Source organism: Saccharicrinis aurantiacus, assembly GCF_947489045.1.
GTDB lineage: Bacteria > Bacteroidota > Bacteroidia > Bacteroidales > Marinilabiliaceae > Saccharicrinis > Saccharicrinis aurantiacus.
The window spans coordinates 1-57,671 of the sequence record NZ_CANLCN010000017.1; the positions used below are offsets into that span (position 1 = coordinate 1).

The 57,671-nt window shown below is 34.6% G+C and carries 52 protein-coding genes and 2 tRNA genes (1 of these 54 running past the window's edge); 24 read left to right on the top strand and 30 right to left on the bottom strand.

Features of this window, described 5'->3' with window-relative positions; all coding sequences use genetic code 11:
- Positions 1-340 precede the first annotated feature (340 nt).
- On the top strand, positions 341-1,225 hold the full coding sequence (sucD, locus tag QMO11_RS16900; protein WP_282038598.1) for a succinate--CoA ligase subunit alpha: 885 nt from the start codon (positions 341-343) through the stop codon (positions 1,223-1,225).
- An 88-nt stretch (positions 1,226-1,313) separates the two neighbouring features.
- On the opposite strand, the gene QMO11_RS16905 is transcribed toward sucD, so the two are convergent.
- The 4 genes from QMO11_RS16905 to QMO11_RS16920 all read right to left on the bottom strand — a co-directional run bounded on the left by QMO11_RS16905 (position 1,314) and on the right by QMO11_RS16920 (position 4,662).
- Positions 1,314-2,255 carry a TRM11 family SAM-dependent methyltransferase gene (locus tag QMO11_RS16905; protein WP_282038599.1) on the bottom strand — a complete coding sequence of 314 codons (942 nt, stop codon included), beginning with the start codon at positions 2,253-2,255 and terminating at the stop codon, positions 1,314-1,316.
- A 64-nt stretch (positions 2,256-2,319) separates the two neighbouring features.
- Positions 2,320-2,775 (bottom strand): FKBP-type peptidyl-prolyl cis-trans isomerase, encoded by a 456-nt coding sequence (locus tag QMO11_RS16910; protein ID WP_282038601.1) that lies wholly within the window; start codon positions 2,773-2,775, stop codon positions 2,320-2,322.
- A gap of 115 nt (positions 2,776-2,890) precedes the next feature.
- Complete coding sequence (locus QMO11_RS16915; protein ID WP_282038603.1) at positions 2,891-3,415, bottom strand: GNAT family N-acetyltransferase; 525 nt, start codon at positions 3,413-3,415, stop codon at positions 2,891-2,893.
- A 53-nt stretch (positions 3,416-3,468) separates the two neighbouring features.
- Positions 3,469-4,662 carry an MFS transporter gene (locus QMO11_RS16920; protein ID WP_282038605.1) on the bottom strand — a complete coding sequence of 398 codons (1,194 nt, stop codon included), beginning with the start codon at positions 4,660-4,662 and terminating at the stop codon, positions 3,469-3,471.
- Positions 4,663-4,854: 192 nt separating this feature from the next.
- Here QMO11_RS16920 and QMO11_RS16925 point away from each other — a divergent pair, with 192 nt between their 5' ends.
- Positions 4,855-5,706, top strand: coding sequence for an AraC family transcriptional regulator (locus QMO11_RS16925; RefSeq protein ID WP_282038607.1), 852 nt, complete (start codon positions 4,855-4,857; stop codon positions 5,704-5,706).
- A gap of 152 nt (positions 5,707-5,858) precedes the next feature.
- On the opposite strand, the gene QMO11_RS16930 is transcribed toward QMO11_RS16925, so the two are convergent.
- The 3 genes from QMO11_RS16930 to QMO11_RS16940 all read right to left on the bottom strand — a co-directional run bounded on the left by QMO11_RS16930 (position 5,859) and on the right by QMO11_RS16940 (position 7,447).
- The gene (locus QMO11_RS16930) at positions 5,859-6,092 is read right to left on the bottom strand and encodes a hypothetical protein (RefSeq protein ID WP_282038609.1); all 234 of its coding nucleotides are present in this window, start codon (positions 6,090-6,092) and stop codon (positions 5,859-5,861) included.
- A 137-nt stretch (positions 6,093-6,229) separates the two neighbouring features.
- Positions 6,230-6,526 carry a hypothetical protein gene (locus QMO11_RS16935; RefSeq protein WP_282038611.1) on the bottom strand — a complete coding sequence of 99 codons (297 nt, stop codon included), beginning with the start codon at positions 6,524-6,526 and terminating at the stop codon, positions 6,230-6,232.
- A gap of 234 nt (positions 6,527-6,760) precedes the next feature.
- On the bottom strand, positions 6,761-7,447 hold the full coding sequence (locus QMO11_RS16940; protein WP_282038613.1) for a hypothetical protein: 687 nt from the start codon (positions 7,445-7,447) through the stop codon (positions 6,761-6,763).
- A gap of 827 nt (positions 7,448-8,274) precedes the next feature.
- On the opposite strand from QMO11_RS16940, the gene QMO11_RS16945 reads away from it, so the two are divergent.
- The 8 genes from QMO11_RS16945 to QMO11_RS16980 all read left to right on the top strand — a co-directional run bounded on the left by QMO11_RS16945 (position 8,275) and on the right by QMO11_RS16980 (position 17,381).
- Positions 8,275-9,117 carry a GNAT family N-acetyltransferase gene (locus QMO11_RS16945; protein WP_282038615.1) on the top strand — a complete coding sequence of 281 codons (843 nt, stop codon included), beginning with the start codon at positions 8,275-8,277 and terminating at the stop codon, positions 9,115-9,117.
- 20 nt (positions 9,118-9,137) lie between these two features.
- A complete protein-coding gene (locus QMO11_RS16950) occupies positions 9,138-9,704 on the top strand; it encodes a YdeI/OmpD-associated family protein (RefSeq protein WP_282038617.1) in 567 nt (188 codons plus the stop codon).
- 82 nt (positions 9,705-9,786) lie between these two features.
- Positions 9,787-10,248 (top strand): cupin domain-containing protein, encoded by a 462-nt coding sequence (locus tag QMO11_RS16955; RefSeq protein WP_075602918.1) that lies wholly within the window; start codon positions 9,787-9,789, stop codon positions 10,246-10,248.
- Between the two features lie 62 nt (positions 10,249-10,310).
- On the top strand, positions 10,311-10,820 hold the full coding sequence (locus tag QMO11_RS16960) for a hypothetical protein (protein WP_282038620.1): 510 nt from the start codon (positions 10,311-10,313) through the stop codon (positions 10,818-10,820).
- 64 nt (positions 10,821-10,884) lie between these two features.
- Complete coding sequence (locus QMO11_RS16965) at positions 10,885-11,328, top strand: hypothetical protein (RefSeq protein WP_282038622.1); 444 nt, start codon at positions 10,885-10,887, stop codon at positions 11,326-11,328.
- 283 nt (positions 11,329-11,611) lie between these two features.
- Entirely contained in the window at positions 11,612-13,117 is a 1,506-nt protein-coding gene (locus QMO11_RS16970; protein ID WP_282038624.1) for an efflux RND transporter periplasmic adaptor subunit, read from the top strand.
- A gap of 11 nt (positions 13,118-13,128) precedes the next feature.
- Positions 13,129-16,218, top strand: a complete 3,090-nt coding sequence (locus tag QMO11_RS16975; protein WP_282038626.1) for an efflux RND transporter permease subunit — start codon at positions 13,129-13,131, stop codon at positions 16,216-16,218.
- Entirely contained in the window at positions 16,215-17,381 is a 1,167-nt protein-coding gene (locus QMO11_RS16980) for a TolC family protein (protein ID WP_282038628.1), read from the top strand. Before QMO11_RS16975 ends, QMO11_RS16980 begins: the two co-directional genes overlap by 4 nt.
- Positions 17,382-17,519: 138 nt before the next feature.
- Here QMO11_RS16980 and hcp read toward each other — a convergent pair whose 3' ends face one another.
- On the bottom strand, positions 17,520-19,166 hold the full coding sequence (hcp, locus tag QMO11_RS16985) for a hydroxylamine reductase (RefSeq protein WP_282038630.1): 1,647 nt from the start codon (positions 19,164-19,166) through the stop codon (positions 17,520-17,522).
- Between the two features lie 323 nt (positions 19,167-19,489).
- Positions 19,490-20,368, bottom strand: coding sequence for an ATP-binding protein (locus QMO11_RS16990; protein WP_282038631.1), 879 nt, complete (start codon positions 20,366-20,368; stop codon positions 19,490-19,492).
- Between the two features lie 119 nt (positions 20,369-20,487).
- Between QMO11_RS16990 and QMO11_RS16995 the strand changes: the two genes are divergently transcribed.
- The 4 genes from QMO11_RS16995 to QMO11_RS17010 all read left to right on the top strand — a co-directional run bounded on the left by QMO11_RS16995 (position 20,488) and on the right by QMO11_RS17010 (position 22,394).
- Positions 20,488-21,165, top strand: coding sequence for a Crp/Fnr family transcriptional regulator (locus QMO11_RS16995; RefSeq protein ID WP_282038632.1), 678 nt, complete (start codon positions 20,488-20,490; stop codon positions 21,163-21,165).
- A gap of 75 nt (positions 21,166-21,240) precedes the next feature.
- Positions 21,241-22,005, top strand: coding sequence for a NigD1/NigD2 family lipoprotein (locus QMO11_RS17000; RefSeq protein WP_282038634.1), 765 nt, complete (start codon positions 21,241-21,243; stop codon positions 22,003-22,005).
- A gap of 200 nt (positions 22,006-22,205) precedes the next feature.
- Positions 22,206-22,279 (top strand) — tRNA-Arg (locus QMO11_RS17005).
- Positions 22,280-22,320: 41 nt separating this feature from the next.
- Positions 22,321-22,394 (top strand) — tRNA-Arg (locus QMO11_RS17010).
- Between the two features lie 352 nt (positions 22,395-22,746).
- Here QMO11_RS17010 and QMO11_RS17015 read toward each other — a convergent pair.
- Positions 22,747-23,760 (bottom strand): LacI family DNA-binding transcriptional regulator, encoded by a 1,014-nt coding sequence (locus QMO11_RS17015; protein ID WP_075602929.1) that lies wholly within the window; start codon positions 23,758-23,760, stop codon positions 22,747-22,749.
- 51 nt (positions 23,761-23,811) lie between these two features.
- Complete coding sequence (locus tag QMO11_RS17020) at positions 23,812-24,501, bottom strand: 2-keto-4-pentenoate hydratase (protein WP_282038637.1); 690 nt, start codon at positions 24,499-24,501, stop codon at positions 23,812-23,814.
- A gap of 145 nt (positions 24,502-24,646) precedes the next feature.
- Between QMO11_RS17020 and QMO11_RS17025 the strand changes: the two genes are divergently transcribed.
- The 7 genes from QMO11_RS17025 (at position 24,647) to QMO11_RS17055 (ending at position 32,599) form a co-directional block, all read left to right on the top strand.
- Positions 24,647-24,814, top strand: a complete 168-nt coding sequence (locus QMO11_RS17025; protein WP_282038639.1) for a hypothetical protein — start codon at positions 24,647-24,649, stop codon at positions 24,812-24,814.
- Positions 24,780-24,989 carry a hypothetical protein gene (locus tag QMO11_RS17030; RefSeq protein WP_282038641.1) on the top strand — a complete coding sequence of 70 codons (210 nt, stop codon included), beginning with the start codon at positions 24,780-24,782 and terminating at the stop codon, positions 24,987-24,989. The genes QMO11_RS17025 and QMO11_RS17030 overlap by 35 nt, the downstream gene beginning before the upstream one ends.
- 80 nt (positions 24,990-25,069) lie before the next feature.
- The gene (locus QMO11_RS17035) at positions 25,070-25,831 is read left to right on the top strand and encodes an MBL fold metallo-hydrolase (RefSeq protein ID WP_282038642.1); all 762 of its coding nucleotides are present in this window, start codon (positions 25,070-25,072) and stop codon (positions 25,829-25,831) included.
- A gap of 104 nt (positions 25,832-25,935) precedes the next feature.
- Complete coding sequence (locus QMO11_RS17040) at positions 25,936-27,714, top strand: SLC13 family permease (protein ID WP_282038643.1); 1,779 nt, start codon at positions 25,936-25,938, stop codon at positions 27,712-27,714.
- A gap of 129 nt (positions 27,715-27,843) precedes the next feature.
- The gene (uvrA, locus tag QMO11_RS17045) at positions 27,844-30,636 is read left to right on the top strand and encodes an excinuclease ABC subunit UvrA (RefSeq protein WP_282038645.1); all 2,793 of its coding nucleotides are present in this window, start codon (positions 27,844-27,846) and stop codon (positions 30,634-30,636) included.
- A 226-nt stretch (positions 30,637-30,862) separates the two neighbouring features.
- Complete coding sequence (locus QMO11_RS17050; RefSeq protein ID WP_282038647.1) at positions 30,863-31,168, top strand: hypothetical protein; 306 nt, start codon at positions 30,863-30,865, stop codon at positions 31,166-31,168.
- Between the two features lie 138 nt (positions 31,169-31,306).
- Positions 31,307-32,599 (top strand): hypothetical protein, encoded by a 1,293-nt coding sequence (locus QMO11_RS17055; protein ID WP_075602936.1) that lies wholly within the window; start codon positions 31,307-31,309, stop codon positions 32,597-32,599.
- A 459-nt stretch (positions 32,600-33,058) separates the two neighbouring features.
- On the opposite strand, the gene QMO11_RS17060 is transcribed toward QMO11_RS17055, so the two are convergent.
- The 17 genes from QMO11_RS17060 to gcvT all read right to left on the bottom strand — a co-directional run bounded on the left by QMO11_RS17060 (position 33,059) and on the right by gcvT (position 52,753).
- Entirely contained in the window at positions 33,059-33,745 is a 687-nt protein-coding gene (locus QMO11_RS17060; RefSeq protein ID WP_282038649.1) for a DUF4377 domain-containing protein, read from the bottom strand.
- A 52-nt stretch (positions 33,746-33,797) separates the two neighbouring features.
- The gene (locus QMO11_RS17065) at positions 33,798-35,066 is read right to left on the bottom strand and encodes a BatD family protein (RefSeq protein WP_282038651.1); all 1,269 of its coding nucleotides are present in this window, start codon (positions 35,064-35,066) and stop codon (positions 33,798-33,800) included.
- A 41-nt stretch (positions 35,067-35,107) separates the two neighbouring features.
- Positions 35,108-36,859, bottom strand: a complete 1,752-nt coding sequence (locus QMO11_RS17070; protein ID WP_282038653.1) for a VWA domain-containing protein — start codon at positions 36,857-36,859, stop codon at positions 35,108-35,110.
- Positions 36,856-37,833, bottom strand: coding sequence for a VWA domain-containing protein (locus QMO11_RS17075; protein ID WP_282038655.1), 978 nt, complete (start codon positions 37,831-37,833; stop codon positions 36,856-36,858). Before QMO11_RS17075 ends, QMO11_RS17070 begins: the two co-directional genes overlap by 4 nt.
- Position 37,834: 1 nt before the next feature.
- Entirely contained in the window at positions 37,835-38,311 is a 477-nt protein-coding gene (locus tag QMO11_RS17080) for a DUF4381 domain-containing protein (RefSeq protein WP_282038656.1), read from the bottom strand.
- Positions 38,308-39,252: a DUF58 domain-containing protein gene (locus QMO11_RS17085; protein ID WP_282038658.1), complete on the bottom strand. Its 945-nt coding sequence runs from the start codon at positions 39,250-39,252 to the stop codon at positions 38,308-38,310. Before QMO11_RS17085 ends, QMO11_RS17080 begins: the two co-directional genes overlap by 4 nt.
- Positions 39,253-39,345: 93 nt before the next feature.
- The gene (locus tag QMO11_RS17090) at positions 39,346-40,311 is read right to left on the bottom strand and encodes an AAA family ATPase (protein WP_282038660.1); all 966 of its coding nucleotides are present in this window, start codon (positions 40,309-40,311) and stop codon (positions 39,346-39,348) included.
- Positions 40,312-40,323: 12 nt separating this feature from the next.
- The gene (locus tag QMO11_RS17095) at positions 40,324-41,301 is read right to left on the bottom strand and encodes an HAD family hydrolase (protein WP_282038662.1); all 978 of its coding nucleotides are present in this window, start codon (positions 41,299-41,301) and stop codon (positions 40,324-40,326) included.
- Positions 41,302-41,379: 78 nt separating this feature from the next.
- On the bottom strand, positions 41,380-42,921 hold the full coding sequence (locus QMO11_RS17100) for an arylsulfatase (RefSeq protein WP_282038663.1): 1,542 nt from the start codon (positions 42,919-42,921) through the stop codon (positions 41,380-41,382).
- A 19-nt stretch (positions 42,922-42,940) separates the two neighbouring features.
- Positions 42,941-44,518 carry an arylsulfatase gene (locus tag QMO11_RS17105; RefSeq protein ID WP_282038665.1) on the bottom strand — a complete coding sequence of 526 codons (1,578 nt, stop codon included), beginning with the start codon at positions 44,516-44,518 and terminating at the stop codon, positions 42,941-42,943.
- A gap of 289 nt (positions 44,519-44,807) precedes the next feature.
- Complete coding sequence (locus QMO11_RS17110; RefSeq protein WP_282038666.1) at positions 44,808-45,737, bottom strand: hypothetical protein; 930 nt, start codon at positions 45,735-45,737, stop codon at positions 44,808-44,810.
- 116 nt (positions 45,738-45,853) lie between these two features.
- A complete protein-coding gene (locus QMO11_RS17115; RefSeq protein WP_282038668.1) occupies positions 45,854-46,840 on the bottom strand; it encodes a dihydroorotate dehydrogenase-like protein in 987 nt (328 codons plus the stop codon).
- 180 nt (positions 46,841-47,020) lie between these two features.
- The gene (locus tag QMO11_RS17120) at positions 47,021-47,722 is read right to left on the bottom strand and encodes a YggS family pyridoxal phosphate-dependent enzyme (protein WP_282038670.1); all 702 of its coding nucleotides are present in this window, start codon (positions 47,720-47,722) and stop codon (positions 47,021-47,023) included.
- Between the two features lie 56 nt (positions 47,723-47,778).
- The gene (locus QMO11_RS17125) at positions 47,779-49,029 is read right to left on the bottom strand and encodes a DUF1015 domain-containing protein (protein ID WP_282038671.1); all 1,251 of its coding nucleotides are present in this window, start codon (positions 49,027-49,029) and stop codon (positions 47,779-47,781) included.
- Between the two features lie 163 nt (positions 49,030-49,192).
- On the bottom strand, positions 49,193-50,113 hold the full coding sequence (locus QMO11_RS17130) for an NAD(P)-dependent oxidoreductase (RefSeq protein WP_282038673.1): 921 nt from the start codon (positions 50,111-50,113) through the stop codon (positions 49,193-49,195).
- A gap of 67 nt (positions 50,114-50,180) precedes the next feature.
- On the bottom strand, positions 50,181-51,251 hold the full coding sequence (gene serC / locus QMO11_RS17135) for a 3-phosphoserine/phosphohydroxythreonine transaminase (protein ID WP_075602951.1): 1,071 nt from the start codon (positions 51,249-51,251) through the stop codon (positions 50,181-50,183).
- A 419-nt stretch (positions 51,252-51,670) separates the two neighbouring features.
- Complete coding sequence (gcvT, locus tag QMO11_RS17140; protein WP_282038675.1) at positions 51,671-52,753, bottom strand: glycine cleavage system aminomethyltransferase GcvT; 1,083 nt, start codon at positions 52,751-52,753, stop codon at positions 51,671-51,673.
- 241 nt (positions 52,754-52,994) lie between these two features.
- Between gcvT and QMO11_RS17145 the strand changes: the two genes are divergently transcribed.
- Together QMO11_RS17145 and QMO11_RS17150 are read left to right on the top strand one after the other, a co-directional pair.
- Positions 52,995-53,468: an Hpt domain-containing protein gene (locus QMO11_RS17145; RefSeq protein WP_282038677.1), complete on the top strand. Its 474-nt coding sequence runs from the start codon at positions 52,995-52,997 to the stop codon at positions 53,466-53,468.
- A gap of 10 nt (positions 53,469-53,478) precedes the next feature.
- Positions 53,479-53,784: an STAS domain-containing protein gene (locus QMO11_RS17150; RefSeq protein WP_282038679.1), complete on the top strand. Its 306-nt coding sequence runs from the start codon at positions 53,479-53,481 to the stop codon at positions 53,782-53,784.
- A 64-nt stretch (positions 53,785-53,848) separates the two neighbouring features.
- Here the strand turns inward: QMO11_RS17150 and larE are convergent, their stop codons facing one another.
- On the bottom strand, positions 53,849-54,664 hold the full coding sequence (gene larE, locus QMO11_RS17155; RefSeq protein ID WP_282038681.1) for an ATP-dependent sacrificial sulfur transferase LarE: 816 nt from the start codon (positions 54,662-54,664) through the stop codon (positions 53,849-53,851).
- A gap of 494 nt (positions 54,665-55,158) precedes the next feature.
- Here larE and QMO11_RS17160 point away from each other — a divergent pair, with 494 nt between their 5' ends.
- Positions 55,159-55,857 carry a hypothetical protein gene (locus QMO11_RS17160; protein WP_282038683.1) on the top strand — a complete coding sequence of 233 codons (699 nt, stop codon included), beginning with the start codon at positions 55,159-55,161 and terminating at the stop codon, positions 55,855-55,857.
- Between the two features lie 783 nt (positions 55,858-56,640).
- Here QMO11_RS17160 and QMO11_RS17165 read toward each other — a convergent pair.
- Positions 56,641-57,671, bottom strand: partial view of an aconitate hydratase gene (locus QMO11_RS17165; protein WP_282038684.1) — the final stretch only. 1,231 nt of this gene lie beyond the right edge of the window; the window shows 1,031 of its 2,262 coding nt (coding positions 1,232-2,262); the start codon falls outside the window, past its right edge; its stop codon occupies positions 56,641-56,643.

Genomic DNA, 57,671 nt, shown 5'->3' on the forward strand with positions numbered 1-57,671 from the left:
GATGTAAGATTTTTCCTTTACAGATTGACCAAAATATATGCTTAGACTTTTATAGACCCAACTTTCTACATTGACCCAATAGTTCTTGTGTGAGGGATTGAAGTGACATCCTTTGTGAGCCCATTATGGCGAAGCAAAGATATAACGCAAAGCCCGACCCACAGGGGCACACCCAAAATAGAATTTTATTAGTCAAGAATCGTTACTTATAAGTGATTACATTATTCAAATATTGAAAATTGTAATTAGTGATTAAACAATTTGGGAGTTTCTGCCTTTATATATTTGATTGTTTCTTTATATCTTAAAACAGCAAAATAATCTTATAAAATCTATATGTATGAGTGTATTGGTATCAAATAAATCAAAAGTAATAGTACAGGGATTTACAGGCAGTGAAGGTTCTTTTCATGCTTCTCAGATGATAGAATATGGAACTAATGTTGTTGGCGGAGTAACACCTGGAAAAGGCGGATCGACTCACCTAGAAAGACCTGTTTATAATACAGTAAAGGAAGCTGTAGGCGCACAGGCGGCTGATGTTTCAGTCATTTTTGTTCCCCCTGCATTTGCAGCGGATGCTATTATGGAGGCTGCTGATGCTGGTATAAAAGTAGCTATTGCAATTACCGAAGGTATACCTACCAACGACATGGTAAAAGCTAAAGATTACATTAAGGATAAGGATATTACTTTGATTGGACCTAACTGTCCTGGAGTGATAACTGCAGATGAATGTAAGGTGGGTATTATGCCTGGTTTTATATTTAAGAAAGGAAGAATAGGAATTGTATCAAAATCTGGTACGTTAACATACGAGGCAGCCGATCAGGTTGTAAAAGTTGGATTGGGAATTTCTACCGCTATTGGTATAGGGGGCGATCCGGTAATTGGAACTAATACAAGGGAGGCCGTTGAATTGTTCATGAATGATGATGAGACAGATGCTATTGTTATGATTGGTGAGATTGGTGGAACGATGGAAGCTGATGCAGCACGCTGGATTAAAGAAAATGGTACCAAACCTGTAGTTGGCTTTATCGCTGGTCAAACGGCTCCAAAAGGGCGTAGAATGGGACATGCTGGTGCTATTGTTGGTGGAGCAGAAGATACTGCTGCCGCTAAAATGGCAGTTATGCGTGAGTGTGGTATTCATGTGGTTGACTCACCTGCTGATTTAGGTGAGACAATGAAAAGAGCATTAGAAACCGTATCAAGTCTATAATATTTATTTAGTAATTGGGTTAAAAAGGTGTTTCATACTAGATGGAACACCTTTTTTATGTTTTAAAAGCTTACCACGCAAATGGTGATTACTTTTCACATACCCATACTTTTCTAGCAAAACTTCCTTTTCCAGGTTTGCCAACGTTACATTGATCGATTATCTTAAATTTGGTTTCGGCTATAAAGTCAGTGATGTCAGAAGTGGATACAATAACGAGTCGATCTGATATTTCAGCTGATGATTTAATTATATGTAAAACCTCTTCGTCAGTAGCCTTGCTGTATAAATTGTAAGGTAAATCGAGAATAGCAGCATCATATCTTTTGTCAATATCTTTTATGTCTGATCGGAATACTTCTGTTGTATAATTGAAGTGCGCCAGGTTTATGCGAGCATCTCTAGTGGCTTTCCAATTAATATCGCAGCCTTCAATATGGTATCCCGAGAAGCAGGCCTCAAGCATAATTGTGCCAACACCACAGCATGCGTCAATTAAGCTTGTATTTTTATTGTTTTCGGCAGCAATACTTACCAATGCTTTGGCTATGCTTACATTTATTGAGTTACTGAACGAGCGTGGTTTTTTGTTGTGTTTATGCCATGCAAAATCATCTTTGTTAATAATGCCAAAATACCAAATCCCTTTGTACGTGCATAAACCATAGGTTATCTTTGGCTTATAGTAATCAGGATCACCTTCGATACTGAATCCAATATCCTTTAGCTTTTTTAATCTATCAGTATATTCTGTTGTATCTCCATCCAGAACAATATATTCTACTTTAAAGTCATCAACATGTATGTTCTGTTTTTTGACAAGAGTAACGAGCGTAGAATAATCATCTGATGAAGTTATTACATCAAAACGCTTTTTTATATAAGCACTTTCAGATGGTTCTGCTCTAATATCAGAGAAAAGCTGTCGGTTTTCCTCTTCTTTTTTAAAGGTGTATTTTGATTCGAGCTTGCATAATTCAGCTTCAGTGTTATCGTAACTAAAAGTGTATATATATTGGTTTATTGACATATTGTATTTTTGTTTATTTATAAGGATTTGATGCTTATCTAGTTAACTGTAATTGCGTTATTAGTTACAATATATCTTTCAAAGTCATATCAAATATTAGTGTAGTATAGGGTTTGATATCTTTACCAGAGCCACTTTTACCATAGGCCGCAGAAGAGGGAATAAAAATAGTAGCTTCTTCGCCCTGCTGTAGGGCTTGTGCTCCGATACTAAAACCTGCTATCATATCTTTTTGCCCAATACTAAATACTATATTTCCTGAGTCGATTTTTCGGCCGTTTGGTAAATAGCCTTGGTAGCTTACCTTCACAGTTTGTCCGTTTGGAAGTTTTGTTCCATAATTATTAGATTCTTTATAAATACGAACGCCCATTTCTAACTCTTCACTTTCTTCAAATGCTTCGAGTTTATCTTGAGCAAAATTTTTGAGGGCTTTCATCTTTGCTTTTAAAGCAGTTTGCATGGCAACCATGGTTTGTTCAGCTTCCTCGTTGGGAGATATTTTTCGTGTTTTTGACATGCGTAATAAGTTGTAAGCATTAAGTTAATTGCATCTCGTTTATCGTATCTTATAAACGTGTCACTTTAATGTTTTTGATGACTTTTTTATCATTTAAAGCCTAAAATTCAGGATGCTATTTAGTAATGGTTTTCTTTTCTTCAATTATGGTTTTGTAATGCTTAAAACCCATTTTTTTATAGGTTGGTAATGCATTTGGATGATCGAGGTCGCAAGTGTTTAATTCTACATAATTGGGCGTTAAATCCCAAGCCAAATCAATGGCCTTTTGCAGAAAGTAATTGCCATAGCCTTTGCCTACAAAAGCAGGGCTCAATCCAAAATATAATATTTCAACGGCTTTGTTGCTTCTAACTAATTCGCAATAACCAGCTAGAGTCTCCTTTATGTAAAAGCCATGAATAAAGGTATCTTCACTATTAATTTTAGCAGCAAGTTCTGCATCATCCATTAAAACTCTATCTAACCAATTTAAACTACCGCCCACACTATTGTATAGTTTTAAATAATTACTGGTAGAAATGGGCTTTTTTAATAGTTGAATGTTGGTATCCTCTTTTGATAAAGCATTTTCCCATACAGGGCGCTGCTCCATTTTAAGGTAATAGATATTTGACTTTACTGTGCTATATTGCTGCATTCTGTATTGTTTTATTCAATGGCAAAAGTAGCAATTATCTTATGAAATAGAGGTTAAATAGGTTTTGTATTAATGTCAGATATTGAGCTTTTAGTTTGTTTATTATTGGCTCTTTCATTTATTAGTGTGCTTATCAAGCCAAAGCTTGAAAGGCCAAGAACTACAAAGAAACTATAATATAAGCCAACCATTTCTGCAATTACTCCTAACAAAACAGGACCTACTAAGTATCCGACATAACCAGCTCCGGCAATAAAAGCGATGTTTTCGCTTCTGCGATTCTCATCGTAATTTGAAACAATACGATATACCTCTGGTACCACAACTGAAAATCCTATACCGGTAAAAGCAAAGCCTAGAATACTAAGAACGGTATTGGCACTTAGCACTAATAAAAAACCTACTATGCTAATTGAGAAAGCCATTATTAGAACTTTGAATGAACCGTACTTTACCGATAGATTATCACCTATTAAGCGAACTAATGTCATTGATAATGAAAATGCTGCATAGCCAAGTCCAACTATGTTTTCGTTTGAATGAGTTACATCCCTCAAAAAAAGTCCACTCCAATCTGCAATAGCACCTTCACTCACCATGGATGCTACTCCTATTAAAGAAAGTAATAAAATAGGTTTTTCGATGGCTATGTGTTTCTTCCTTTTAGTGGGATTATTTGCTTCTCTCTTTTTATCACGCAAGTGCGAAAAATCTTTTCTAAACCAAATTTGTATTCCTATTACCAAAGCGGCCATCATACTAATATGAACAAGGGGTTGACCTATATTTGCCATAAGTATAGTGCCGCCACCAGCAGAAATTAAGCCTCCTACGCTCCAAAAGCCATGGCATGTTGACATTATTGAAACGTTATTCTGGCGTTCAACAACTCCAATTAACGAATTGGATGCTACTTGTAATGATCCAGATACTGCACCATATATTATAAAAGCAGCTCCTAAAAGATATAGGTTGGGAGCAATAAAAAATAAGATACTGGATAGCGCTACAAATATGATGCTGTAAAATGATATTTCACCCTCGCCATATTTACGTATTAAGGGTTTACCTATGTTTACACCTATTAGAGACCCAATGGCTCCTAAGGCCAATACCGCACCTAATTGCCCTTCTGACATATTTAATTTGCTGGTTATATAGGGAATGTATATAATCCATGTGCCAAAAATTAGAGATATAGACAGTAATAACTGTGCTGAGGGCAGTAGTAATTTAAAATTCTTCACGGTATGCAATATTCTTATAAATGTAATTTTCAGTATTCTATGTGATCCTAAAACCTTGCAAATTTAGAATTGTGTAAATAGTTATTATTGTCTTATAATATCAAATACTTGGTCTATATTTGCATTAATCTAATGATTTAGTCTCCATTGAATGTATTTTTCATAGAGTACTAAACACATCATTCTACAAAAATGAAGCCTATTTACGAGCAGATTAGTCCTAATATTGATAGTAGTTTTAAGTTGCAAGCTGGTGATCCTTGTTGTGAGCCGTTATGGCATATTCATCCGGAATACGAATTAGTTTATGTGCGTAATGGAGAAGCTGAAATACAAGTAGGCGCATCTATATATAAATATACCAATGGTTTACTTTTGTTGGTGGGTTGTAATGTGCCGCATTCTAATATGGGGAATAACTTACATACCAATAATCATGAGGTTGTGGTACAAATAAAGCCTGAAACTATTGATTATACATTAAGCCAATTGCCTGAGTTTGCTTCTATTATTAAAATGATGAAGCGTTCGTTGCATGGTATGGTATTTACTCAGTTGTTGGATAAGGATATTCCTGATTTAATTGAAGGATTAGAAAAGGAGGATACGTTAAATAGGTTGTTACAACTATTCTCAATATTAGGCCGATTAGCCTCGGAGAAAAACTATAAGCTATTAAACGCTAGTACTACTGTTGGCGAAACCAAGAGTAATGATTACTTGCGTATGTCGGCAGTATATAACTTTATTAATGAGCAATACCACCGCAATATTTCAATTACAGAATTGGCCAAATTAACGCAACTTACTGAAACTAGCTTTTGCCGTTTCTTTAAAAAGGTAAGCGGCCAATCATTTACTAAGTTTTTGAATGAGTATAGAGTAAATAGGGCTTGTAATTACTTAGCAAATCATAAATCAACCATAAGCGAGGCTATGGAAATATCGGGCTTTAATGATCCGGCACATTTTACACGTACCTTTAAATCAGTATCGGGTTACACACCTAGGGCATATCAAAAGAAAATGCAGAAATGGGAGTGAGTAATGATTTTAATGAGGTTGTTTATTGTTATAGCAGAATGTGAATTGTTGCAATCCTATTTTAAACCACTGTAGTACGTATGCTTTAATTACTAAAACAAAAATGCCTCGCTAAAATTAGTAAGGCATTTTTGTTTGTCCATTCTTTATGACTAATAATTGTCTCTAATGTGAATGCGCTCGTATTCAATGATCTGTTCAGGATTGATTTTATTACCTTCGGTAAATAAAAAAGGTGCTAAAACAAGTTTATCTTTCGTGATAGATCTTACTTGTATTTTATCAATCATATTAAAATTCTCCTTTTCGTTATCGAGGGTCTCCTTATCATAGGCCAGTAACAAAATTTTATTACCATTAACCATAGAATAATTTTTCCAAAACATTTCAGCATCATAAGATTGATGGTCCCACCATCCTTTTTGACTTAAAAGTTTACCATCTGGTTTTATATGTACAATACGGCTTTCATCTGATTTTCCATTAACCTTTACTTGTTTCCACGATCCATATAAAAGGGCATTTATTTCGGCATATTATTGATGTTTTCAGCTGTGGCTAAGTGGTTTACCCATTTAGTGTTGTGTTTATAGGTTTTATTTGGGCTTACTTTTAAGTAATAATCATAATTGCTTTCGTGACTTTTACCATATAAACGTATATCCATGTGGCTGTTTGAATTCCATGAGGCAGTACTATCTATCATATGAACATAAGGAAATTGCTCATAAGTAGTTTTGAATCGTACTTTTTTAAACGATTGTGCGCTTAGGTTGATGCCAATACAAAGTATCAGACAAAAGTAGAATGGTTTTTTCATAAAGTTTAATTATAGTTTATATGCCTTAGGGAGGATGTTATATGCATATCCCGTTATTTAATCATAGTTTGTATACTAATCACTTTGCAATAAGGTTAAGTCTTGTCTTTTTTATGATAAGTTTATGTCGGATATAAATTGAATTTGCTTATAAACAAAAAGTCCCACTCTCTTGCGAGAGCAGGACCCAACCTTAACTAAACCAATATTATATTTTGATGAATAAGTGATTCCTTATTCTGATTTCTCTGTTATTTCTGCCTTTTCTTCTATTGATTTTGGAGATCCATATATAACGTAGTTGGTGTAATAGGCTTCATTAACTCCTTTCCATATTATTTTGCCTACTTCGCTAAGCTTCCTAATTTGATCGTACACCGTGTTAGCTAAATTGTTGCGCTCCACTGTTTTTTCTCTTCTTAAAGAATCACTTACGGCCTGATCATCAATTTTTTCATCTAATATTTCGCGGTCGGCTAATATAGCATCTAGTAACTCTTGCGTTACCATACGTTCAGATAATGCTTCTAATCGAGGTATGGCAGTATTAACTGCATGTAATGCATACTGCACCAATTCTATGTAGGTGATATTTTGTAGTTTTCGGAATTTAAATAGCTTATATTCCTGCGAGTTGAACCCATACACTAGCTTAACGCGAAGACGTAGATCGTTAATATTGTCAATTAGTCTTTCTTTAACCTGTTTCTTTTGCTCAGTTGTTATTATGCGTGCGCCTTGATAATAATCATCGCTAGGCATTTCTTTTAGTTGCGCGGTGTCGGCTTGTAGTTTTTCTATATCGGTGTTTGAAAAACCATATTTAGCAAAATTATTTGCATCGCGCTGATAGAAGATGCATAATTTATCGGCTCTTTGACACAGTTCTACAATTGGAAAATTAAAAACTTTGTTACTCATGTTAATAAGATTTTGTTAAAAACTTTGATTCATAAATTCTTGTAGATGAAAAAATGAATTGGTCTTTTAAGGTATATCTAAGTTAGTGATGTTTATCATAAATAAAAGAGTTTTTAAATTTTTATTGTAAAATATTCTTACGTGTGTAATGTTTGTATGATGTACAATGTATTTTAGTATAGATTATTGTGGTTTAAATTATAGTCTACTTTGTTTTATATGCTTAAGTGAATATATTATGTGTGATATTTATTGTAAAGTAGTAATGGTGTTTTTTTTAGTGCTATATTTACTTTGATATTACTTGCCTGTGTAAGCTTTTAGTAAAGTTTAATAAAGGCATCAATTACATTTGAGCGAACTGTTTTATAGAAAATTTTAAGATACAAAGTTGGTTTGATGAATATTGAATCAAATTATTTATATATTTTTTATTTTGCTACAGTTAAAAATATTTTTACTGCGATTAACTTCATTGTTGCACTTACAAAAAATATTTTTACTTCGGCTAAAAACATTTTTGCTTCAATTAACATCAATTTTATTGTAATTAACTAGCATGTGATTGCTGCTAAAAATAATTTTACTACAACTAACAATATTGTTGCTCTGATTAAGTATCTTAAGTTGATTGCTAGGTTCATTTTAACTAGTGCTAACTAATTAACTAGATAAAGCAAGTAGTTTAGGATAGTGCTTATAATGAATGGTTTTATAAAATAGAAGTATTTTATTTTATGTTAATAGTTATTAGATTTGATGGGGTATTTGAATGTTGAATAATTGTATCTGAATATTGTATGGGTGCTGATTGATAGCTATCAATTATGAAAATAATAAGATTAAATAAAGTACCATTTGAAGAATTAATAGATTGCTTTTTAAAGGCGTTTGAAGAGTATCATTTAAAAATGCCTACCAATATTGATTATTATGAACAACGATGGGGAGCTGCAAAAGTTGACTATAGCTTGTCTTATGGCATGCGTATTAATGGTCAGCTAGTTGGGTTTATAATTCATGCTATTGATATAAGGTTTGGAATTAAAACGGCATTTAATACTGGTACCGGAGTAATACCAGAATTCAGAGGGCAAGGAATAAGCAAATTAATTTACGAATATGCTATTAGCGATTTAAGAAATAATGGAATTGAAAAAAGTATACTTGAAGTAATACAAGAGAATAAAAAAGCAATTAGTATTTACCAGCAATCTGGTTTTAATATTTGTAAGGAATATCATTGTTTCTCAGGGTATATTAGTGTTGATAGTAAGTACGAAATAAGCTTAAAACGGATTCCTAAAGAAGCGTTTAATTGGAATTCTGCACCAAATCAGGAGTTTCATTCGTGGGACTTTCAAAAAGAGACAATCACTGAAAGAGATTACGATTATTATCAAGTAATTTATAACCATCAAATAGAGTCCTATTTTATTTATAACGTAGAAAATAAATATGTTGCTCAGTTTGAAGTGTATGAAAATAATAAGAATGCTTGGTTAAGGTTATTTCAGGGAATAAATTTAGTATCAAACAATGTGAAAATTATTAATGTAGACGATTGCTTAGTAAACAAGTTGAGCATAATAAAAGCTGTTAATATTCCTGAGAGTGTAAAGCAATACGAAATGGAACTGAATATATCAGGCATCAATAGTTTGGCCTAAAAATAAATTTTAAGTAGTAAATGAACGAACCAACAACTATATATTTCAACAACAGAAAAGAGTGGAGGCAATGGCTTGAGCTAAACTTTGAAACAAAAGATGAGATTTGGTTAGAGTATCCTTTAAAGAAATCGAATAAGAAACGAATATTGTATAACGATGCCGTTGAAGAAGCGCTTTGTTTTGGTTGGATTGATAGTACGCTTAAGTCCTTAAACGAAAATACATCTATACAAAGGTTTTGTAAGCGGAGAAAAAATTCTACTTTTTCACAACCCAATATTGAACGATTAAAATGGCTTTTCAATAATGATTTAGTTCATCATTCAATTAAGGGCGAAGTTCTAAAAATAGTTCAGCAAAAATTCGCTTTTCCCGATGATATAATAGAAAAGTTGAAAAAGGATAAAGTTGTTTGGGATAATTATCAAAACTTCACAGAGCCTTATAAACGAATTAGAGTTGCGTATATTCAAAGTGCCCGAAAAAGAGAAGGTGAGTTTGAAAAGCGTTTAAGTAATTTTATTAGCAAAACAAAAGAGAACAAAATAATTAAAGGTTTTGGTGGTATTGATAAATACTACTAGATACCATAATCTAAAAGAAACAGTGCCTTTTATATAACAAAGGCACTGTTATTACCCATAATTTAAACTAGAATTAATAGAAATGAAAGAACTTAAAATTAACTCAGAAGGAATTAATCATTCAGCAATTAACCTTGGTAGTCTTGATGAATTAAAGGACTATTCTTATATGCACCCAAAGCGAAAGCAAGAAGTAAAAGGAAAAGTTTTTATTGGAGAAATATTAAAATCAAGCAGTGCCGAAATTTCATTTACCGTATTTCCGCCCCACACAGAAATGCCTTTTTTTCATCAACATAAAAACAATGAAGAAATTTATGTTGTTATAAAAGGATCGGGACAATTTCAAATAGACGATTCTTTGTTTGATATCTCTGAAGGCTCGGTAATAAGAGTATCTCCTGAAGGAAAAAGAACATACCGTAATAACTCAGATAGTCCCTTAACATTTTTATGTATTCAGAATAAAATGGGTTCGCTAGATCAATTTAATGTAGAGGATGGTTGCTTAGCAGAATGTGAAAATCTTTGGGAGAAAGAATAAGTTGATAATCAAATTATAGTGATAAGTACTTTAATAATTTAGTTCAGAATAATATGACTTTAATGCGACTAAGCTTAATTATGTCGTTTTCGGTTTGTATAGTTAGTCAAGGATATTCTCAAATAAACCATTCTATAAAGCTAGACGCAGGCTTTCTAAAATATCAGTATAATACTGTTCAGGTCGACCCTGGTGAAAATTGGAAAGGATATTATTTAAACGAAGAAAATGGTGTTGATTTTAATATTGTAAATAGTTTAGAATATAATCATAAACTATTTGTAGGAATTGGCTTAGGGTATTTAAACTTTGAAGGAATAAATGGAGTATCAATATTTTCGGATTTTGAATACTTACCATTAAAAACAAGGTTTAGTCCGCTTGTAAATCTTAAAATAGGTTATAGCCAAATTTGGAATCAATACGAAAATGGTACAGGTACTGTACTTGTAGAATTATGTTGTGGTTTTAATTATAGATTGACAGAGAAATTAGATTTTTTTACAAAAATAGGTATTGCAGCAACACAGCAATCAATGTTAATGCCAATTCGGCTAGGAATAAGATACTAACAGTGCACTAAAACCCCTAAATATAGGGATGTGCATTGTTTTTAAATTGTGTATTTTTGTAACTGTGCGAATAAAAGGATATTCTATATTATTACTGCTTTCATTTTTGTTAGCCTTGGGACATGAGATGATTCCACATCATCATCATGAAATGGAAGATATGTATTCTTTTTTATCAAATTCACATACCCACCAAAAAGCTGTTACCCTCCATACAAATGCCGACCCTCATTCAAAATTAGTCGACTTAGAAGAAGAGCATGATCATTCATTTCCTGATCATAAGCATATTTCTTTGGATAGTGATTTTGACTATTTAAGGGTTGACCTAAAGAAAAATATAAGCATAAGCCAAGTGCAAATTTTGGCAACTATAAACTTTGTATTTGTTGTAGCTAATTATTCATTAGCATTAGAGACAACAGAATTTGTAGATCCCTCTTCTCGGATCGTATCCCTCTTTAAACCCGGAATAATTGGATTGCGGGCACCTCCGTTTATCGTTTAAGTTTCCGCTTTAGCAAATATCAATTGTTTGATAATATTTCTTTGTATTAGCTAGGATCTTAGTGATCCTGGTTTGTAGTTACACCTATATGTTGTATTGGGATAAGTTAGTTCTTAGGCATCTTAATTTGTGTAATTCAATCTGATATATCAGAGCTTGATATTTTATTTAGCAAGTAAAGCCTAGCATAAGCTTGCGGGTACTAATAAATCAAATTGGGCGATCTGCAGTTTTATTTCTAGCAATCAAACTAAGAATACTACACCTTCAAAACCATATTAAAATGAAAAAACACATTTATATCTTGCTATTATGTATGGCAAGTATGCTATATGCTTGTAATCCTTCAAATAAAGGTAGGTTTACAGATAGCCATGAGCAACATGATCATGAGCACGAACATCCCACACTTAGTTATACTCTTTTTCAAGATAATTATGAATTATTTGTTGAGTTTCCTGCATTGGTAGTGGGGCATAAAAGTCTATTTGCAGCTCACTTTACTAAACTAAGTACTTATAAACCCGCGCTAGAATGTAAATTAGAGCTTAGTTTATTCAATGGCCACTCAAATATCACACAAAAATGTGAAGGTTCCGTTTCACCAGGTATTTATCGCCCTAGCATCATACCAAAAGAAGAGGGCAGTTATAAAATACTATTTTTATTAGAAACAAAGGAGGGTAATGTACAATTTGAAATACCAAATATTACAGTGTATGCTTCGGTAGATGAAGCTGCTCATGCTATTAGCAATAAGGATGAAGGGGATGTAATTACTTACTTAAAAGAACAGGCATGGAAAACCGAATTTGGAACAGAAGAAATTCGTGCTCAAGAATATTATTCAGTGATTCATACTTCAGCGCGCGTAAAACCACATCCTACATCAGAAGCTCAAGTGCATGCCAATGCCTCTGGAGCGTTAATGCTTTTTAATACTTTGGGAGAGCGCCTTAAAAAAGGGCAATTAATTGCTTTGGTTAAGGGAGCTGGGATAGATAATAATACTACACTTCAACTGAACGAGGCTAAAATATCTTTTCAGAAGAGCAAGGCTGATTATATTAGAAGTGAGCCTCTTAGTAAATCAAAGCTGATATCTCAAAAAGCATTTTTAGATATTAAAAGCAGATACCAACATGATTCGTTAATGTATCATCAATTGGCCAAGCAGATAACTGAAGATGGATTACGTATAGAAGCACCAATAGATGGTTTTATAAGTAATATAATGGTTGCAAATGGTGCTATAGTAAAGAGTGGTGACCAATTGTTGACCATAACAAATAATAACAGTTTAATAATTGAATCCTATGTAAATCAATCAGACTATCAAAAAGTAGAGGGGATTTTTGATGCTAATTTTAGTGTATTAGAGGGGAAGGGGATGATTAATTTGAGTGATATAGCAGGAGAGTTAGTCGCAAATACAGCCTTTGTGAATGAAGGTAACCTTCGCATTCCTGTGGGATTTTCTGTGTCAAAAAATGACCTATTAATGCCAGGGATGTATTTAGAAGCCTATCTGAAAACTGGTAAGTTAGAAGATGCATTGTTAGTGCCGTTATCTTCAATTATTGAGGAACAGGGGCAGTATTATGTATTTGTTCAGATAGGCGGCGAGTCATTTGTAAAGCGACAAGTAGAAATTACCAATAGCGATGGTTTGAATGCTCAAGTTGTCAGGGGATTGATAGTAGGAGATAGGATTGTTATCCAAGGTGCTTATCAAATAAAGCTGGCTGCGTTATCAAGTGATTTACCCACTCACGGGCACGCCCATTAAAACACTATGCTATGCTTAATAAAATTATAGACTTTTCTTTGAAAAACAGGCTTTTAGTATTGTTTGTAGCTCTTCTACTTCTGATTGGTGGAAGTTATATCGCAACAGAAATGGAAGTTGATGTATTTCCTGATCTCACAGCGCCTAGTGTAGTGGTGTTAACCGAAGCACATGGAATGGCTAGCGAAGAGGTAGAGCGATTGATTACCTTCCCCATCGAAACCGCCGTAAATGGTGCTACCAAGGTTCGCCGAGTACGCTCGTCGTCTGCAACTGGTATATCTATTGTGTGGGTCGATTTTGAATGGGACACTGATATATTTAAAGCACGGCAAATAGTGAGCGAAAAGCTTGCTACCATTGCAGATCGTTTACCTGAGGATGCAGGAAAACCAACCTTAGCTCCTCAATCATCTATCATTGGTGAAATAATGCTTGTTACTGTTGCGTCAGATTCAATTTCGCCAATGGAACTACGCACTATCTCCGATTGGCAAATTCGCAATAGATTACTGTCAATTGGCGGAGTTGCTCAAGTAGTAGTAATGGGTGGAGATTATAAGCAATATGTAATTGAAGCTGATCCTGAAAAGATGGATTATTATGGGGTGAGTTTAAACGAACTATTTAAAGCATGCGCTCATTTAAACCAAAATGCAAGTGGTAGCTTTTTAAATGATTTTGGTAATGAGTATGTGATACGTGCACTAATTAGAACCAATAACCTAAATGAATTGGGCAATGCTGTTATTAAGGTTAAATATAATCATCCTATTACCATAAACGATGTGGCGGTTATTAAAACTGTTGCGGCACCTAAGATTGGAGCAGCATACTTAAATAGTAAACCCTCAGTGGTAATGACGGTGCTGAAACAGCCCAATACAAATACCTTAGAGCTGACACAAAATATTGATGATGCACTTGCTAATTTAAAATCCTCCTTACCTAAACATGTAGAAATAAGAACTGATATTTTTCGCCAATCTGATTTTATTATCAGGTCGGTTGATAATGTCACTAGGGCTCTTTTAGAGGGCGGTTTGTTTGTTATGTTAATATTGTTTTTGTTCTTACTAAACTTTCGAACTACTATTATTTCTTTGCTTGCCATCCCATTATCATTATTAGTATCTGTTATAGTACTTAAATGGATGGGTTTAACCATAAACACTATGTCTTTGGGAGGTATGGCAATCGCCATAGGTTCACTGGTAGATGATGCTATAATTGATGTAGATAATGTGTTAAAGCGACTAAAGGAAAATACACATTTGCCCAAGGAGCAACAGAAGAATAAAATGCAAGTAATCTATAATGCATCTAAAGAAATTAGAGCTTCTATTTTAAATGCTACACTGATTATTATAGTGGCATTTATTCCTTTGTTTTTTCTTTCAGGCATGGAGGGGCGAATGCTTCAGCCCTTGGGTATTTCATTTATAGTTTCGTTGTTTGCATCCTTAATAGTAGCCATAACGCTAACTCCGGTTATGTGTAGTTTTTTACTCACAAGCGATAAACAATTGGCTAAGCACGAAATGGGTGCTGCATGGGTTCAATGGTTAAATATAAAATACGGAAATGCTCTGGAACAAGCCCTGAGATTTAAGAAAATGATGCTTGCTGGCGCTGCTCTTCTGTTTGTTTTATCTATGTTGATGTTCTTTAACTTAGGTCGTACTTTCTTACCTGAATTTAATGAAGGAATGCTTACCATAAGTACAGTTAGCTTGCCAGGAATATCTTTGGAAGAAAGTAATAAAATGAATCTGTTGCTAGAAAAGGAAATGTTGCAGATGAATGAAATAACTACCATAGTTAGGCGCACAGGTAGGGCAGAGTTAGATGAACATGCACAGGGCGTTTTTTCTTCTGAGATTGATGTTCCTTTTGATTTAGGTGGTAGATCTAAAGATGAATTTTTGGATGAATTGCGTCATCGTTTCGCATCAATACGTGGGATTAATGTAACCATAGGGCAACCTTTATCGCATCGTATCGATCATATGCTATCTGGTACTAGGGCCAACATAGCCATAAAAGTGTTTGGTACGGATTTGCATAAAATGCATGCTTTGGCCACTCAAATTAGAGGAAGTATAGCTGAGGTGGAAGGCTTGGTTGATGTGAATGTTGAGCAGCAAGTTGATATTCCGCAACTACACATTCGGCCAAAGCGTGAAATGTTAAAGCAGTACGGAATACCAATCAATACTTTTTCTCAACTTATTGATGTTGCTTTTGCAGGAGAGAAAGTTTCAGAGGTGTACGAGGGTAATATGAGTTTTGATTTAATATTACGCTACAAGGAACAATATCGTAAATCGATAGAGGCTGTAGGAAATACATTAATTGATACTCATAAGGGAAAAAAAGTTGCTCTAAAGGAGGTGGCTCAAATTACTTCATCATCGGGTCCTAATAGTATTAATCGAGAAAATGTACAACGTAAAGTAGTTGTTTCGGCCAATGTTTCTGGTAGAGATTTACACAGTGTAGTTACTGAGGTGCAGCGTAATATTGCCGAGTATATTTCTTTGCCCGAGAATTACTATATAGAATATGGAGGACAGTTTGAAAGTGAAGAAAAGGCAGCGGGTTTACTTTTCTATACTTCTTTAATTGCTATTGTAGTTATTTTCATGCTTTTATACATGGAATTTAAAAATGTAAGTGTTTCTGCGGTCGTTCTCCTCAATCTACCTCTAGCATTAATTGGCGGGGTGGTAAGTATTTGGCTTAGTTCAGGTATGTTAAGTATTCCCGCAATTATCGGATTCATTACATTATTCGGAATTGCTACACGCAATGGAATATTACTAGTATCGAGATATAGTCACTTGCAGGAGGAAGGTGTTTCTCTGAGCAAAGTAATAATTCAAGGTTCATTGGATAGGCTTAATCCAATTTTAATGACCGCTTTAACGGCTGCCCTTGCGCTTATTCCACTTGCCATATCTGGCGATAAGCCTGGTAACGAAATTCAAAGTCCAATGGCAGTTGTAATACTCGGAGGTTTATTCAGTTCAACATTACTCAATGTATTTGTAATACCAGCAGTGTATTACCTAGTTAAAAAGGAGGAGGATAAGCGATGAAAAGATTCATTTATATAATTGTGCTTATTTGTGCACCAGTCTATTCTTATGCACAGTCCTTTCAGGATTTTATGCATAGTGTGAATGAGAATAATCCACGTTTGCAAGTCTTGCAAAAATGGTTAGAAGCAGAAGCGGTGCTTGTTAGAACGGGCGTTTATCCGAGTAACCCACAGCTGAGTTATAATTATCTGTTTGGGAATGCTAATACCATAGGAGATCAGCAAGAGTTTGAAATAACACAGTCGTTTAAATTACCGGGGTACTATACTTCTAAATCAGATGTGCAGCAGTTGAAATATGAACAAAAGCAAGCCCTTGCTACTAAAGAGAAGCGAGAGATTCTCTATAATGCTCAAGTGAGCTATTTTAATTTGGTTAGTTTGTTTAAAATTCAGGCATTGATGAAGGTAAGACAAGAGGAGGCTATGCACTTGCTTACTCTGTTAAAGCAAGGTTACGAAGCCGGAGAAGTATCGAAGCCAGAATATGATAAGGGACGTATTTTTGCTGTAGGTGTAACAAGCGAGTGGCAAAAAGTGCAGGCCAATATAAAAATACAACAACAATACCTAATGCAATTAAGTGGAGATTTTGCCATTAGTAAGTATAATTACCCTGCTCATTGGCAACTGAAACCTTTAGATTCTATACAGATCAATTTGATGACAAATCATCCTGATTTAGTTGCTGCGCAATTAGGCATTCAGCAAGCCGAAAAAGAAATTAAGTTTCAGAAGATGAATAGCCTTCCGTTATTGGAGGCAGGTTATAAATCAGAAAAGATTATGAACCAGCAATTGCAAGGGATTCACGCAGGTATTAGTATTCCTTTATGGCAAAATAAAAACAAGGTTAAATATGCCAAGTTGCAAACAGAGTGGTCTAAAGTAGAGCTTTTACAAAAGGAAAATAGTTTTAAAACGCAAATAAGCGCCCTGTATAATGAAGCGAAGGCACTTCAGTATAATTACGAGCAAGTAAAACTGATAATGGAGGAAGAGGCGGTGTCGGAAAGTAGTATGCAGTTGCTCGAATCGGGTCAAATTTCGTTTTCAGAATATTTAGTAGACAGTAATTTGATATGGGAAACTAAGAAACAGTTTATAGAAAATGAAAAAGCCTATTTTGTATTACTCGGTAAGATAAAAATATTTGAATAGTAAATTTCCTGAAAATCGATTTCTCACTTTTAATATTTATTAGAAGCAAAATATAAAAAAATCCCCTACTGCAATAAGCGGTAGGGGACGAACAAAAACTTCAATATAATTTAGTCTCCTAAAAGACAACGCAAATACTTAAGATAAAATCATACTCTTAATATCTTCCTCTACAGTAGTAATACCGCCAATACCGAAATTCTCGATAAGGATATTAGCCACATTAGGAGATAAGAAAGCTGGTAATGTTGGCCCTAAGTTGATGTTCTTCACACCTAAACTTAATAAAGCCAATAATACAATAACTGCTTTTTGCTCGTACCAAGCAATATTATAAACAATTGGTAAATCATTAATATCATCTAAACCAAATACCTCTTGTAATTTAAGCGCAGTAACAGCAAGTGAGTATGAGTCGTTACATTGTCCGGCATCCAATACTCTTGGTATCCCACCAATATCGCCCAAAGGCAATTTGTTGTAACGGTATTTAGCACAACCCGCAGTTAAAATAACTGTATCATCAGGTAATTCGTTAGCAAAATCGGTATAGTAGTTACGGTTGTTCATACGACCATCGCAACCCGCCATAACCACAAACTTTTTAATAGCACCACCTTTAACGGCGTCCACAACTTTGTCGGCCAATTGTAAAACTTGGTTGTGTGCAAAACCACCAATTATTTCACCAGTTTCAATTTCAATAGGAGCAGCACATTTTTTAGCGTGCTCAATTATTGCACTAAAATCTTTTTGCTTACCCTCTGTTCTGTCGGCAATATGCGTACAGCCATCAAAACCACTAGCACCTGTAGTATAAACTCTGTCTTTGTAACTATCTGCCGGAGGAACAATACAGTTTGTAGTAAATAAAATAGGACCATTAAAAGTCTCAAACTCCTCTTTTTGTTTCCACCATGCATTACCATAGTTACCCACAAAATGCTTGTACTTTTTAAACGCAGGATAGTAGTTAGCAGGTAACATTTCACTGTGTGTATAAACATCAACACCAGTTCCATCAGTTTGCTTTAATAGCTCCTCCATATCTTTCAAATCGTGACCCGAAATTAATATAGCCGGATTATTACGCACACCAATATTTACCGAAGTAATCTCTGGGTTACCATAGCTTTCAGTATTTGCTTTATCTAATAAAGCCATTACATCAACACCATTTTTACCACACTCTAAAACCAAACCAACCAACTCGTCGGCAGTAATTTCTTTATTTGTTGTTGCTACCAATGCTTTTTGCATAAATTCAGCAACATCGTTATTCTCGTAACCTAAGTTAAATGCATGCTCAGCATAAGCAGCCATACCTTTAACACCATAAGTTAATAATTCCTTTAACGAACGGATATCTTCGTTCTCAATACTTAAAATACCAATTGCCGGAGCCACTTTTAAGAAATCCTCCATTGAATCTCCCTTATAGCTAATGCTATGATCTGTGTTTGTTATTTCAATATCTTTATCAGCAAGTTCAGCCTTAAGAGCATCGCGCAAAGCAATACCATCTTTAATTTTTGCTACAATTTTATTGGCATCAAAGTTGGCATTTGTAATAGTTATAAATAAAGCATCTACCATAAATTTGTAGGCAGCTTTACTGGCCATATCATTCTCAGCAGCCAACTGATTTACGTTAGCAATACCTTTCGAAACAAAAAGTAAAACATCCTGTAATGCGGCAACTTCATCCGTTTTTCCGCAAACTCCTTTAATTGTACAGCCTTCACCTTTCGCTGCTTCCTGGCATTGATAACAAAACATACTCATGACTAGATATTTAAATTGTTTATAATGGTTCTGATAATAAAAAATCTTCTATAATTATTAGGGGCTTCCCCTGCGGGTCGGGCTATGCGCTATATCTTTGCTTCGCCAAAATGGGCTCACAAAGGATGCCGCTTCTATCCCTAAGCCAAGCGTCATTTAAGTTTATAATTAGTAGCAAGTGGCTTCCCAACAACACTATGCGCTCTCCATGAGCCACTTTAGCTACTAATTAAAACCTAACCTAACCCTAAACTATATTTTTAATTGTAAATGATAAGAAGCAATCTGTAATTGCGTTTATAACTTATCATTTATAGTGCTACTTAAACCCAATCTTCACTCAATACTTCACCCTGAATAGAAACAACTGCTCTCTTCAAAGGCACCTTTCTGCTCGCTAGTTGTACAGCTTGTTGTGCAATAGCCATTAAGCCACCACAACACGGAACTTCCATAATAACTACTGTTAACGAGTTGATCTTAGAATCGTTAATCAGAGTAATTAATTTATTTAAATAGGTCTCTTGTCCGTTATCTAACTTAGGACAAGCAATACCCAATACCTTATTTTTAAGGAAAGTAGAATGAAAATTACCCATGGCAAATGGTGCACAATCAGCTGCTAAAACCATATCAGCTCCCTGAAAGAAACTAGCTCCTGGGTTAATTAAATGCATTTGTACAGGCCACTGTTGTAATTCAGAACCACCTTGTTGTGGGGCAACTGACGTTGGCATAGTAAAAGCAGGACGTTTAATCTCTTGCGATTGTGATCCTGGACATCCGCCACCGCATCCACCTTCTTGAGGTTTATCTTCGGCGTGTATTGCATTTTTTAATTCACTCATTGTAAAATCTAATTCAGCTTCATGACTACTTAAGTAAGTCATCGCTTCTTTTATAAAATCGTATTCGTTATTATCTTTTAAATGGCGCAGGTGAGCAACAACTGTATTAAAGCCTTTCTCAAGCATCAATTTAATTACCGTTGTTTCGTTATACGGATCTGCTTCTCTTCGCTCAATTTCCATCGCACCCATTGGGCAATGTCCAAGACAGGCACCTAAGCCGTCACACATTAAATCAGAAATTAAACGTGCTTTACCATCAATAATTTGTAATGCACCTTCGTGGCAACCCGGAACGCATTCTCCACATCCATTACATAACTCTTCGTCTATTTTGATAATATCTCTTTCCATTGCTAATGCTTTTTGTTTTTGTTCTATGCAAATATGCGGCTTAAACTTTCCCTAGCTTGTAACGAATGTTACAAAATCAGTATTTATCATTAAATTTAAGCAATTAAATACTTAGATTCATGATAAATAACTACCCTGTAGTAATGCAGAGTCCTCTTTTTAAGGGGGTTGGAATGGATGATCTTAATAACGTTTTTTCTTCAATACATTATAGAATAAAAAAATACGATGCAGATCAGATAATCGCTTTTGAAGGGGATGAGGTGAAATGCTTATATATATTATTAAAAGGAAGTGTTAAAGGCGAGATGATGGACCCAAGTGGGAAAACCATTAAAATTGAAGATATTCTGCCTCCAAAACCTTTGGCTATCGCCTTTGTATTTGGTAGTGCTAATAAATTCCCAGTAAATATTGTTAGCAACGAACCTTCAGAGCTTTTAGTTATTGAAAAGGCCGACGCACTTAAATTATTTAGTAATAATGAGCAAATCCTTCAGAACTTCTTAAATGTGATATCCAGTCGGTCGCAGTTTTTAACTCAGAAAATAAAAATGCTGTCCTTTCAGACCATCAAAGGGAAGCTTGCCAATTTCTTTTTACAAGAGACGAAAGGTGAGGCTATTGATTTTGTGCTTAATAAATCACAAAATGCCTTGGCTGAGTTATTCGGAGTTGCTCGTCCTTCAATTGGTAGGGCATTTAAAGAGATGAATGATGATGGTTTTATACATATTAAAGGAAAATCGGTTCGTATTATTAATATTCAAGGATTGCGTTCTTATTTAAGTACCTAGTTTTATGTGATTCAAAAATTTGGCATAGTTTTTTCATATAGCCCAATAGTTAATTTAAAAATTGGAGGACTAAATATGAAGAAGTTATTATTTGCATTACCACTATTGTTGGGCTTACTGTCGTTAAATTCATGTAAAGATGATGATGATGGATATTCTTTAGGTGATTATTGGTTAACAACGGGTACGTTTATGGATTCGGGAAGTTATTACTATATAATAACAGATGGTGGAGATACATTATGGCCATCCGCATCTAATATTCCACCAAATAAGCACGAAGAAGGTGATAGAGTATTTGTTAACTACACTATTTTAGCTGATGGTTCAGAAGATAGTGGCTATGATTATATGGTTAAAATTAATGGCACCTCAGAAATTTTAACTAAGCCAGTTTTCAATTTTACAGAAGAAACTACAGAAGAAACAAAAGATTCTATTGGTCACGACCCTATCACAATAGTTGATACGTGGTTTACTGATAAATATTTAAATGTAGAGTTTCAGTATGGCGGAGGAATTGGTATTCATTATATCAACCTTGTTAAAGACACTGAGAATCTAGAAACACCCGAAGGTCAAATTATATTGGAGTTAACTCATAATAAAAATGGTGACCCGAATAACTACTTACAATGGAGTGTAGCTTCTTTTGATTTAACAGAGCTTCAGGAGCCAGGTCAGGAATCGGTAGATATATTTGTTCGCAGTATGGGTAAAGAAGGCGAGTATACCTATAATAAGGTATTAACTTATGAATATTCTCCGAGCATAGAACACCTGCCAAGTGTAAAAACTTTCGACGAATCGAACCAAATTGAGCAAGATTTGCTTCAGTAATAAGGCATATTTCATTTAAGTCCGATTTTTTTTAATCGGACTTAAAGTTTATAACAATTTGATTAGGATGTAGATATCCACAGAAAGGTTGTGGTTGCTGAAAAAAGTAAGATATTTTTATGTTTGAGGCTTGGATTTTTAAAACAAAATTATCTATATTTGCACCGCATTTGAGAGGAACGCCACTCAAATAGACAAAAGGTTTTGTAGCATAATTGGATAGTGCACCTCGTTACGGCCGAGGAGGTTGGGGGTTCGAATCCCTCCAAAATCACATAAACATCTAGTGAGATGTTATTATAAAATTGAAATAATGGTTTTGTAGCATAATTGGATAGTGCACCTCGTTACGGCCGAGGAGGTTGGGGGTTCGAATCCCTCCAAAATCACGAAATATATTTCATTTGTAAAGCCAGTAGATCCTTCGATCTACTGGCTTTTTTGTTTTCTCAATTACAAAAATTCACAATAATTTACATTTATTTACATTTGTATTAGAATTTTTATATTTTTGTCACGGGATAATTCTGTAACAATTAAAAATTTGTACTATGTCTTTATTAATTGGGGAAGTGATTTTGATAATTGGAGTGTATTTGGTTCGTAGAGAAAGAATTAAATTAGAGGAGAGATTAAGTTCTGCTCATGGTACAGAAGAAAGCTAGTTTAAAAGGATGCTTTTGTTGACTTTTAAAGGGGGTTGATTAATATATAGTATTAATCAACCCCTTTTAAGTTTTATTAAATTGATTTATTCGAAGATTGACGAGGTATGAATTCAACATCAACAGTTTGATTGGTCTCTACTGGTTTATTGTCAATTGAATTTAGGAGTGCTATAGCAGCTGTACGTCCTAGTTTAAATGAGTTCTGCTCTACAGAACTTAACTTAGGGCTTATAAGTTTGGTAAATGGTTCGTTAGCAAATCCTATAATTCCAAACTCAGAGGGGATATCAACCTTCATCTTATTTAGTGCTTCAAGTGCCCCTAATGCCGCAAAATCACTGGAACAGAATAAGGCATCAATCTCGTTATCGTTAAAAAATCGAATTAGTTCTGATGAACCTGTTTCTTGTGTAATGGTATCAAACTTAATTAACTTGTCGTTAATGTTCATATTGTAGGTATTCATTGCCTTTATATATCCGTTATACCTCTCAGAATACGCCATTATTTTAGGATTCCCACCAAAGTGGCCAATGTTTTTATAACCTTGTTTTATGAGGTATTCAGTAGCTAGATAAGCACCTTCAAAATTATTATTGATTACAATTGGAGACTCTATATTAAGATTAACCCTATCAAATTGCACAAGAGGTGTGCCTGATGCAATAATACTATTGAGGTGCTCGTAATTGTTAGTTTCAACGGATAATGAAATTAATATGCCCCCAACCTGATTTTGTAGTAATGTTTGAACTGCTTTTTGTTCTTTGTACTCATTTTCGTTTGACTGGCAAATTACAAGGTTGTATCCTGCAGGGTTTAAAATATCTTCAACTCCACTAATTACATTACTAAAAAAGTATCGGTTAATCCGAGGAACTATCATGCCTATTGTATCAACTTTTCCTTTGCGTAATGCAGAGGCAATTGCATTGGGGCGGTAGCCCATTTCAACAGCTGTTTTTTTAACTAAATTACGGGTTTTTAAACTTACCCTAGTGTTGCCTGCTAAAGCCCTGCTAACTGTAGATGGAGTACAATCTAGTTTTTTTGCAATATCCTTTATGGTAATTCTATTAGTGCTCATTGTAGATTTTTTGTTCTTATAGATATGCTTAGCGTATGAGGGTTTTGGGTTTTATTTTACTTTTATATCAATAGTTCCGAGTTCATCGTAAACAGCTTTGTATGTACCTATCTCTAGGGGGAGAATATTTCCCAGAGCACCTGTAATAATTAGATCTCCTTTCTTAATAGAATAACCGTTTTCTATTGTATTGTTAATTGTGGTTGCTAAGGTTAGCCATTGATCATCCATGGCATCTGTTGCTTTTCCTGTGTTAATCAATGTTTCATTATGGTATAGTTTTACCTCGCAATTATTAATGTCAATATTTTTAGGAGGTATTGCATCTCCAATTACATAATGAGAACTGAAACCATTGTTTGCAATAGTCTCTAGAATATTAGCATCTGCCTTTGTTATGTTAGGAATTTCGAGTACTGGCAATATTGCTTTTACAAATTTGGATACCTCAACTACCTCAATTTTATTTTGGATATCTTTATTGATAATATAACCAATCTCCGTTTCAATTTTTGAAGCATTAAAATTTTCAAGTAAAAGTGTATCGTTATTATTCACAAGTCCTTCAGCATATAATACACCAGTAATAGGCTTTAATAAACCTAATTTCTTCTGAGTACTGTAACTTGATACTGCGGCTTTGTATCCAGATATACTTTTGTGTTTTAGTTCTTTCGTCAAAAACTGTTTTTGTTGATTGTAGGCTTCAGTTAATGATTTACCTGATATTTGCTTATCCATAAAATTAGATGTTTTTATTTAAACAAAAGTAGTATCTTAATTCTTATATAATATTAATATGTAAAACTTTAAGATATAAATTATGAAATAAAATATACTAACAATTTTTACATTGGCCTTTATCGCATTTTCGTGTACGAAAAATGTGATTGAACAGATTGATTCTGGTGTAAATGAATTAAGAGGAACTACAGAAGGCTCTCAGTCTTTTTATGAATGTCAATTTTTTCAGATTGCAGAATCAGCCACAGAAGATGACTTAGAAACGCTGATAATAGATGAAGGTGCCGATTTCGTTAATATTTTACACTAAAGGCGGCGATAGAATTGATATTAATAATGTTGAGCCTATTAGTGTAGCAGAGTTATTTGAAAATGAAGGTATCTCTGTTTCCGAGTTGAATTTCGATTATGTAGAATGGGTTGAAATTGATGGAAAACTGAAGAATGTTGCTTTTCAGGTAAAGACCAATACAATCGTAGATTAATAGCAGAATACATTCTTTTGAATTATTAAATTGGCATAGTACCTTTGTGATAACAATGGTTTTAAGATAGAATTATAAAAGTGAAAATAACTTTTTTAGGAACAGGAACTTCTCAGGGGGTTCCTGTTATTGCATGTAATTGTAATACTTGTTTATCAAACGATTCAAAAGATAAACGATTAAGGGCATCAGTGCTCATCTCGATAGGAAATAAGAATATACTTATAGATTCGGGGCCTGATTTCAGGTACCAAATGTTGCGCGCAAAAGTACAATCTTTAGATGCGATTTTATTTACTCACGAACATAAAGATCATACAGGAGGATTAGATGATGTAAGGGCATATAATTGGGTTACTAAGCAATCAATGGAGGTATATGCAGAGTATAGAGTTTTAGAAGCTTTAAAAGTGGAGTATGCGTATTGTTTTGCTCCTAATCCATATCCGGGAATTCCTAAAATCAATTTAAATACTATTACAGAAAATCCTTTTAATCTTTTAGATATTGAAGTTATACCAATCAGAGGCATGCACCTAAAGCTACCTGTATTGGGTTATAGAATTGGTGATTTTGCTTATTTAACCGATTTTAATTTTATATCGGAAGAGGAGAAAAAGAAGCTTACAAATCTGCAAGTATTGGTTGTAAACGGAGTTCGTAAAGAAAAACACATATCACATTATTCTTTACCAGAAGCTATAGCGCTTATTGAGGAAATAAAACCACATAAAGGGTACATTACGCATATATCTCATTATTTAGGATTACATGCTATTGAGAATAGGGAATTCCCTCATAACATTAGTCTTGCATATGATATGCAAGAATTGGAAATATAAATCTGTTTTTGTGTTTTGAATTGTTAATTTAGCGGCCCCTAATTTATACGATTCTAACTTTTTTTTTACATTTGTTATCCAGCATTTTTAGCAGACATTCTTATATGCACCATTTTGATGTAATTCTTGTATTTGTTGTAATTGTATTTATCCTAATATCGCTTTACAAAGAGTTGATGGGAGCTGCATTTACCTTTTTTATTGCAGTTGTAGTTCTTGGTATTTTTGGTGTTTTAACGCCAAGTGAGATTTTAGCAGGTTTTGCAAATGAGCAAATTGCAGTGATATTAATGTTACTTTTACTAGGTGATGCGATTCGGCAAATCTCGGTTATTGAGATATTTTTCAATAAAATTTTTCCCCGATCAAGTGGTCAGAAGGCATTTTTAGCTAGGATAATGCTATGGATTGGCGGTTTCTCAGCCTTTTTGAATAATACCCCATTGGTTGCAGTAATGATGCCATATGTGCATACATGGAGTAAGCGTAATAATGTATCACCATCTAAAATACTTATGCCTCTTTCGTATGCAGCAATATTAGGGGGCTGTGTAACCTTAATTGGTACATCAACAAACCTTATTGTAAATGGTATGGTGGTAGATCAAACCATTTTTCCGGATATGGAACCATTACATATGTTTGATTTCTTTTGGGTTGGTTTTCCTATGTTGATTATTGGTTTCTTGTATTTATTCTTCTTTTCAGATAAATTGTTGCCTAACCGGGTGCCCATTATTGATGATGTAACAGTCTCAGATCGTAAATATCTAGTGGAAGCTTTGATTAGAAGTAAATCTAAATTAGTAGGAAAAACAATCACTGAATCTGGTTTAGGTAGTGAAAAAGGACTTTTTCTGGCCGAGGTGGTTCGTGATAATTATACATTTCAGGTAATTGATAAGGATTTCATTCTAAAGTCTGGCGATATTCTTCGTTTTGCTGGGGAATCAGAGGATATTGTTAATTTACTTTCTGATGGGAGTGGGTTAACATTGCCTAATGTAGGTATGATGACCAAATTAAAGCGTGCTGATGTTATTGAAGTTGTAATTTCGCATAACTCTACTTTGATTAGTAAAACAGTGCAAGAGGTTAATTTTAGAGGACGATTAGATTCTTCATTATTGGCCATTCACCGAAATGGAGAACGTATTAGTGGTAAGTTAGAAGATATTAAACTAAAGGCAGGTGATGTGCTTTTATTATTGGCTGGTGATAACTTTACAGAGGTATCTAAGGGTAATATGGACTTTTATTTGATATCGAAAGTTAAGGAGGTTAGAAAGCCTGAACTTTATAAAATATGGACGCTTTTTGGTGGTACGCTCTTGGCCATCTTTTTATCCGCACTAAATATTATCCCATTATTTATGGGCTTAATTGTGGTTCTAATATTAATCAATTTGCTTAATGTTGTTAATGCCAAGGATCTACCTAAAAGTTTAGATTACAACTTGGCTGTAATTATAGCGCTCTCGTTGGCGTTAGGGACAGCCATGATTAAAACAGGCGTAGCAGATATGATTGCTGATTTCTTGATAAGTATATTCTTCCCTCATGGAAACTTGGCGGTGCTTTTCGGTATTTATGCGGTTACAAGTGTGTTGGCAGCTTATATTACCAATAAAGCAGCGGTCGCAATTGTATTTCCAATATCATTAACCGCCGCTTATAATTTAGAATTAAATCCATTGCCTTTTGCTTTAGTAGTATCCTTTGCGGCAGCGGCGAATTTCATTACGCCAATTGGTTATCAAACCAACCTGATGGTATACGGACCAGGAGGTTACTCGTTTAAAGACTTCTTCCGTTTAGGTTGGCCATTAACTATCATTTACATGATTGTTACCGTGTTGATTTTAAACTATATGTATTTGTAGGATTTATTCAATTCACACCAATCGTATTAAATTATCAATCGATTTAATTATCCCGTTTATCTAAATGCTATCTTTGTGCAACATATAGATTTTAATGTTGTTATTCTTGTTCACAGGTAGTATAAACACATGGTTGTAGCATCGAAGGAAATTCAAATAAAGGGAGCTAAGGTTCATAATTTAAAGGGAGTTGATATAAACATACCACGAAATAAATTTGTAGTAATTACAGGTGTTTCGGGTAGTGGAAAGTCTTCTCTTGCATTTGATACTCTATATGCTGAGGGGCAGCGTAGGTATGTAGAAAGTTTAAGTTCTTATGCCCGCCAGTTTTTAGGGCGAATAGACAAGCCTGAAGTGGATTTTATTAAAGGAATTCCACCAGCTATTGCCATTGAGCAAAAAGTAAACACTCGCAATCCTCGTTCAACAGTCGGTACGTCAACCGAGATTTATGACTATATAAAATTACTGTTTGCCAGGATAGGTAAAACCATTTCTCCCGTTTCAGGCAAAGAAGTAAAACGTCATTACGTTAGTGATGTGGTGAATAAAATTACTGAGTTTGAAGAAAAGACCCGTCTTTTAATTGTTGCACAAATTCTTAACCCTGCAGGGAGATCGTGTACAGAACATCTAGAGGTGCTTATGAAACAAGGCTTTGTAAGGATAGAAAAAGAAGGTGAATTTCATAAAATTGAAGATGTATTAAAGGATAAAGCATCGGAAATATCCTGTTCTGATTATAATTTGGTGATTGATAGAGCCACAGCATCTAAAGATGAGGATAATTTATCGCGACTAGCAGATTCTATTCAAACTGCTTTTTTTGAGGGTAAAGGCGAATGTATTTTAAAAGTATTTACAGAGAGTGGTATCGAAGAATTTGTATTTTCTAATAAATTTGAGTTAGATGGTATTGAGTTTGAAGAACCTTCGGAGCACATGTTCACTTTTAATAATCCTGTGGGCGCTTGTCCAAAATGTGAAGGATTTGGTAATGTTATAGGTATAGATGATGATTTGGTAATCCCCAATAAAACCTTATCTGTATTTGAAGATGCCGTGGCATGTTGGAAGGGTGAAAAGATGGGAGAGTATAAGCGCATGTTAATTGAAAGTGCTTATAAATTCGATTTTCCGGTGCACAAACCCTATTATGAATTAAGCGAGAAGGAACAACGCTTATTATGGAAGGGAAACCAACACTTTCATGGTATTGATACCTTCTTTAAGCATGTTGAAGAACAACAATATAAAATACAATACCGTGTAATGTTATCCCGCTATCGCGGAAAAACAAAATGTCCGGAGTGTAACGGAACTCGCCTTAAAAAAGAGTCTTCGTGGGTTAAAGTTGCAGGTAAAAGTGTTTCAGAATTGGTGCAGATGCCCATAAATGAACTTGCTGAATTGTTCAAAACACTAAAACTAGATCCGCATCAACAAAAAGTTGGACATCGTTTATTACATGAAATAAATACGCGACTAACCTTTTTGTTTGAAGTAGGTTTGGGGTATCTAACCCTAAATAGGTTATCATCAAGTTTATCTGGAGGAGAAAGCCAGCGTATTAATTTAGCAACTTCCTTAGGAAGCACTTTGGTGGGCTCGTTATATATATTAGATGAACCTAGTATTGGCTTGCACTCGAAGGATACAACGCTGCTGATTTCGGTTTTGCAAAAATTAAAACGAATGGGTAATACCGTAATTGTGGTTGAACACGATGAGGATATTATGCGTGCTGCTGACGAAATAATTGATATTGGTCCTGGTGCCGGTCGTTTAGGCGGAGAATTAATTTATCAAGGAAAGCTCGATGAAAGTACCGATGCCAACTCAAGTTTAACTTGCGAGTATTTATCAGGCACCAGAAAAATTCCTGTGCCTACATCACGCCGCCAATGGAACAACTACCTTGAAGTAATAGGGGCGAGAGAAAATAATTTAAAGAATATTTCGTGCAAAATACCGCTTAATGTAATGAATGTGATTACGGGGGTGAGTGGTTCTGGTAAATCTACATTGATTAAGTCGATATTGTATCCTGCCATTAAAAAGCGGATTGGTGGTTATGCTGATAAAACAGGAAGCTTTGATTTATTAAAAGGTAATGTGGATCAAATAACAGAGGTGGAGTTTGTAGATCAAAACCCCATTGGCAAGTCTTCACGCTCGAACCCGGCCACCTATTTAAAAGCCTACGATGAGATACGCAAGTTAATGTCGGATCAGCAAGCATCAAAAATAAATAATTTTAAGGCCTCTCACTTTTCGTTTAATATTGATGGCGGACGATGCGAGGAATGCCTTGGAGAAGGAACCATTAAAGTAGAGATGCAGTTTATGGCTGATATCATACTTACTTGCGAGAGTTGTAATGGTCATCGATTTAAGAGTACCGTTTTAGAGGTTAAATATCGCGAGAAGAATATTCACGATATATTGGAGATGACAATTGACCAAGCCATTGAATTTTTTGAAGAAGACAAGACACCTACACCCAAACGTATTGTAAGTAAATTAAAACCTCTATCAGATGTGGGCTTGGGTTACATTAAAATGGGACAATCGTCGAGTACGCTTTCAGGAGGAGAGAGTCAGCGGGTAAAATTAGCTTCCTTTTTAGCAAAAGAAAAGAGTGATCCTACCTTATTTATTTTTGATGAGCCTACAACGGGACTTCATTTTCATGATATCAATAAATTATTGGATGCCTTTAATGCACTCATCGCTAAAGGGCATTCGCTTGTAATAATTGAGCATAATATGGAGGTGATTAAGTCGGCTGACTGGATTATTGATCTTGGCCCTGAAGGTGGAGATAAAGGAGGGCATATAATTTACGAGGGTATTCCTGAAGATCTTATCAAAGTAAAAGAATCTTATACTGGGCAGTATTTGAGCCCTTTGTTATAATGAATTGGTATACTTATTTTATATACATACCTCATGATTTTTCATGGGGTATTTTTTTTAGTGCTTGATACTTACACTAGAGATTTTTATTTGCAAAAAAAATAGAGTTATCTATTTGTATTTAAAGCAGAATAAATACACTTTTGCGCGCTGTTAGAGCATGAGAAACAATAAAAAAATATATCACTATTTTATAGTTTATGTATTACTTGTATTAATCATTAATATGAGTGTTAATATACATGATAGTATTTTGGGTACTTCATCTTCTTCTAATACTTCAAATGAAATAGAAACTTTAGTTGAGTTATTAATGGTTAGTTATGATTCAACATGGGTTTTGCCCGATACTCCTGATGGGGCCGATGAAGATCATATTACAACAAGTAGTTTAAAAACGGCATTGTTTAGTTGTAAATTGTCATCATTGATGGGCTACTTTCCACGGTATGAATTTTTATACTTCCCCGAAGTGAATACCAATTACAATAGGTATCTAGAAAGTCCTATTCCTCCTCCACCAATAGTTTAATTGTAATTTACCTAAGAAAACTGCTCCATATTAAATATGGGGTATTTGTATTGTTGTGTTCGTATTTTATTTACTAAAGTATGAAGCACCCTTGTATCAATATTTCTAATTATTTACAATTTATATACTATCATTAAAATGATAAAACACTTTTATATACTACTAAGCATATCCTTATTACTTCTTATAAATACAGGATTAAAGGCACAAGAACAAGCTGATACTATTCAATCAGAAAAAAAAGGAGCCATATCTGAATTAAAATATATTAAACAAGCTGGGTTTGCCAATGCTTCTTCTAAAATATTTACTGCCGACAGACGTTTTACGGTGAGTGGGTTTGGAGAACTGAACTACGTAAACTATGAAAGCGATATCCCTAATAAAGGGAATAAGGAAATGGAACAATTTTATACCAACTTAATGCGTTTCGGAACCTATTTTGGTTATCGAATTACCGATAAGATTGTTTTCATGAGTGAAATTCAGGTTGAATATTTGCAAGATGGTTTTTTTCAACGCGAAGGTCATTTTGAATATAACTTAGAAGCCTCGTTTGATTTCTTACTTCATCCTATGTTTAACGTTAGGGTAGGTAATTACCCTCTAAGTTTGGGTTGGGTAAACGTAAATGAAGAGCCTATTGGTTTTTATTCGGTTAACAGACCCGAAGTGGAGCGTACGATTATTCCAACACAATGGCTTGAGCAAGGTTTTTTAATTTATGGTTCGCCATTTGCTGATGCCGAGTTTCAATTTGGAGTTACCAAAGGTTTAGATGCGCAAAACTTTACCTCAGGTACTTGGATTAGAGATGGCCGATATACTTCATGGACTGAAATTCCTCCTACGGTAGCTTACAATGGTAAATTAGGATATGGGCACGAAGATAGAAGCCTATTATCTATTGCGGGTTATTATGGCGATGCATCGAGAGGTTATGCTTTTGATAATGGCGATAAGCTAAATACCAATTTAGGTTTAATGACTATTGTTGGAGCTCACAACATTGGTAATTTTACCCTGTTTGGTTTATATGCACATGGCTGGCTTTCAGGTACCGATCAGTTATTTGATATTAATAATGAAGTTTTGGGTTCTCAAACTCAAGGATATTATATTGAAGGTAGATATGATATTATGCCACACATTGTAAAAGGAAAAGAGTGGAAGTTACCTCTTTTTGTACGTTACGAACGTATGAATACCCATTATAAAATTGATGATGCTGTGCAAGATAAATGGGATACTTATGGTTCACATACTGCTAATGCCGATTTAAAAGATCTTGAAATTATTACAGTAGGATTAAATTTTAGACCAAAGAAAAATTGGACGTACAAAGCCAATTATCAATTTAGAGCCAATAAATATGCAGGTTCTCCCAACGAACCTAATCAATTTGAATTAGGGTTAGGTTTTATCTTCTAACAAAATAAGCCGTCAGACTATTTTATTTTGACGGCTTATTTTATTTTAAATACCCTTATAAAGAATAATATTGCTGTAGCTAAATATATTCTTCCCCTTATAAACTACAATAAACCATCTGCTAAGTATATTTTCACTCTTCTTAATAAGTATAAACAACTTGCTAAGAGTATTTATACTTATGTAATTCAGGTTTACTCACTTATTAAATATATTTTACCACTTGCCTAGTAGTTTTACCCACCTACACATAAAAGTTTTGTGTGTTTTAACGAGATTAGTATATCAGCTAAGAGTGTTTTTACTTCGCCTAACTACTATTATATAATACCTAAGTAGTTTATTGTTTTTGCGAAAGGGCATAACAATCCCATAAAGGGATATTTTTAGCCTTTAGAAGAGGATATTTGTTGATGTAATAGAAATTTGGTATTCAGAATATATAGATGCGCTTATGAACTAGTCTATCTTTTTAAAAGTAAGTAATTCATTGCTTTCTGCATCAAAAAGAGTGAGTTCCATACCATCTAATTTATAGGCTTTAACTATGCTCATGGCTTGGTTAAAAGCATCAGATATCTCAATATCACTGCACATCTTTTTGGTACCCATCATGGCACCAAATTCAATTTCAGTTTGGTTTAATTTAATTAGTTGTCCACCATATTGGTTGCAACCATCAGTTCCTAGTATTCGATGTTTTGCAATATGAATTTCTAAAATAGGTACGCTATTAGGTCTTTTAAGCTCTTGAGGATTAATTGGTGCTCCTTTAATTGAAGTAAGTAACCATATATCGTTTAATCGTAATGTTTGGTCCTGCTTTTTTTCTTCCATTTTTAACAATGTGTACTTAATTGATGAGGCATCGGCTGGTACGTTTGAAGGATCTAGTTGTTCTTCTTTTACCTTTAGTTTATAAATATAACCAGGCTGATATTCAAAGCCTTCTATTTTACTATAAAAGTTTTGCCATGAATCTTCTTGAATTCTATCACCCTTTTGTATTAACATGCAATGCATGGGAGCAACGCCTGTACATTCTGTTTTATAACTATTAACCCAGTACGTAACTGCGTTTTTGTTTTTTAAACTGCCACAAGAAGAAAGGATGAATACGAGTGCGATGATTAATATATTTTTCATAATAATTTGCTTAAATGTTATTCAGTAAAGGTAGTAAGATAAAGTAAGTTTATTAAGGATTGAGACTTGAACTTGATAGTTTATTGCTCGCAGGTTTCAGTATGGATTGGCGAATTTGAGGGCATAGATTTTTAGCTGTTTTTACCTCCTCATGATTTAAACTATCCCCTTTGCTCATGATTAATTGAAGAAGAACAGCATTCTGTTTTTTATTTAAGATGGTATTTATAGCCGGACTCATTACTCCGTTATTGGCAATATCGTACCAACGGTATAAGGCATTTATAAATTTGGCTCTATTTTTTTTACTTAATGCGCGTTGCAGTTCTTTGTAGTAAAAAGGTTCGCTTACCAAATACTCGCTCTTAATTTCCTTTTGTATCTTGTATAGTTTTGTGCCGTATTTAATGCCATACCATAATATTAGCAGGCTTAATACCGAAATAATAAGTGTTTTTTTCCAGTCAGTAACATTGTCTTCAGTTGTGGCTTCAATATTGGTATTCGGAGACATTGCCATTAAAGAATCCTTGAGGCTTTCCATCATTGCCAAATCTGGATTTGCCTTTATATTTACAAGCCTTTCTGGTATCGAACGTTTGTAAGTTCTTTTATTGATGGGATTAATCCAAGTAATTTCTGTTTCAGGTATGCTTACTTCACCTTCTTTTTCAAAAAGGTAGGAAAATTCTTCTATTCTAATTCCATTTACATCAGCATTAGTTCTTTTATCCTGGAGTTTAGCTTCGGCAGGATAGATACTGGTGTTATTGGGTTCATCAAGGGCTAAAGGGGCAATGAGTGAAGGTAGGGTACCAAATGCTTTCGTGGTAATGGTTCGCTTCACCACATCACCAACTTTAAGATTATCGAGCGATTTATTCCAGTTGTCCTGTATGGTGATGTTTTTAGCCACCATCCACGTTCCATCTTCAGTATTGTTAACCTTAATATTCTGTACTTTTGTTTTAATAGTAACTGGTATTCCTTTGTAATCGCCTTCGGGAGGAATTGAAGCCACAATGTTTAATGAGGGTATTTCTAATGGGCCACTTTTATAAGGGAAAACTAAGTAATAGAACGATAAGGTTGCGTATTTTTTATTATTGATGTAGTCAATACCACTTTGCGTTCGTGTAAAGGGAATGATAAAAGCGTTTTCAATTCTAAGGTTCTGAAATTCTAATGGCTTAGCAAACCAAGTAGAAGAATGTACATGTATGGTAACCTTGTAGGCTTGTCTGACTAACCCTTCACGGGGAGTTACTTGTACTCGCGCAAAGGCATCGGTTTTTTGCCCTACACATACAATTGTATTCATGGTTAGAAAGACAAGGAGTACTGATATGTATTGAAATAACTTTACCATTGTTCTTCTAGTTCGTTTTGGTTGTTGTAATATTTCTTTTGCTGATACTTAAATCGACGGCGTAAAAATTCAGATGGATCTTCAGAGATCTTTCGGAGCAATACATTTTGTGGGGTATTTTCATTTCCTGCTTCAAAATCTTCAGGCACTTCTTCTAGTTCTTCTGCTTTTCGTTCGCCAGTTTCAACTTGATCAGTAACTCTATTGCCATCTTCAGGAAGTTCCTCTACTTCAGTATCCGAGGTGAGTTCTTCATCTTCAGATGCTGCTTTTCGTTCATTGAGTTCACCTTTTTGATCTTCATCCTTTTCAGGTAACTGAATGGGAATACCGTTTGTTCTTAATGAATCTACCAAAATGATTAACTCTTCGGTTTGTGCAAGTGTTTCCTTAAACTGTACATTATTAGGTTCAAGTTTTGTAGCTAAAACAATGGCTTCTTTAGCCTTATCATATTCGCCCATTTGAGAATAAGCTAAACTTAAATTATATAAGCTATTGGCACTTGAATCTGCTTCAAAAGCTTGAGCTGCGGCATCGAAATTTCCAGCTTTATAATAGGCTACTCCCTTGTGTAGGTTAGATTCAAAAGTATTGGCTGCATCGGTATATAAAGTGTCCTTGTATAATTTCTGACCTTGATAGTCATCCGTATACCATAAATTTTTCCATTGTGGTGTGTTACACGAACTCAATAATATAATGAAAGGAAGCCAACAAAATTGTAACATCCATCCTTTACGAAACCAAAAAGGAAACAGTAAACTTAAAACTATCACAAGAGCGTATCCCATATCTTGCCATTGTTCTTCGCTTTCTTCATTATCCTGCTGAAAAGTTAAAGTTTGCCTTATGTTTTTGGCTATAATTTCCATGTCAGAATTATCCAAGGTTAGTGTATTAATGTTGATTTTTGCATGTTTTTGTAATTCAAAAACAACCTTGGTATCTAACTTAGATATTACAATTTGCCCATTCTTATTTTTAATAGGCTGCTTCCACTTATTTTTGGGTATTTCGGCTCCTTGAGTGGTAGCCATTGCCAATATTTCAATTCGGTGGATGCTATTATCTACAAAGTCCTTTAGTTTATCAATATCTTCAGTTTTTATATTGTCGGTTACCAGTAATAATGTGCTTGGGGCTTCTATTTTATTAAGTGTAGAGTCGGCAACATGCAACATTTGCCTTAGGTTAGATCCCCTAACTGGCATTATTCCTGGAGATAACGATTGTAAGTGATGGGTGATTAAGTTATAATCGTTACAAAATGGAACAACAGTATGTGCAGTTCCTGCGTAAACATATAGGCCCGTTTTAGCAATAGGATTGGCATCCAGAAGATCTTGGATTTTAAATTTGGCTCTTTCTAATCGATTGGGCTGTATATCTTCTGCCATCATGGATAGTGAAGCATCAAAAGCAATTAATAAAACAGCTTCACTTTTAGCTCCGGCAACCTCTATTTTTTTCCAAGTAGGTCCGGCCATAGCTAATATACACAAGCTCATTATTGTGATGAAAGCAACAAGTGGAAATACCACTCCTGATCGTTTTTCTTTGGTAAACATGAATGGGCGTAAAGCAGGAGCAATAACTTTTTTCCATTTATTATCTTCGCGAGCATTCCATATAATTAATACCGCAATAATTACCATTGGTATAAATGCCCAAAGCCACTCTTCTCTTAGAAAGTGAAACTGATCTATGTTAAAGGAGTTGATATCTTTTATATACTCTATCATATTTGTTTGGTCAGTAAATTTACAATTCCCCTAATGAAAGCAAGTAAAAAGGATAACAGTATGCAGATAGCCAGAGGGTACTGAAATAGCAGTGTTATTGGAGCATTTTCTTCTTCCTCAAATTCCACAGGTTCTAATTCGTTTAGCGTTTTGTAGGCATCTTGCATTTGAGCTTCATCTTCAGCTAAAAAGTATTTTCCGCCAGCAATATTTGCTATTTCTTTTAAGGTCTGTTCATCTAATCCGGCATTGTTTCCGCTAGCCTCACCAATACCAATAGTATATATTTTGATGCTATCTTGTTTGGCCATATTAGCGGCATCTGTTGGAAATAAACCACGTCCGTCATCTTGACCATCGGTAAGTAGCAATAACACCTTTTGATCTAAACTATCTCCTTCGAATATTTTCATCGAATAGCCAATGGCCTTTCCTATAGCCGTCATTTGGCCCGCCATGCCAACATCAGTTTCTTCTAACATGAATTTAACTACCTCGTGGTCGGTGGTTAGTGGGGCTTGCAGGTAGGCATTTGAACCAAAAAAAACTAGGGCTAATCGGTCACTTTCTCGTTGTTCTATAAACTCACCTAACACCTGTTTTACACCTTCCCATCTGGTAACTCTTTCTCCATCAATAAACCAATCTTTATTAGCCATACTGAAGGAAATATCGGCAGCTATAACAAAGTTTCGTGCTGTTTTTACCTTTTGTTTTGGTTCGCCAATAATTTGCGGACTAGCTAAAGCCGTTAGCAAAGAAATCCAGATTAAACTGAGCATCACCCATTGTAGAATATTTCGCTTCGAAATCCACGCTTTTGTGCTAGCCTTATTCCCACTAATTTCATTGGCGCTATGAAATTTTGAGTAACGTAAAGCTTCTTTTCTCATTTTAAGAGGAGGTACTAACCAATAAACCAATAGTGGTAGTGGCAGTAAAAAGAAAACCCATATGTATCCAAATTCGAACATCTTATGCTTTGTGTTTTTTTACCCAGTTAGTAGAAAAGGCTATAAAGGCCTTTGTTAGTTCACTATTAGCGTTGTGGTTTGAGCTATAAATCGCTTCTGAGAATTGTTGATATTGTTTCTCATTACTCATACTATTGTTTGTTTTAGTATTCAGGAATGAGAACCAATCTATGCCATATAAGCTAGCTACTTCTGTTCTTTCATATAGACTTAAACATAATGATTTTAATAGGGTGTTGATTGCTTGCAAAGTGTTAATGTTATCTTCTTGCACAGCTTTATTTATACTTTTAATCGCTTCTCTCCGATAGGCATTTTTTCGGTATCTAAAAAAATATTTCAATGCTATTGAGATGCTAATAACTACTAGGATTATAGCCACAATTTGCCAACCTAAAGTATTAAAACTATACGAGATAGTTTCAGGTTCAATGATTTTGCCAATGGATGAATTATATGTAGAAATATCTTTTATCATCTGTTCTTTTGCAATTTGTTTTTAAATAGGTTTTTAAGTTGAAGATTGATTGGTTCAACAGTGTTGAGCTGCATAAAAGGAATTCCATAACGAGAAATTTCTTTTTGAAAATTCTGATTGTATTCGTTTTGTTGCCTTTTAAAATTTGCAGTTTGTTTTTGGTTGTTCTCTTTCCAAAGAAATTGTAAGTTTCCATCCGATAATACCAATTTATCACTTCCTAAATCTGATTCCATCGGATCACTTATTGGGCATAATATTACATCGTTATGTTGTGATATATGAATGATTTGTTTTTTGGTTTTTGCTGATGTATTGATAAAATCACTTATTATTATCACCAAAAAGTCGTGAGTAGCAATGCTTATTGTTTTATTTAATACCTTCTCAAATACTTCAGGTTTATCTTCTATGTTATTATTTTCGTTTAGCAATTCTTTATTAAACGAAACCATTGTATTGAAATATTGGAGTATGTTTTTACGATTCCTTTTAGGTGCATGCGTAACAGTCTGCTTATGGTTAAAGATAATTCCACCAACTCTATCGCTATTTTTTAATACCTTAAAAGCAGATATTGCAGCTAATTGACTCGCGATATACGATTTTGTATAGACCTTTGAACCAAAGAACATGCTAGGAGTGAGGTCTGTAATTATAAGTACTGGCTTTTCCTTTTCCTCAGTAAAAACTTTTGTATACGTGGTTCGTGTGCGCGCCGTAACACGCCAATCAATATTTCTAATATCATCTCCTGCGACGTATTTTCGAGCCTCCTCAAAATCTAATCCTCTACCTCTAAGTTTAGAGGCATGTTTACCCGCCAGCACACTATGTACCAGTTGCTTAGGAAGCAAAGAAAAACCTGTTGAGGCAACCAAATATTCTAGTTGTAACAAATCATTCAGTGTTGGGATGATATTATTGGTATTTGATTTCAAATCGATATGTAATTAAAGGATGGATATTTTTATTTACTCAGTTCATACTTTAATCGTACAAGGCTTTTGCTAGTATAATTTCAGGATATGCTGCTAGGCAACTGCTACTACTTTTAATATTTCATCAATTACTTTGTCGGTTGATATACCTTCTGCTCCTGCTTCATAACTCAATATTAATCTATGTCGCAATACATCATGGAGTATGGCTCTTACATCATCCGGTGTTACATAGCTTCTATCGTTCATCCAGGCCATAACTCTTGCACATATATCAATAGCAATAGTACCTCTGGGGCTTGCACCAAAGTCAATCCAATTCTTCAATTCTTCATTGTATTTTTCAGGATACCTTGTGGCTGCTATTAAATCAACAATATATCTTTCAATATTCTCTGAAACTTCTATGTTTTGGATTTCGGCTCTTGCATCAAATATAATTTGAGGATTTAAAGTGGACTTTTCATTAGTTGTATTGTGGTTTTTAATTTCGTTGCGCACCAATTGTAGTATTTTCGTTTCGGAGTCGGTACTAGGGTAATCAATTAGTACTTTCATTACAAAACGATCCATTTGTGCCTCTGGGAGTGGGTAAGTACCTTCTTGCTCAACCGGATTTTGGGTGGCTAAAACCATAAAAAGAGGATCCATTTTATGGGTTTTACCAGCAACTGAAACCTGTCTTTCTTCCATGGCTTCTAAAAGCGCAGCTTGTACTTTAGCGGGAGCTCTATTGATCTCATCAGCCAGTACTAGGTTGCTAAATATGGGCCCTTTTTGAAATATAAATTTTTCTTCCAATTCAGGTTGATATACTTCCGATCCTGTAATATCAGAGGGTAGTAAATCGGGTGTAAATTGAATTCTACTTAAATCAGCCTCCAGTTCCTTGGCTAATGATTTTACAGCTCGTGTTTTCGCCAAGCCAGGTAATCCCTCCAGTAATACATTCCCATTAGCAAGTAATGCAATTAATATTCTATCAACCAAAACTTCCTGACCAATGATAGATTGGTTCATTCGGTTTCTTAATTCTTGGATATCTGATAATACACTCATCTTTTACAGTATCTATTTAGAAAAAATTTCTTTAAAATCATTTTTCATACTAACCACACGCCAACCTTTTTCTTGAGCATCAGCTATGGCTTTTTCAGTGCCATGCATGTATGCATATTCTCTATCTGCATCATCATGATTTACTAAAATTGCCATTGAAGGACCTTGACCTGATAAGGTATATTCCATCATTTCGTAGTCACCGTTGCTATTGCCAGCGGCAAAGATAGGTTTGCGACCTATGTGTAATTCTATGTTGGTGGGTTTAATATGTTTATCGTTTGCCGATTTTATTTCGTTAGTGCGTATGATATAGGGATCAGAAGTATCGTTGACATATTCCATTCCCACATTACTTCCAATTACATTCTCCATAGGAATATTGTAGATTTCTTCGGATACGGTACGTGCAAAGGTAATTTCTCCACCTGTTACAATAAATACTTTAAATTCATTCTCTTGAAGGTACTTTACCAATTCTACCATAGGAGAATAGATCATTTCTTTAAAAGGTCGGTTAAATTTTGGATGATTTTTGTTGCTTAAGAAGTCGTAAGCATTCTGTTTGTACTCGGTTTCAATTTGACCTTGATGGGCGCCGAATAACTTTTGGATAAGATCAATAGAGGAGTATTCTTTAAATGGTGATAGATCGTCATTGGCAAGTTTCGAAAAGAATTCATCATTTTTCCATTCGGGTTTCTCACTATAATGTGTCTTGATATAATCTAATTCAAATTCAAGTGGGATGTATAATGGCTTTTCATTCCACAAAGTTCCATCATTATCAAAAACAGCTATTCGTTCTTTAGGAGATACGTAGTTGGTATTATTAATATTGGTAACCGTGTTAACAAATTCAATAATCTCTTTTTTTATTGGTGTATCATTCCATTTAGACAGGTTGTTTTGCAGTGTTTTAGGTGTGGAGGTATTGCATGAAAAAACGATTGAACTTATTATTGTGATGATAATCAGATTTCTGTGCATTGTTTTTGTTTTTAGCATGTGTTAAGTGGGTAAAAGTGACTGCAAAAATGCAGCCACTTTTTGTTTTGTTAAAAAGAATTATTGAGCACCAGGGTGTGATGTAAGTGATTTGACAACCTGATCAACTCCTAATGAAGAACCTCTTACCGGTGGATATTCTTTAAATGTAGCTAAGAAGTTGCCAACTACATCTTGTGCAGGTACGAAAAGCCACATATTATCAGCAAACCATCTAATGTACATTGCTGATTCAAAAGATTGTTCGTATGGATCTGCTCGTAAATTAATAGCAATAGGCCACGATGGAGTTTTGCGGTATGCTTCGTTAATGGCACCTTCCATTATTGTAAAGTGTAGTTTCCAATCATTATATCTGACTGCATTTAAGTTTCCTCCTGCATCAAAATAAAAGATCTCTTTACGCGGATTTTCTTCAACTTCACCACTCCAGAGTGGTTTTAAGTTATAACCATCTAAATGAACATTAAAGTTTTTGTCGTCAGCCTTATAACCTTTTAATAGTTTTGATTTAATATCGGGAACTCCTGCTGCTGCAAGAATTGTAGGTAACATATCTTCATGTGAATGTATGTCGTTTGAAATTGTACCAGGCTCAATAACACCATTCCATTTAATACAACAAGGTACTCTAAAGCCACCTTCCCATGTGGTTCCTTTTTCGCCAGCAAAGGGAGTTGTTCCTCCATCAGGCCATGTGAATTTTTCAGCACCATTATCGGTAGAATACATAATCATGGTGTTGTCATAGATACCTAATTCCTCAAGCTTAGCTAAAACACGACCAATTTGTTTGTCATGCTCAACCATTCCATCAGGATATAAACCAATACCAGTTACCCCTATACTTTCTTCTTTTAGATGTGTCCAAACATGCATACGGGTGGCGCTAAGCCATACAAAGAAAGGCTGACCTTGTTTATGTGCTTTTTCGATAAATGCTATAGCAGCATCGGTAAATTCGTCATCGGCAGTTTCCATTCTTTTACGCGTCATTGGGCCAGTATCTTCTACTTTACCATCAGAATATGAATGCAACACACCACGAGGGCCATATTTTTTATGGAACTCAGGATCTTTTGGATAATAATATGTTTCAGGTTCTTCCTCTGCATTTAAGTGATAAAGGTTACCGTAAAACTCATCGAATCCATGATTTGTTGGTAAATGCTCATCTCTATCTCCAAGATGGTTTTTACCAAACTGACCAGAAGTATAACCTTGGGGTTTAAGTAACTCAGCTATTGTAGCTTGGTTTTCCTGAATACCTTGCTTTGAGCCTGGCATGCCAATAGTTAATAAACCTGTACGGAATGGGTGTTGCCCCAAGATAAATGCAGCACGACCGGCTGTACAAGATTGTTGTGCATACCAATCGGTAAACATAGCACCTTCGTTAGCAATTCTATCAATGTTTGGCGTTTTATACCCCATTATGCCATGATTGTATTTGCTAATGTTAGCCCAACCGATATCATCGCCCCAAATAACTAGTATGTTGGGCTTTTTCTTATTCTTTTGGGCTTCTACCGTACCGGTAAGCAGAAATGTAACTGCGAATAGTGCCGCAGTTACTAATGTAATTTTTGAGTTAATCTTCATAATTAAAAAAGTTAGATTTTTATTTTGAGCCACTATTTTCTTGTAGTTTGTCCATCACTTTATCAAGGCTAAAGCTAGCAGCTTCCATTCTAGGAGGGTAAGCTTCGAATGTACCTAAAAATTGACCTACAACTTTTTGTGCAGGAACAAGTAAAAATACATGATCCAGTAACCAATCGTAATAGGTGTTAGAGGTAATGGTAGCCTCTTCAAAAGGATCACGTCTTAAATTAAAAATTAATGGTACACGTAAAGGTGTAAACGGATTAGCCCAGACAGCTAATGTTCCCTCAGTGCGTTGTTCCATAAAAATAAATTTCCAATCATCGTAGCGAAGTGCTGTTAAATCACCATCATCTGAGAAATAGAAAATTTCTCTGCGGGGGCCCTCTTTTACTTCTCCTGTTAAATGTGGTAAGAAGTTATATCCATCTAAGTGGACTTTAAAATTTTTGTTGCCTGCACTTTTACCTTTTAATAATTCATCTTTTATATTATCATTTCCTGCAACTGCAAGAAGGGTAGGGAACCAGTCCATGGTGCTCATTATTTCGTTAGAAATGCTACCTGCTTTAATATGGCCTGGCCAACGAACCATTGACGGGGTTCTCCAGCCGCCTTCCCAGTTGGTGTTTTTTTCACCTCTGAAAGGACTAACTGCAGCATCGGGCCATGAGTTTTTATGCGGGCCATTATCAGTTCCATATTGAACAATGGTGTTATCGGCTATGCCAAGTTCGTCGAGTAAATCAAGTAACTCACCTACGTGCATATCATGCTCTACCATGCCATCACCATATTCATTCTGACCTGATATACCTCTGTGTTCTTCTTTTACATGAGTTCTAAAGTGCATTCTAGTGCCATTCCACCAAACAAAAAATGGCTCGCCACTTTTTACAGTTTTTTTGATAAAATTCTTAGCTGCCGCAACGGTTTCATCGTCGATGGTTTCCATTCTTTTTTTTGTAAGAGGGCCTGTATCTTCAATTTTGCCATCAGCAGTTGAATGTATTACTCCTCGAGGTCCAAAGTTTTTTCTGAAATCAGGATATTTCTTTGGGTCAGGATAATCGGGTAACTCAGGTTCTTCTTCGGCATTTAAGTGATATAAATTTCCTAAAAACTCATCGAAACCATGATTTGTAGGTAAATGCTCATCTTTGTCGCCTAAGTGGTTTTTACCAAATTGACCGGTGCTATATCCTTCCTCTTTAAGCATCTCTGCAATTGTAGGATCCTTTTCGTTGATTCCTTCTTTAGCTCCTGGTAGGCCAACTTTACTCAAACCTGTACGGAAAACACTCTGACCTAAAATAAATGAAGAACGACCTGCAGTACAACTCTGTTCTGAATAGTAATCTGTGAAAATCATACCTTCGTTAGCAATTCTATCAATATTAGGTGTTTGGTAACCTACCATACCTTTTGTGTATGCCGAGATGTTAGCGATACCAATGTCATCACCCCAAATAATAAGAATATTTGGTTTCTTGTTTTTCTTCTGTGCTTCGGTATGCGATGGCACAAATGCTACCGATACAGCCAAAAGAAACGCGGATGCAATCCATCTTTGAGCGAAATTCCTTGTTTTCATTTTGATTATAGTTTAAGTGAGAGAATTATGAGCATTAATAACAATCTGAAATTTCAGATTATTTGAATATCAATTTATAAATAAAAAGTATAAGATGATAGTGTAAATTACTTATTACTAATAAATAGCTCAATTCGTAAACATAATAAATGAAGTATTGTTCAGGATTTATGATTAATTGTGTTTTAAATTAATGTGACCTTCTACAATAATTTGTATAAAATAAACGCATAAAAAAACCAGTGAAGTAATACTCCACTGGTTTAACTTATCATGTGTTGTTATCTTTTTATGAGATAAACTCAGTTCTAATTTCAGACACTTTATTAATTAATTGTTTAAAGGTCTCTTCTGAAATATAGGTTTCAGAATCAGCCTTTATGGTTGTTGTTCTTCTACTTGCATCTGTTTCTGCAATTACATTAGAGGTATTTACAATTTTTATTTGCTCAAAAATATCCTGTAATTCAAGCATTTTATTTTTCAAATATGTTAAATCCTCATTCTCATCATGCGACTCAATTAAGTTTATCACTGTTATTAAAGAAAGCTTTTGATATACAATTCTATCCAATAAGCGTTTGTTGTTTTGCATAGAGCCATTGGTTAATGAAGTTGCTAGGTATAAGCCTTCAATCCATCCACCAACTAAAATTTCGGTTGAAATTATTGGTCTATCATTCTCTTTTAAGTATGAGTGAGAGTTCATGAATGATTCGGATACAATATCAATAATTGCATCTCTATTATTCATGTTCTCTTCAATGTTTTTTAATGTATTTTCATCAATGATATCTAAAATATTTAAACCATCTGCCAGCTTTTTACTTGCAGCCATATACTGAATAGAGCTTTGTGTTTGATCAAATAAACTTGTATAGCTCAAATCTGCACCATAAATACCTAAGTTTACAGCCATCTTTAAATTAGTGCTGTATTTGCTAGCATTTTTTGTTGGATTTAGAATATCTGCATCAAAACGAGCACCTGATTTCTTTATAAGCATTGCTGTTTCAAGAGGAGAGGGCAGGGAGTAGAAAATAAGTTTTGACTTATTGAAATTCTCCATCAATTGAGCATCTACCTTTGATGCTGATTCAATTAACTTTTCTTCTGCTCCTTTTGTTTTTGTTCCACTCGATTGACATGAACTCATCAAGCCTGCCACAACAACAAAACCAAGAGATACAATAAATAGGTGCTTTATTCGCATTTTCATATTAGATAGTTTAAGCATCTTTATAAGATCGTATTAGATATCCACTGTAAACGAATGAAGTATACGCAACGATTCTATTTTTGATTCATTTAGGTGTATTTTTATTTAGAATTATTTTATTCCATTGATGAAAAATACTTCATGAACTGTGCACGTTCATAAACTGCAGGGTTAGGTATGTTTTTATAACTAAGTAGCCCCTTAAATTCATCAACTGTTTTGTAGCCTTTTTCATCCATCCAAAATGATAATTCATTAAGCATTTCAGAAATAACCTTGGCGCCGTTATTATAAATGGCCGAACATACTTGCACGGTTTGGGCACCAGCTAAAATTTGTTTGATGACAGACTCACCATTATGGTTTCCTGTAGAAGCTGATATGTCAATTTGGTCAACCTTATCTGATACAATAGCGACCCAACGTAATGATTTTCTTATGTCAGCGGGTGAGCTAAATACAGAAGCTGAGGTTATTGATAATTTATTGATATCAATATCTGGTTGGTAAAAGCGATTGAATAAAACTACTCCATCGATACCAATTATACTTAATTTATTGATAACGCTTACCAAGTTGATGAAGTTATCACCAAGTTTAAATACGATAGGAATAGATACCGCTTTTCGGATATTTTCCGCAATGGTATAATATAGTCCTTCAATAATTGAAGCTTCAACGTTTTTGTCAGTGTTAACCACGTGCACATTAAGTTCTATTGCATCAGCACCAGCGGTTTCAACCTTTTTAGCGAAGTCAATCCATTCGTCAGATGAGAAGCAATTGATACTTGCAATAATTGGAATATCAAATTTTGCTTTAGCATCGCTAATTAACTTAAGATAATCGCCAACTGAATTTTCTTTTGTATAACCCGCAATTAAATCGTGAGCTTCTGGGTAATCAACATCACCAGAGTTAGAGATTTGTTTATTGATATCGTGGTTAATTTGCTCTTCAAATAAAGATTTTAAAACAACTGCTCCTGCTCCTGCATTCACAACTTTTTCTATCTGATCAATGCCTTTGGTTAAACCAGAACTGCTTACAATAATTGGGTTTTTAAGCTTTAAGCCGAGGTATGTTGTATTTAAATTTGACATGGAATATTTTTGAGATGTTAACTAATTGAACAAATATAATTGTTTTTCAAAACTAATAACCTGACTTGCAGATAAAATATTAAAGAGGTAAAATTCTTTTTATAACTAGAAGTATTCTTTATGTAAAACACTCGATTATGTTGAGGATGTATTATAATTACGCCCTTCTTAATTTGCTAATTATCTGGCTCCGAATATTGAACTGCCTACTCTAATCATTGTGCTACCGCATTCAATTGCAAGTTGGTAATCGCCAGACATGCCCATTGATATTTCTTTAAAATGCTCGTTATTACTGAAATACGTTTGCTTAAAGTTATTGAAAGTATCTCTTAAAGAGCAGAATTCCTTTCTTACTTGTAGTTCATCTTTTGTATTGGTTGCCATTCCCATCAAGCCAGATATCTTTATATTGCTTAGTTCATTGATGCTGCCGCTTTCTAATAATTCAGTGATCTCATTTACTGAGAAACCGAACTTTGTATCTTCTTCGGCAATATGTACTTGAAGCAAGCAGTTAATGGTTCTATTGTTTTTTACAGCCTCCTTATTGATAGCTTTAAGTAGTTTATAAGAATCGACTCCATGAATTAAAGATACAAAGGGAGCAAGGTATTTTATTTTATTGGATTGTAGGTGTCCAATGAAATGCCATTCTATATCTTTTGGCAACACTTCGTATTTGGCAACTAAATCCTGTACTTTATTTTCACCAAATATGATTTGACCAGCATTAAAGGCTTCAATAATATCACTATTGGGTTTTGTTTTACTCACGGCAACAAGTGTGGTGGTAGAGGGGAGGGTATTTTGTATTTTTTCTATATTATTTGCTATCGACATTTTATGAATCTTTGTTTCTACAAAATTACAATATTCCATAAAAAAAGAGAGAACAACAGTCCTCTCTTTTTTATTAAATGCATTTTCTACTTTAATTAGTCTAATTTATGAATTACTAATCCCGATCGTAATTTCGGTTCAAACCAGGTTGTTTTCGGAGGCATAATATTACCAGTATCTGCAATGTCAATTAATTGTTGCATGGATACAGGATACATGGCAAAGGCCACTTCCATTTCTCCAGAATCTACTCGTTTTGCCAATTCACCAAGACCTCTAATTCCTCCAACAAAATCTATTCGTTTATCCGTTCTTAGATCTTTAATGCCTAAAAGCTCATCTAAAACAAGGTTTGAAAGTATGGTAACATCTAGTACGCCTATTGGATCACTGTTGTTAAAAGTACCTTCTTTTGCTGATAACTTGTACCATTCTCCTTTAATATACATAGAGAATTCATGTAGCTTAGATGGTTTTACGATCTCTGTAGTGGCCTCACTAAGCTCAAATTTATCAGCAAGTTTATTAATGAATTCTTCTTTTGAGAGTCCGTTTAAATCTTTTACAACTCTATTGTAATCGATTATTTTTAACTGCGTATCTGGGAAATGCACGGCTAAAAAGAAATTATATTCTTCATCACCTTTATGGTTTGGGTTCTGTTTCTTTTTTTCATTTCCAACAAGTGCTGCGGCAGCTGTTCTATGGTGTCCGTCTGCAACGTAGGTAGCAGGCACCTTTGTAGCAAATAGGGTTTCTATTTTATTGTTAGTTACCTGATTGTTTATCACCCAAAAGTGATGACCAAAGCCATCTTCAGCCACGAAATCGTATTCTGGTTTTTGTGAGTTTACAATCTCAGCTACTAGCTCATCAATTTCGGCTACAGCTGGATATGTGAAAAACACAGGTTCAATATTGGCATCGTTAATTCTTACATGAATCATGCGATCTTCCTCTTTCTCTTTACGAGTAAGTTCGTGCTTTTTAATAATGCCATTCATATAATCCTCAACCGCAGCGGCACCAACAATACCATATTGCGTTCTGCCATTCATAGTTTGTGCATAGATGTAGAATTTGGCTTCTGTATCTTGCACCAACCATCCTTTTTGTTGGAAGGATTTAAAATTAGCAATAGATTTATCGTAAACTGCTTTAGAGTGGATATCTGTTTCGTCAGAGCAATCAATCTCGCTTCGCGTAATATGTAATAAGGAAACCTCTTTTTCTTCGGCCATTTTTTTAGCCTCATTACGGTTCATTACATCGTATGGTAAACAAGCCAAATCTTGTGCTATATTTTGTGGTGGACGTAATCCTTTAAATGGTTTAACTATTGCCATAATAAATAGATTTTAGTTTTTTAGTTGATTACCACAATATATTAAGAGTTGAGTTATGTTGTTGCTGATAATTATCAGATGAAATTGTGAAAAAACGATGACTTTAAGCATAAAAAAAGGCTGTTGAAAATTCAACAGCCTTAAATATTATAAAGCAATTCTATTACTTGTTTACTTTAAAAGTTGTGTCTCCATTATTGATGAAGTTCACAATTTGGTTAGCAGCAGCTACACCTGCATTGATATTTGCTTCTGAAGTTTGAGCACCCATTTTCTTTGGAGTAAAGAAAAATCTTCCGCCAAATGGAGCGTAATCATTTTTGTTATCAGGAGCAATATCAGAGATGTAAGAGAAGTCTTCTCTTTCCATCATTAATTTAATCATATCAGCTTCGTGAATTACTTCTTTACGAGCAGTGTTAACTAAAACAGCATTGGCTGGCATCGTTTTTAATAAATCGTAGTTGATAGATTCTTTTGTTTTTTCTGTTGCAGGAATATGTAATGATACATATTGACAAGTAGAATAAAGCTCTTCCATTGAAGCAAGAGGAGTAACACCATCAGCTTTAATTACAGCATCGTCAACAAACGGATCGAAAGCAAAAACTTCCATTCCCATTCCTTGAGCAATTTTAGCTACGTAAAGACCTACATTTCCATAGGCATGTATACCAATTTTCTTTCCTCTTAACTCAGTTCCTGCAGTACCATTGTATGCGTTACGAGCCATAGCAATCATCATTCCGAATGCAAGTTCAGCAACAGCATTTGAGTTTTGCCCTGGCGTATTCATGGCAACCACATTTTTAGCAGTACAAGCCGCTAAATCAAGGTTATCATATCCAGCACCTGCGCGTACTACAATTTTAAGGTTTGAAGCAGCATCAACCACTTCTTGTGTAACTTTATCAGAACGAACAATTAAAGCATCTGCATCTTTAACAGCTTCTAATAATTCTGATTTGTCAGTATATTTCTCTAGTAAAGCAAATTCAAAACCTGCTTTGTCAACTATCTCTTTAATTCCTTCTACAGCAACCTTTGCAAATGGTTTTTCTGTAGCTACTAATACTTTAGCCATTTTCTTTTTGATTTAATCAGGTAAGAAATGAAGATGGTTGTTATAAACCATCTTCAATTAATATATTCTAGTGCTTAGATGCAAATTCTTTCATTGCGGCAACTAATACTTCAACACTTTCTTTTGGTAAAGCATTGTAAGTAGATGCACGGAAACCACCAACAGAACGGTGACCTTTAATACCAACACATCCTTTAGCTGTGGCCAACTCCATAAAGTCTTTTTCAAGCTCTACGTACTCATCGTTCATCACAAAACAGATATTCATTAAAGAGCGATCTTCTTCAGCCTCAACAGTAGCTTTAAAGAATTTGCTGCTATCTATCTCATCGTATAATAATGCTGCTTTTTCAACATTTTTCTTATTCATAGCTGCAATACCACCTTGGTCTTTTAACCACTGTAGTGTTTGTTGCGCTGCAAATACAGGAAGAACAGGAGGGGTGTTGAACATAGACTCTTTACCAATGTGAGTTCTATAATCTAACATTGTTGGAATTTGACGATCAACTTTACCTAAAGCATCTTCTTTTACAATGGCAAAAGCAACACCTGAAGGAGCTAAGTTCTTTTGAGCACCACCATAAATAATGTCGTATTTTGAAATATCAATCTGACGAGAGAAAATATCAGAAGACATATCTGCAACTATTGGCACATTTACATCTAAGTCAGTTTTAATTTCTGTACCATAGATGGTATTGTTAGTTGTAATGTGTAAATAATCAGCATCAGAAGGAACTTCAAATCCCTTAGGGATATAATTGTAGTTTTTATCTTTTGAAGATGCAACCTCAACAACTTCACCAAACAACTTCGCTTCTTTTTGAGCTTTTGCTGCCCAAGCACCAGTGTTTAAGTAAGCCGCTTTTTTATTCATTAGGTTATAAGGAACCATGCAGAATTGAGTACTTGCTCCACCACCAACAAAAACCACTTGGTAACCAGCCGGAACATCAAGCAATTCTTTTACAAGCGCAATTGCGTTATCCATTACAGCTACAAATTCTTTAGAACGATGGGATACTTCCATTACAGATAATCCTGTTCCTGCAAAATTTAAAACTGCATCCGCAGTATTTTTAATAGTGTATTCCGGTAAAATAGAAGGACCGGCGTAAAAATTGTGCTTTTTCATGTTTCTAATTTTTATTTGTTGGTCACAGGCCTGAGCTTTCATTTGCAAAGGCGGGGAACTGTTACATTATATTTAAATGAGCAGTAAAGAACAGTGCATATTATCAAAGTATCCTTAAAGCATATTTAATTTTACATTAAATTTTACACCTATTTAATAGGTGCTTTTAATTTTAAGTGTGCAAAAGTAAAAAATTAATGAACTAAAATCTAGTAAACAAAGCGAAAACATTATTGCACTCTGTTAGTTAATTAGGCTTTTTAGTATCAGTTTATTAATATTTGCATTCAATTACTTGCTACTAAAAAATTGCAAGTCAGAACTATGTGATAAAAGTCATAATTATTCAAGGGCATAATTAATTAAAGAAAAAAAACTTTAATTTTTTTAACCAGACCATCATTTCCTTCTTTTGAACTCTAAATAAAAGGTAGTTTACAGATTTCTGCTTTCAGTTTTCTCTTTCTAACAGCAATATAAATCTCAGAATGCTCTTTGGTATATTCAGTAGAAATATAACCTAAGCCAATGCCTTGTTGTAGTACTGGTGATTGTGTTCCTGAAGTAACAATTCCTATTTTATTACCATCTGCATCCACAATCTCATAGTCTTTTCGTGGTATTCCTCTATCGATCATTTTAAAAGCCTTTAATCGCTTGGTAATACCACTTTGTTTCTGATTGCTTAAAAACTCTTTATCAATGAAGTCCTTCTCATCAGTAAACTTAGTAATCCATCCTAATCCAGCTTCAAGTGGTGATGTAGTATCGTCGATATCATTACCGTAAAGGCAGTATCCCATTTCTAAACGGAGGGTATCTCTTGCTCCCAATCCAATTGCTTGTATTCCGAATTCTTCGCCTACCTCAAATAAAGCCTCCCAAATTTTAGATGCATCCTTATTATACATGTATAATTCAAAACCGCCTGCACCTGTATAGCCTGTGTTAGAAATTATTACTTCATCAACACCCGCAAATGTGCCAACTTCAAAATTGTAAAACGGAATATTAGATAAATCAGTATCCGTAAGTTTTTGTAATAATTCAGTAGCCTTTGGTCCTTGTATGGCTAGTTGAGAAATATCGTCGGAAGCATTTTGTAATTCGGCATTCATTGTATTTTGAAGCACGCACCAATTCCAATCTTTCTCAATGTTAGAAGCATTAACTACCAATAGGTATTTTTCATCGCTGTATTTATATACTATTAAATCATCAACAATTCCTCCTTTTCCGTTAGGGAAACATGAGTATTGTGCTTTGCCAATGCTAAGTGTAGCAGCATTATTAGAGGTAACTTTTTGTATAAATGCAAGTGCATTAGGTCCTTTAACCCAAAATTCGCCCATGTGGGATACATCAAATACTCCAACAGAATTACGAACTTGCATGTGTTCGGTATTAATTCCAGAATATTCAATTGGCATATCATATCCTGCAAAAGGAACCATCTTTGCCTTTAGTGCAGTGTGGTATTTGTGAAAAGCCGTTGTTTTCATTAGTTTTTTAATTTTTTGGATTAAATAATGTGTTCTTAACAGACAAATTTAGAGATTGTTTTTTTGAACAAATATGACTTAAGTTGGTATGAATGTTAAGAGTCTTATTCAGCTAGAGTTTTATAAAAAATGTTAATTAGTTATAAATATTGTTTTTTAAATTCAAAATACTTAATTTGAACAAATCGTTTCTGAATAAAACGTTTATTTTTACACGCAAATAAATTAAGCCTATTTAAAGATGGAATATAATCTGATAAATCTTTCTTACTTGGAAGAGGTTGCAGATGGCGACACAGAATTGATTAAAGAATTGATAAATATATTTATAGACCAACTCCCTGAATTTATTGATGGTTTTGATGAGGCAGTGCAAGAAAGCGATTGGTTAAAAATTGCCGCAATTGCACATAAAGCCAAGTCTTCTGTTGTATCGATGGGCTTAAATGAGTTGGGTAATGTTGATTTAAAAAATTTAGAATTACTAGCCAAGCAAAGTAGAATTAACCAACTGAATGAGGTTGGGATAAGTACTGATTCAGAAAAAACCGAGTTTGAGGCTTTAAGTAAAGGTTTAAGTGAATATCCGGAGAAACGGATGGAGTGGATTAAGGTAAATTCTAATATAGGAACCATTAAGGAACTTGTGAATAAGTTTGGGAAAGTAACAGAAGAGGTTACTGTTGAACTGAATCAAGTTTTATGTAAAAGCTAATAATAAAATGATGATAGAAACTAACGAAATAAATGGGGTTATTGTTGCCCAAGTTAAGGATTCAGACAGGATTAATGCAGTGGTTGCTGACCAAATTAAAGCTGAGCTTACTGAGAAGGTTTCAGTTGAGGGTTCTGAAATTGTTTTAAATCTGTCCAACATTAAGTTTATTGATAGTACAGGTATTGGAGTACTAATTTCAGCGTTGAAAACAGCTCGACAAAATAATAGCACTTTTAGCTTATCTAAGATTCAAGAAGATGTATTGAACTTGTTAAAGCTAATGAAGCTAGATAAAGTATTTGATATAATATAAGGTGCCAAATCACCTTATAAAAGCACAAGGGTTCAGTTATAATATATAGCTGAACCCTTTTTTATTATTTGCCAATAGCTCTATTTAATTTGCCAGATACTAACCCTTCGGTATCAATTTTTGAGTTGGTAAATCCGTAAGCTTTAAGTTGAGCATTAACGGCAGTTTCATTTTCAATAAGCTTACCAACTTCATTGTTAGGTACCTCAATGCTCGCAGTTCCTTTATTGTAACGTACTCGCACATCTTTAAAACCAAGTGAGTTAATATAGTCTTCAGCTTGTTCTATCATATTAAGCTTAGGAATGGTAATAGCTTCACCATACGGAAAGCGGCTGCTTAAACAAGGGCTTGCCGGCTTATCCCATACAAATAAATTAAAATGTTTACTCAGTAGCCTGATGTCTTCTTTTGTAATTTCACAATCGGCGAAGGGACTTAATATTTGGTTTTCGTTGGCAGCATTAATACCTGGGCGATAATCGCCTAAATCGGTAAAATTATTACCATTGGCAATTTCAAAGCTTATATAACTTTCCTTTATCAGGTGATGGATGGCATCGTATAAATTGGTTTTACAGAAGTAACACCTGTCAACCGGATTTGCGGCGTAATTAGGATCGTTAATTTCGCCGGCATTAATTTCTTCTAATTTTATATGGTAACTGTCCGCAAATTTTCGGGCATCTATTAAGTCTTTTTGCTTTAAGCTCTCCGAATTGCTAATTACTGCAATGGCATTTTCAGCACCCAAATAATACTGCCCTAAATAGGCCGCTAAACACGAATCTACACCTCCCGAAAGGGCAATTAGTAGTTTAGGATGTGCTTTATACCAAGTTTCAAGTTTAGTGAGTAATTTATTTATTTGTGTATTCATTGTAGTTGCATTATCAAATGAAATGCCAAAATACGGAATAATTTGGAGGGTAGCATTTTTATTCGACTTCGATTATTTATTTTATCAGTTCTATCGTCTACCGTGCTCTTAATTGTGGCGTGGTATGTACAGTGTATATGCCCAAATATATACTGTAAATTTAAAGGAGCTTAATGCAAGGTGTTGTTTAATTGAGGTTTGTACTTTATTACTATTTTATTATTTTAGTATAAAATTAACCCAAACATAATCAATATCTAGTATGATAAGTCAAAACAATCAGCCATCCCATTCAAGTATATTTCCCATTTTTATTTTTTATAAGTCAGTACCAGTTTCAATAGAGTACATGCCTTAGGTGTTTGAGTAGCAAGCAAAAGTTTAAGCACTGAGTAAATGTTTCCCCAACATTTTTTTTAAACCCAAATTAACAAAAGCAAAAGCTTTTTTATTAACCCAATAGCCTGTATTCGGGCTATTCTAAAACAATAATTATGAATAAAAGTAAATCATCTTTTACCAAGTCTGAAACCCTTATGGGCTGCCTAGTAGTGGCACAGCATTTTAATAAAGATGTGAAAGAATTATCAACGGTACGAACCGTGTGGACACCAGAATACAGTGCTGATTTGTTGACGAGAGTAGAGGGATTGATGTCTACCGCATTAGGCAAACAAAGTAATGCAGAGCAGAAAGATGCTACTATGCAGTTAGTAAATTTGCAGGGGGTAGTAAATCGGGATGTTTCTTTTCTGAAAACGCAAATTGAAGTTGATTTTGGAGCAGATGCTCCTTTAGTATTGGGTAAGTTGGCCATACCCTCTCAGTTAAATAAAGTAATGGCTAAACAAGAAACTATTATTCAGTTTTTAGCTCAATTAGAACAAGGTATGACAGCTGAATTGAAGCAGCAAATTATTGAAAAAGGAACCAACGAGGCGCTTGTTGATCGTATCATAGCATATGGTTCTCAGTTTAAGCAGTACAACTTAAACCAAGAAGTGCTAAAGAATGACACAAAATCAATATCGGCCAATACTATGGCTGATATTAATGAAGTGTTTACTGAAGTGATGGGTATCTGTAAAATTGCCTCACGTTATTACCAGTTTGACCCTATAAAAAAAGAGCGTTACACTTTTTCTAAAATTGTAAGTTCAATGGGTAATACTAAAGGTAAAGCTGAAGAGTAGTTTTTAATTAAGGATTAGTTAAGGCTTGCATAAGAAATTGTGCAAGCTTTTTTTGTGGCAAATACCTCGGGTTTAATGGGACTAATTTATTTATAATTCACGGCTAGCGAACGAGCCCTCTGTGTGGCTCAACTTTATGGTAACTGCTCTTTCAAATAATACGAGCTTGTCACCATATAGGTAAGCTTCTGAATTATGGAATTTATAATTGCGACTCATCGGTTTAATTTGCTACACGTGGGGTCACTGAGGTAGCCTGGGTTTGATGGGACTTACATTAGGGTTCTTGATGTATGCTTTTTATCTCACATAAATTGTCTTTATGTAATTAGATTGTTCTTAATGCTACTTAGGATTCTTATTGGCACTCTAGATATATCTATGAGCATACTTCGTATTTGTATAATAATACTTGGTTTGTACTTAGTTTCTTTTGGTAGGTGTACTTTTGTTCTTGGTTTTTACTATGTCTTACTTCGATACTATATTCTTTTGACTAGATAGTACATAATGCCTCTTGGTGAGCCTATAATTGTTCTTGGTTTGTACTTTATTATACTTCTATACTATGTTCTTTTACTTCGATAGTGCATAATGCCTCTTGGTGAGTGTATAATTGTTCTTGGTAGAGAGTTTCGTTCTTAGATAAAAAAAAGCCCGAAGGAGAATTTCCCTCGGGCTTAATAATATAATGTTTTAAATAGAATGTGTAATTGTTAAAGAGAAGTATGTAGCGGTATTTGCTACTAACTAAGTACTAACAACTACTAGCTTTTACAGCTATTAAGCATTCTGCTTTTTAATTAAATTAAGTGCGCTACCATTTTTAAACCACTCAATTTGCTGAGCATTGTAAGTGTGGTTGGCAACAATTACATCTTTGCTTCCATCAGCATGAACTACCTCAAGGTTTAATGGCTTACCAGGTGCAAAATCTGCTAAATCAGTAAAGTTGAAAGTATCATCCTCTTGAATTAAATCGTAATCGGCTTCTGTAGCAAATGTAAGACCTAACATACCTTGTTTTTTAAGGTTTGTTTCGTGAATACGTGCAAAGCTTTTTACCAATACAGCTCTAACCCCTAGGTGGCGAGGCTCCATGGCAGCATGCTCACGAGAAGAACCTTCACCGTAGTTATGGTCGCCCACAACAATGGTTGGGATACCCGCTTCTTTATACTGGCGTTGCGTAGCAGGTACTTCGTTATACTCGCCTGTAATTTGCGATTTTACTTTGTTGGTTTCGCCATTAAACTTGTTAACCGCACCAATAAGCATGTTGTTTGAAATATTATCAAGGTGACCACGGTATTTTAACCAAGGACCAGCCATTGAAATATGATCAGTAGTACATTTACCTTCAGCTTTAATTAAAAGCTTGGCACCTGTAATATTTGATCCATCCCACTCGGCAAAAGGAGATAATAATTGTAAACGATCGCTCTCGTCAGATACAATTACTTTAACGCCTGAGCCATCGGCCGAAGGAGCTTGGTAACCTGCATCTTCAACCGCAAAACCATTTACTGGTAATTCGTTTCCTGTAGGAACTTCTAATTTAACTTGCTCACCTTTATCATTAGTTAATGTATCGGTAATTGGGTTAAAACCTAAATCTCCGGCAATAGCCAAAGCTGTTACTAACTCAGGAGAACCCACAAAAGCAAATGTATTTGGATTACCATCGGCACGTTTAGCGAAGTTACGGTTAAACGAGTGTACAATGGTATTTTTTTCTTGTTTCTCAGCACCCATACGCGCCCACATACCAATACATGGTCCGCATGCGTTAGCAAATACCACACCGTCAATTT

Bases quoted from the DNA above. Each gene is read 5' to 3' on its own strand.
- QMO11_RS17015 (WP_075602929.1), bottom strand. From the start codon at position 23,760: ATGAGCACTAATAGAATTACCATAAAGGATATTGCAAAAAAACTAGAT.
- QMO11_RS17020 (WP_282038637.1), bottom strand. From the start codon at position 24,501: ATGGATAAGCAAATATCAGGTAAATCATTAACTGAAGCCTACAATCAA.
- QMO11_RS16950 (WP_282038617.1), top strand. From the start codon at position 9,138: ATGAACGAACCAACAACTATATATTTCAACAACAGAAAAGAGTGGAGG.
- QMO11_RS17030 (WP_282038641.1), top strand. From the start codon at position 24,780: ATGAAGGTGCCGATTTCGTTAATATTTTACACTAAAGGCGGCGATAGA.
- QMO11_RS17125 (WP_282038671.1), bottom strand. From the start codon at position 49,029: ATGGCAATAGTTAAACCATTTAAAGGATTACGTCCACCACAAAATATA.
- QMO11_RS17120 (WP_282038670.1), bottom strand. From the start codon at position 47,722: ATGGAATATTGTAATTTTGTAGAAACAAAGATTCATAAAATGTCGATA.
- QMO11_RS17130 (WP_282038673.1), bottom strand. From the start codon at position 50,113: ATGGCTAAAGTATTAGTAGCTACAGAAAAACCATTTGCAAAGGTTGCT.
- QMO11_RS17150 (WP_282038679.1), top strand. From the start codon at position 53,479: ATGATAGAAACTAACGAAATAAATGGGGTTATTGTTGCCCAAGTTAAG.
- QMO11_RS16930 (WP_282038609.1), bottom strand. From the start codon at position 6,092: ATGTTTTGGAAAAATTATTCTATGGTTAATGGTAATAAAATTTTGTTA.
- QMO11_RS16980 (WP_282038628.1), top strand. From the start codon at position 16,215: ATGAAAAGATTCATTTATATAATTGTGCTTATTTGTGCACCAGTCTAT.
- QMO11_RS17065 (WP_282038651.1), bottom strand. From the start codon at position 35,066: ATGAATACAATTGTATGTGTAGGGCAAAAAACCGATGCCTTTGCGCGA.
- QMO11_RS16990 (WP_282038631.1), bottom strand. From the start codon at position 20,368: ATGGAAAGAGATATTATCAAAATAGACGAAGAGTTATGTAATGGATGT.
- QMO11_RS17100 (WP_282038663.1), bottom strand. From the start codon at position 42,921: ATGAAGATTAACTCAAAAATTACATTAGTAACTGCGGCACTATTCGCA.
- QMO11_RS16940 (WP_282038613.1), bottom strand. From the start codon at position 7,447: ATGAGTAACAAAGTTTTTAATTTTCCAATTGTAGAACTGTGTCAAAGA.
- QMO11_RS16905 (WP_282038599.1), bottom strand. From the start codon at position 2,255: ATGTCAATAAACCAATATATATACACTTTTAGTTACGATAACACTGAA.
- QMO11_RS17050 (WP_282038647.1), top strand. From the start codon at position 30,863: ATGAGTGTTAATATACATGATAGTATTTTGGGTACTTCATCTTCTTCT.
- QMO11_RS16935 (WP_282038611.1), bottom strand. From the start codon at position 6,526: ATGAAAAAACCATTCTACTTTTGTCTGATACTTTGTATTGGCATCAAC.
- QMO11_RS17105 (WP_282038665.1), bottom strand. From the start codon at position 44,518: ATGAAAACAAGGAATTTCGCTCAAAGATGGATTGCATCCGCGTTTCTT.
- QMO11_RS16960 (WP_282038620.1), top strand. From the start codon at position 10,311: ATGCGACTAAGCTTAATTATGTCGTTTTCGGTTTGTATAGTTAGTCAA.
- QMO11_RS17000 (WP_282038634.1), top strand. From the start codon at position 21,241: ATGAAGAAGTTATTATTTGCATTACCACTATTGTTGGGCTTACTGTCG.
- QMO11_RS17160 (WP_282038683.1), top strand. From the start codon at position 55,159: ATGAATAAAAGTAAATCATCTTTTACCAAGTCTGAAACCCTTATGGGC.
- QMO11_RS16975 (WP_282038626.1), top strand. From the start codon at position 13,129: ATGCTTAATAAAATTATAGACTTTTCTTTGAAAAACAGGCTTTTAGTA.
- QMO11_RS17145 (WP_282038677.1), top strand. From the start codon at position 52,995: ATGGAATATAATCTGATAAATCTTTCTTACTTGGAAGAGGTTGCAGAT.
- QMO11_RS17090 (WP_282038660.1), bottom strand. From the start codon at position 40,311: ATGAGTGTATTATCAGATATCCAAGAATTAAGAAACCGAATGAACCAA.
- QMO11_RS16945 (WP_282038615.1), top strand. From the start codon at position 8,275: ATGAAAATAATAAGATTAAATAAAGTACCATTTGAAGAATTAATAGAT.
- serC (WP_075602951.1), bottom strand. From the start codon at position 51,251: ATGAAAAAGCACAATTTTTACGCCGGTCCTTCTATTTTACCGGAATAC.
- gcvT (WP_282038675.1), bottom strand. From the start codon at position 52,753: ATGAAAACAACGGCTTTTCACAAATACCACACTGCACTAAAGGCAAAG.
- QMO11_RS17110 (WP_282038666.1), bottom strand. From the start codon at position 45,737: ATGAAAATGCGAATAAAGCACCTATTTATTGTATCTCTTGGTTTTGTT.
- QMO11_RS17055 (WP_075602936.1), top strand. From the start codon at position 31,307: ATGATAAAACACTTTTATATACTACTAAGCATATCCTTATTACTTCTT.
- QMO11_RS17060 (WP_282038649.1), bottom strand. From the start codon at position 33,745: ATGAAAAATATATTAATCATCGCACTCGTATTCATCCTTTCTTCTTGT.
- sucD (WP_282038598.1), top strand. From the start codon at position 341: ATGAGTGTATTGGTATCAAATAAATCAAAAGTAATAGTACAGGGATTT.
- QMO11_RS17040 (WP_282038643.1), top strand. From the start codon at position 25,936: ATGCACCATTTTGATGTAATTCTTGTATTTGTTGTAATTGTATTTATC.
- QMO11_RS16910 (WP_282038601.1), bottom strand. From the start codon at position 2,775: ATGTCAAAAACACGAAAAATATCTCCCAACGAGGAAGCTGAACAAACC.
- QMO11_RS16925 (WP_282038607.1), top strand. From the start codon at position 4,855: ATGAAGCCTATTTACGAGCAGATTAGTCCTAATATTGATAGTAGTTTT.
- QMO11_RS17075 (WP_282038655.1), bottom strand. From the start codon at position 37,833: ATGTTCGAATTTGGATACATATGGGTTTTCTTTTTACTGCCACTACCA.
- QMO11_RS16995 (WP_282038632.1), top strand. From the start codon at position 20,488: ATGATAAATAACTACCCTGTAGTAATGCAGAGTCCTCTTTTTAAGGGG.
- larE (WP_282038681.1), bottom strand. From the start codon at position 54,664: ATGAATACACAAATAAATAAATTACTCACTAAACTTGAAACTTGGTAT.
- QMO11_RS17080 (WP_282038656.1), bottom strand. From the start codon at position 38,311: ATGATAAAAGATATTTCTACATATAATTCATCCATTGGCAAAATCATT.
- hcp (WP_282038630.1), bottom strand. From the start codon at position 19,166: ATGAGTATGTTTTGTTATCAATGCCAGGAAGCAGCGAAAGGTGAAGGC.
- QMO11_RS16970 (WP_282038624.1), top strand. From the start codon at position 11,612: ATGAAAAAACACATTTATATCTTGCTATTATGTATGGCAAGTATGCTA.
- QMO11_RS16955 (WP_075602918.1), top strand. From the start codon at position 9,787: ATGAAAGAACTTAAAATTAACTCAGAAGGAATTAATCATTCAGCAATT.
- QMO11_RS17115 (WP_282038668.1), bottom strand. From the start codon at position 46,840: ATGTCAAATTTAAATACAACATACCTCGGCTTAAAGCTTAAAAACCCA.
- QMO11_RS17095 (WP_282038662.1), bottom strand. From the start codon at position 41,301: ATGCACAGAAATCTGATTATCATCACAATAATAAGTTCAATCGTTTTT.
- QMO11_RS17070 (WP_282038653.1), bottom strand. From the start codon at position 36,859: ATGATAGAGTATATAAAAGATATCAACTCCTTTAACATAGATCAGTTT.
- QMO11_RS16915 (WP_282038603.1), bottom strand. From the start codon at position 3,415: ATGCAGCAATATAGCACAGTAAAGTCAAATATCTATTACCTTAAAATG.
- uvrA (WP_282038645.1), top strand. From the start codon at position 27,844: ATGGTTGTAGCATCGAAGGAAATTCAAATAAAGGGAGCTAAGGTTCAT.